Raw genomic sequence first — 57,174 nt, 5'->3', positions numbered from 1 at the left:
GATTGCTCGTGTTGGCTCAGTACGTCCAAACGCAGGACGGGCATTTTCTGCTGGTTGTGCCCAGCGTACAGCATTGGCGATGATATGCATAATATCCTGGTTGTAGTACGTAGGATATGTTTCATGACCAGGGCGGAAGTAGAAGATTTTACCATGGCCGCGACGGTACGTGCAGCCGCTGCGGAATACTTCGCCACCTTCAAAGTTGCTCAGATATACCAGCTCGTCGGGAGCCGGAACATCGAAAAACTCGCCATACATTTCCTCTTTATCCAGTGTGATGGATGGATTAACACCCTGTGAGATCGGATGATTCGGGTTCACACACCACAGGATTTCCTGTTCGTCTGCGACACGCCATTTCAGATCGCAGCTTGTGCCCATCAATTGCTTGAATGGTTTGGAAAAGTGTCCGGAGTGCAGCACGATCAATCCCATGCCTTCCTGAACACGTCTTACTACCGCTTCTGCAATCTCATCATCCACCAGGTCGTGTGCCGTATGTCCCCACCACAGCATAACATCGGTAGAGTTCAGAACGGATTCTGTCAGACCATGCTCATCCTGATCCAGTGTTGCTGTGCGGCAGGCGAACCCTTCTTTGGTCAATCCGTCTGCAAGTACTTTGTGAATTCCATCCGGGTATACAGCTTTGACGTCGTCGCGGATTTGCTCATGTACAAACTCATTCCAGACTGTTACGTTAATCATACTATTATTGCCTCCCTGTTGTTAGACCCACCACATCTCGCCAAGTTCTTCTTCGATCATGACCTGCTGCAAATTGTGGACGGCTTTAGTGAAACCCTCGTTTACGGACATCAGTCCGTCTTCATGCTCTATACTAACGACATAGTCATATCCAACTAATCTTAGTGCGCTGACGATGTCAGCCCAGGTTTTTACATCGTGACCATAACCTACGGTACGGAACTGCCATGCGCGTTCTTTGATATCAGCGTAGGAATGCATGTCCGTTACACCGTTCATATTCATATTATCGGTATCTGTAGCCGTATCTTTAGCATGAAAGTGATGAATTGCGCCATTTTTCCCCAAAATTTTTATTGCGCCGATTGGATCGATTCCCTGCCACCACATGTGGCTCGGATCCAGGTTCGCTCCGATGACTTCACCAGCTGCTTCACGCAGTCGCAGCAGTGTGCCCGGTGTATGAACGGAGAAGCCGCCATGCAGTTCGAGACCGACTTTTATATTGTGGTCTGAAGCGAATTTGCCTGCTTCTTTCCAGTAAGGAATAATTTTCTCATTCCACTGCCAGTCCAGCAGGTCGCGGAAATCGTTGGGCCATGGTGCTACCGGCCAGTTTGGATATTTGGAGTCGTCACTCTCACCCGGACAGCCGGAGAACGTATTGACGACAGGTACTTCCAGCTTCTCAGCCAGCTGCACGGACTTGATAAAAGAGTCATGCGCTTCTTTGGCAATCGCTTTTTGCGGATGCAATGGATTGTCGTGACAGCTCAGTGCGCTGATGATCAGGCCGCGTGAATCAATAGCCTGTTTGAATGCTTTCAGCTTGCCGTTATCGGCGAGCAGCTCATCGGTGTTGCAGTGAACATTACCCGGATTACCGCCGGTGCCAATCTCTACCGCCTTGACACCTTTTTCAACTACATAGTCCAGTGCCTCCTCAAAGCTCATATTGTTAAGCAATACCATAAATACGCCCAATTTCATTCGTTCGTCCTCCTGGTTCAACTGTTTTTGTTGGTAAGGTGAATACAATGCATCATATGCTGCCGCGAATGATTCTATATTTATTAATACGTAAACTGGAGCTTAAAAGTTTGCTTTTTAACGAAATTTTTAAATAAAAATTACCTTAAATGACTATTTTGTCCATGCTGTCTCTCCAGCTTAGGATTCCAGGTAAACCGCTTGGCCGGTACGTGCCGATTCGTAGATCGCTTCCAGAATCTGTGTCACAATCAATGCCTGTTCGGGTTTGACCAGAGGTTCCTTGTCTTCTACGATCGCTTCCAGCCACATTCTCGCTTCACGGTCGGCTTCATGCTCGGAACCGCCCGTATAGAAAGCTACCCCTCCGGAACCCATATCAATCTTGCTTTCATACAGTCGGCTGTTTTTCTCGCCGTTGATATGCAGTCCATCAGTCATGTCGGCTCCGCCTTCGGTACCGCACAGTATGCTCTGTGCTTCAGCAAAGTTACGCAGGTTGATCGCCCAGCTGGATTCCAGTGAAATGACAGCACCATTTTCCATTGTAATGAAGCCAAATGCCGAATCTTCTACCTTAAACTTCTCGGGGTCCCACGGGCCAAAGGCATTGGCTGCATTCTTGCGGGAACCCAGCTTGTGGAATGTCGTTCCCATAACGCTTTTTGGCTTGTAGTTATCCATTAGCCAGAGTGTCAGATCCAACGCATGGGTACCGATATCGATCAGCGGCCCGCCGCCCTGCTTTTCTTCATCGAGGAAGACTCCCCATGTCGGAACGGCACGTCGGCGCAGCGCGAGCGCTTTGCCAAAGTACACATCTCCCAGATCGCCTTCTTCGACCATTTGCTTCAGATACAGGCTGTCATCACGGAAGCGGTTCTGGTAGGCAATGGACAGTTTCTTGCCAGTACGCCTCGCTGCTTCCACCATCGTGCGTGCTTCGGCAGTCGACTTCGCCATCGGCTTCTCACACATGACATGCTTGCCCGATTCCAGTGCATCCACTGTAATTACAGCGTGCGAATCATTGGGGGTACATACGTGAATCACATCAATCGTCTGATCTTCAAGCAGCTGTTTGTAATCGGTGTATACTTTGGCATCTTCGGTACCATACTGCTCGGCCGCTTCGGAAGCACGTTCTTCCACTATATCGCAGAAGGCTACCAGACTGGCGAGCGGCTGCTTGGACAGACTGGGTAAATGCTTGTTCTGGGCAATGCCGCCGCAGCCGACAATACCGATACGGAGTACTTGATCAGACATTCACGACGCCTCCTTTGGCGCCATAGCTTTTCACCCAGTTCATGCTCTGTTCAATACTTTGCATTGGAGCCTGCAGACTGTTATCCTGTTCGACCACGATCCATTCCGCTCCGGCTTTGTCTGCCGCATCACCGATGCGCGCTACCGGTGCTTCGCCTTCGCCAAGCTCCATCATCTGGATACCGTCACTGGTACGTTTGAAATCTTTCCAGTGTACAATTGGCAGTCTGCCGGCATATTTATCAATATATTCAACCGCACTATAACCGCTGTACTCCACCCATGCGCTGTCCAGCTCCACCTGGATCAGATCGACAGGAATCTCTTCATACAGGGCATCCAGTACGGTACGGTCGCCGATCTTTTCTGTAAGTTCAAAATCATGATTGTGATACAGTAATACCACATCGTTCTGATTGCAAGTTTCACCAAGTTTACGCAGATTTTCGAAAATTTCCGGCCAATTGCCACGCTGCTCTTCAGTCAGATAAGGAACGATAATATAACGATTACCAATAGCTTTGTTAAAATCAATCAGGGATTGTGCATCTTCCAGCAGATCTGCATACGGCGTATGGGCACCGACTACTTCCAGGTTATGCTTGTCAAGCACCGCTTTGACCTGTTCTGCCGTTCTGCCGTAATAACCGGCAAACTCAACGCCCTGGTACCCAAGCGCAGCTACCTTTTCAATCGTCCCTTCAAAATCGCGTTCCAGATCCTCACGTACTGTGTATAATTGCAATCCGACTTTTAACATAGCTTCAATCACTCCTGTATCATAGTTATAGTAATTAATTACAGCTATTGATGTGATATCTGGTTGTCGTTACAAACCATATTCGTATGACTTGAGCTTGCCGTCAACGATACATATCAGCGGGCAGGATACCGTTCGGATCAGGTCTGCGGTCAGCTATTGCTCTGCCGGTAACCTGCGCGACTCTCGATAATAACATGCTTGCCCTCAAGAGAAGAGCGCTGGAAGGCATGCATTACTTCGAGAACATGATAAGCCAGTTCACCGCTTGCACGATGCGGACGATTCTCCCGGATGGCCTGTACCATCTCGTTAACACCCTTGCCGCGATCATTGTTGATGGGCTCGAATACCGGCGGCAGAACTTCAAATTCATCAGAACCCGCACGTCTCAGGCGCACATCTCCGTCAAAGAAGTTGGGATCAGGGATATCCAGAGTGCCTGCTGTACCGTAAATTTCCATACGCGGCAGCTGCGATCCTCCGGGAATATCGAAGCTCGTCACCATCGTGGCAATTGCACCATTCTCAAAATCAACGGTTCCGGCCAGATGCGTAGGCGTCTGTACACGGATTGGCGTACCGGCCTTGGCACCGCTGTGGATGATACGATCCGGCATCAGAATACCGGCTGAAGAGCTGACTCTTGTCATGGAACCAAGCAGGCTTGCGAGCGCTGTCAAATAATAAGGTCCCATGTCGAACATTGGTCCGCCTCCAGGGGCGTAAAAGAATTCCGGATCCGGATGCCACGATTCCGGTCCTGCTCCCATCATAAAAGCAGAAGCTGCAATCGGGCGTCCGATCATACCGCTCTCAATAGCGTGACGTGCAGTCTCAATACCGGCTCCAAGAAAAGTATCCGGTGCACTGCCAACCCTTTTGCCTGCTTCTTTGGCTTTTTCCAGGGTCCGTCGTCCATCATCCAGTGATACGGCGAATGGCTTTTCGGCATAGACATGCTTGCCTGCAGACAGAGCTGCCTGATTGACACTCGCATGTGCGGCAGGAATCGTAAGGTTAATGATCAACTCAATATCCTCTTGCTGCATAATTTCATCTGGAGTGAAGACGTTTACAATCCCAAATTCTTCAGCCCGCTCTTTCGCTTTTGCAATCACCATGTCAGCGCATGCCACAATTTCGACAACCGGACTGGATTTGAGATTTTGTAGATAAATAGCACTGATGTTACCGCATCCGACTAATCCGGCCTTCATTCGCTTCACAGGTAACCCTCCTCTAGTCTTCGCCAATGTATGATAACCCCTTATGTATGCTCTGGACTTATTCATACCATTGTCCGTTTGTTAATTATGGTGTTTTTGAACTCGTAACCATAGTATTACTTAACCGCATCAATTAAAATGAATAATATGATTAAAACATGAACTATTTGGTCAAAATTTAAATTTGTTGCTGAAATGAGGATCTTTTAATGGATGGACATGGAAAAGAATGTAAAGTATATACAGCAGGATATTCCTTTCACCGTAAACCTTTTCATATGCATGAGCCTCAGGGAATACAGAACTATCTCTTTCGCTTCCAGACCGAGGGCGGCTGTCAGCTTCGGCAGAATGGTCAACTGGTAAATGTTGATGTGGGTGATTTTCATATCTATGCCCCTGATCAGCCTTATGAGCTAAGAATCGATTATACGCCGGGTTCAACCGGAAAATCTGCAGTGGAAAGCGGGGATTATCATATCTTTTTTGGAGGCGAGTGGGCGGATGAGTGGTGGCATCAACGCAAGCGTCCCGCCCGGCTCAAGATTCCGCTGACCGATAATATTATGGATCTGATGCGTCAGATTTCGATGGAAAAGCGGCGTATGGATAATCCGTATCCCGAGATCCTTTCCCATTACATGAAAATTCTTTGCCTGTCTGTGGATCGTTATTTGGCCGAGCAGCCTACCGGGGGACCAAAAACTTATCTGGCATACCAGATCAAAAATTACATCGAAGAGAACGCCTCTTCCACCTTTAAATTAGAGGATATTGCGCTGCATATTGGCATCAGTGTATCAAGAGCCGTGCACCTGTTCAAAGAGGCTTTTGATACGACTATCATGCAGTACGCGCTGGAAGTGCGGCTCAATATGGCTCAGGAGCGCATCATGTTTAGCCCGATGCCGCTCGAAGAAGTAGCAGAATCATCAGGATTCGCCAACTACACGTATTTCCACCGGGTATTCCGCTCGAAATTTGGCATGTCCCCCAAAGAATTCCGGATATCCAAGCGGGAGCATATTACCTGACTTCAAGAATAAGCTTTATTATATGTCAATGCATAATGTAAGTGCATATGTACGCGCTGCAAAAAGGGCTGCATTCCGCAGCCCTTCATCCATATCTATATTCGATATATGCATATCGTGTATCTGTCAGTTCTTTTTGGCTGTAGCATGTATCTCAGTCAGTTCACTAATAACGCTGCGACTGATCAGCTTTCCCTTGAAATATACCAGATCTTCTGTCTCTCCTGTAAAAATGCAGGATGGCTCATACTTTCTCAGAATAATGCGATCGCTGTCCACGAAAATTTCCAGTCCATCTTTGACATCGATATTCATGATGCGACGAAGCTCTATCGGAATAACGACTCTTCCCAATTCATCCACTTTTCTTACAATACCGGTAGCTTTCATCATTCCGTTATCCTCCAATATCAATTTTCTACATTTATCTACAATTTTTTTATTCGTAATATTTATCATTAAATCATATCCGTACTCGGTTGCCAAGTGTGCATTAATTCATTCTTATCTAGGCGAACTTCTCAAATTTTATATCATTAAATTCCGTATAATTAAATATATGATTTAATTTAGTAATTTATAACTATATAAATGGGGATACGCTGTTCGGTATGATGAGACGTAATAGCAGGCCTGCTATCTATCTTTGTAAAGTAAACCTTCTGTCTACCGACAAAATGTAAACGCTAACATTAGGAGGTACTCATATATGAATGCTATTCAAACAGTAAAATCCCGACTGGCAAAAAGCAAGCTCGGACACAAATCAACTGCAATGCTGCTAAGTGCAGCATTAACATGCAGTGCACTGGGTCTATCCATCCTGCCTGCTGTACCGGCGGATGCCGCTTCACCAAGACAAATGGAAGCCCTGGATCGTGGACTGGTCGCTGTAAAAAGCGGAACAGGGGTATTTGTCAGCTGGCGGCTGCTTGGCACCGAAGTATCCGGTACCGCCTTTAACCTTTATCGCGGAGATACCCTCGTTAACAGTGCTCCCCTGACCAACAGCACCAACTATCAGGACACTGCCGGCACCTCTTCTTCGACCTACACCGTAAGGGCTGTTATAGACGGCAAGGAACAGCCCTCTTCCGCAGCGGCGCAGGTATGGGCTGATAATTATCTTAATGTACCTCTATCCAAACCTGCAGGAGGTACTTCTCCTGACGGTACAGCATATACTTATACAGCTAATGATGCGAGTACCGGAGACCTTGACGGTGATGGACAATACGAACTGATCGTCAAATGGGACCCTTCCAACTCTAAAGACAACTCCCAGGCCGGTTACACAGGCGAGACTTATCTGGACGCGTACAAGCTGAATGGAACCCGGCTGTGGCGAATTAACCTGGGACCCAATGTACGCGCCGGCGCTCACTATTCCCCGTTTATCGTCTATGATCTGAATGGGGATGGCGTATCCGAGCTGGCTGTCCGGACAGCCGATGGTACAGTAGATGGAGCAGGTCAAGTCATCGGAGATGACAGCAAGGACTACCGTACCAGCAATGGTTATGTACTCTCAGGTCCGGAGTACCTTACTATCTTTGAAGGCGCCAGCGGACGGGAAATGGATACGATCGATTTTGAACCGGCACGCGGGAAAGTCGCCGACTGGGGTGATAACTATGGTAACCGGGTAGATCGATTTTTGGCTGCTGTCGCTTATCTGGACGGGACAACTCCAAGTCTGATCATGACACGAGGCTATTACGCCAAAACGATGCTGGTCGCTTATGATCTGAACGGAACGCAGCTGTCCAAACGCTGGACCTTTGACTCTACCGCTTCCGGCAATGCCGGCTATGCGGGGCAGGGCAATCATAACCTCAGCATTGCCGATGTGGACCATGACGGCCGGGACGAGATTTTATACGGTTCCATGACAGTCGATGACAACGGTAAAGGTCTGTACACAACTGGTCTCGGGCATGGCGATGCGATGCATGCTGGGGACCTGAACCCGAAACGCTCCGGACTGGAAGTATTTCAAGTGCATGAAGACAAGGGTTCCGCATATGGTCTGGAAGTGCATGACGCCAGGACCGGAGATGTATTATGGGGAATCAAAACAGGTACCGATGTAGGCCGCGGGCTTGCAGCCGATATTGATCCGCGTACCGCCGGGGCTGAAGTGTGGGCTAATGGCGGACTGTATTCGATTACCGGACAGCAGCTCGGCACCAAGCTGCCTTCTTCAACCAACTTTGCGATCTGGTGGGACGGCGATCCGCTGCGAGAACTGCTGGATGCCAATCGAATTGATAAATGGGACTACACTGGCAGCACAACCAAAAATCTGCTTACCGCCAGTGGAGCTGCCTCCAATAACGGTACCAAATCGACTCCCGCACTGCAGGCCGATCTGCTCGGCGATTGGCGGGAAGAGGTAGTATGGCGAACTGCTGACAGCTCGGCCCTGCGCATCTATACGACTACCGCAGTAACGGATAGCAAAATCTATACCCTGATGCATGATCCGGTCTACCGCCTTGGTGTAGCCTGGCAGAATGCAGGGTATAATCAACCGCCGCATACGGGCTTCTTTATCGGAGATGGCATGAGTCCACCGCCTGCTCCCAATATTACGCTGGTACGCTGATTGATCTGTTATTCCACCTACTGGCCAATTTCATTTACTTTATTTTAATGAAGAACAACTTCATAACCATGCCGGTGAATGGCACAAATGAACAGTATATTAATAGTAAAAAATATTATAAAATCATTATAAAAAAAGTCCCGGTTATATACCGGGACTTTACTGGTTTCGGACTTCATTTATAAGCCGCACACTAGAGACTGATGCCGCCATACCCATACAAAAGATATACAACCCTCTTCTTGCAAAATAATCGTCTACCCTTTGCATCCTATCTTTGATAATGGAGAAAATGCAACCGCCTACTCTTCGCTCTGTCTTCTGCGGGCAGCTTCCTGCGCTTCAATCTCTTCACTAACGACAAAGGCAAGGTCATCGTTATCGTATACGGACAATACACCGAGCAGTGTATCATCCGGAATATCACCTGCTTCTTCCTTTGGTACTGTCAGCCGCATGCCCTGCTCCAATCGTGGATTATCGACCTGATCCGGATAAGCACGCTGGTACATTTCTTTGGCATCGAATCCCCGATTGACACACCACTGGGTAAATACGAGAATCATCATATCCTCATCCTGCCGGTAGCTCTCCAATACCTGCTCTTCACGCCGCTTCATTTGTTCTTCCCGTGTCATAAATTCATAATCATCCATTACGGTACCCTCTCTTTCGTATGGTCTGCCTGTGACCTATATTCGATAGTTCAGTATATCTTATTATGCCATTTCTATAATTCGACTGTTAGCTGTTCTGCCAGGAGATGCGTACTCAGCACCCGATCAGCACGGATGCTGCACTGCTCCGGCGTCTGCAGATGATCGAGGAAATGGTCGACCACTCCCGCAAAACCGCGGCGCTGCAAAATCGTATCCCAGCTGCCAAAGCTCTCATATTGCGGCAGTCGGTCTTTCTCATATAAACAGAGACTCTCCATATTAACCACCTCTGCCGACCGACCGCTTCCATGAAGAGACAGTTTCTCCAGATCCGTTCCGGCGCTGCGTGCCATGCTGTAGCTGGCATAGCGTTCCCTGCCAAGCGACAGCATACCTGATGCATGCAGCATAGCTCCACTTCCGTGCTGACACAGCTGACTGGACAGCAGCTCATAATCATCACCACCGAGCCACAGCAGCAGGTCTAGCATATGAATCAGATCATCATAGACCGTCTCCCTGGCAGAGGAACGCTGCATACCTGTCCGATGCTTGGCTGCTTCACACCAGTCAAATCCTCCAGCTTCAGCAAACCATGTTTTTGCTTTTTGGTAAAAAGGAGCGAATCTGCGGTTGAAGCCAACCGCCAGCAGAAGCCCATGTTCTTCGGCCATGGCAGCCATCCGGCGGGATTCTTCCATATGATAGGACAAAGGCTTATCCACATAGACAGGCAATCCCAACTGCAGACACTGCGTCACGATATCATAATGGGTTGAGGTAGGGCTATGTACGAATACGGCATCCACATCCCAACCTGCGATGTCATCCAGCTCTGTACTTCCCTGGATCAATCGGTATGTCTCTATCGTCTGATGTACGGTAGCTTCCGAGCGGCTGACCACACCGACAAGTTCCACTCCCGAATGTGCGGACAGAAGAGGCAAATAGACCTTTTGTGCAATCCCGCCGATGCCGACCAGAGCTACCCGTTGACGCTGTCCTGCTTTGCTTCCATTTTCCATGATGATGAATTCTCCTTCAGCCTGAAATAAAATGCAACTATTCAAAAACACGCTGCCAAATCCACTCTCTTATTATAACCATATGCGAAAGCAGTACCAGCCTCTGACGACAGAAAGACAATCGGATGGCTGCGCATACTATACAGCCATCCCTTCCATCCATGCATATGAATGCATGCAAAAAGCCGCTTGATCTGCCATATCCTTTCCTTATGCATTCCGGGCTGACATCCATTTGATTCGATGTCTCCACAATCTGTCGGAAAGAAATAATAGTGGCTGATCAGCGGCTTTTGCATTTTCGAGCAGAATTCTCTCTTTTATCGTCTGCTTTTAACTTTTCGTATTTCACTACAGACTGTCCGCCTTCCTCTTACAGGGCGACTTCTTCAGCTGCTTTGGCTTCGGCATTCCTCTTCTTGACCCGCAGTCCGATCAGGACCACCAGTACAATCACAACCAGCTCAAAGCCGTATTTGATAAAGCCGTTTTCAAAATACATTTTGATCAGCGGCTCTTCGATAATCATCTTCGCAGCCGTCCAGGCCAGAATAGCGGACCCGAGTGCAATAATCCATGGAAAACGCTCAATCAGCTTGAGGATCAATGTACTACACCAGACCATAATCGGAATGGAGATGGCCAGTCCTACAATCACCAGCAGGAAGTCTCCGTGGGCCGCACCGGCAACCGCCAGCACATTATCCAATCCCATCATCGCATCCGCGATAATAATGGTACGAATCGCTGCCCACATCTGACTGCTGGCCGAGATATTGTCGTCTTCTTTCTCTTCGACCAGCAGTTTGTAGGCGATATACACCAGTGCCAGTCCCCCGACCAGACGCAGACCGGTAATATTCAGCAAATAAACGACCAGCAGTGTAGCAATCGCTCGAATCACAAACGCTCCGACCGTCCCCCAGACAATTACTTTTTTCTGGTTTTCTTTGGGAATATTACGGGCAGCCATACCGATGACAATAGCATTGTCACCAGCCAGTACAAGATCAATCAAAATGATCGATGCGAGGGCTATCCAGAATTCCACGGTAAACAACTCCATACGTTCCATCCCCTTTTGTTTTCGGCAACCGCCGGAATGAAAGTCACAAGGCAGCCTCTAGACATAAAAACGCCACCACCGTAATTGGGTGATGGCGTTGCAGGCATCAAAAAAGACCTCACCCAATTACGTAATCAGGCAAAGGTCTCGCTAACAGTATAATGCTTATATACTGCCAATAAAGCCGGAGACTTAATCCCGTAATGACGACTTTATTGTAGGAAGCTACTCCCCTTTGGAAACTATCTCTGAACAACAACAAGATTATACAACAATGACATCATATTATCTATAACTATATTGTATATATACTTTTCGTCGTATTCATAAAATTTGATATAATTGATTTAAATCAGGACATCTTTGGTTTTATTATAGTAAATGGTTTATAATTATAATTGTATAAAATCTTATTGAACAATCCACAAATGGATTTTATACGGTAAACCATTATCTTTTACCTATCTCTCAAGAATGGAGTGAATCATATAATGAGCGAATCCCATTACGAAAAAGCAACCTTTGCCGGTGGATGTTTCTGGTGTATGGTAACCCCTTTTGAGGAACTGCCGGGCATTATCAGTATTCGTTCCGGTTATACAGGCGGACATACCGAGAATCCGACCTATGAAGAAGTATGCAAGGAAACAACCGGTCATGCGGAAGCGGTACAGATCGAATTTGATCCGACCATTTTCCCGTATGAGAAACTGCTGGAATTGTTCTGGCAGCAGATTGATCCGACCGATGCAGGCGGACAGTTCTATGACCGTGGATCTTCATACCGTACCGGTATTTTCTATCATAACGAGCGTCAGCGCGAACTGGCGGAAGCGTCCAAGCAGAAGCTGCAGGCCAGCGGCCGTTTTGACAAGCCGATCGTAACCGAGATTACACCAGCCCAGACCTTTTACGAAGCGGAGACCTATCATCAGGATTATCACAAAAAAAATCCGGGTCATTACAAACGCTATCGCAAAGGCTCCGGTCGTGACGCATTTATCGAGCAGCACTGGTCCACTCGGATCGACAAGTCCGATCTAAAAAACCGTCTGAGCGAGATGCAGTACAAGGTTACCCAGCAAAATGGTACCGAGCCTGCTTTCCACAATGAATTCTGGGATCATCACGGCGACGGCATCTATGTGGATATCGTATCGGGTGAGCCGCTGTTCAGCTCTACCGACAAATACGATTCCGGCTGCGGCTGGCCAAGCTTCACCCGTCCGATCCGTGACTACCATGTCAAAGAAAACATGGACCTCACCCACTTTATGGTGCGTACCGAAGTTCGCAGCCGTGAAGCGGATTCCCATCTCGGTCATGTATTCGACGATGGTCCGGGTCCTAATGGACTGCGCTACTGTATCAACTCTGCTGCTCTGCGCTTTGTACCGAGAGAAAAGCTGGAAGAAGAAGGATACGGCGAATATAACGTATTGTTTCAGTAATATCCCGACCATCAAAAAGCGATGAAGCACTATAGCACCAATAATGCAGCAGCCTGACATCAAGCAATTGTTACAGCTTCCTAGCCTTCTTTTAACCCTTATCTTTTAAATACACAACAAGCCCCTCATTCCGTTGTACAGGATCGAGGGGCTTGTTGTGTTGGGCTTTGTATTGTTTATCTTTTTCGCCGTCGACAGGTTCAGCAGAGCAGTTCACTTGTCCCCATAGTAAATGCAGCATGGCATCCTTCTTGCGTTTCGATGCTTGGTTGGTACGGGTACATGGTATACAGAGGCACAGCCTGGGAAAAGTGGAATACCAGTTGTCATCTTAAGCAGGTGATCCGAACATATTATGTACAAAGGAGTGATACTTATGCCATGGACCAAAAATGACTATCCCCCATCCATGAAAAATCTGGATGAGCGTGTACGCGAGAAAGCAGTCGAGATTGCCAATGCTCTGCTGGATGAGGGCTATGATGAAGGACGTGCAATTGCGATCGGTACTTCCAAAGCGGAAGAATGGGATGAAAATCACCCGGAAGGCAAAAAGAAGTAAAAGACTATCCAAAAAACCCGGCATGCCTCGTGGCAGCCGGGTTTTGATTGTATTTCAGCTATGGATGAATGATGCTACTCCGTATACAGTATTACTTGACGAGTGACTGTACAGCTTCCGCAATTGGTTGGTCACCGGAGATTACATCATATCCTTTGCGGTACGTATGCTTCTGATCCAGCACATGAGCGATCACTTCAGCGACATCTTCGCGCGGAATACTGCCGCCTTCGCTGAGCTGTTCACCTATCTGGATCTGTCCTGTACCTGCATCGTTCAGCAGGCCGCCTGGACGGATAATCGTATAGTCCAGTGAACTGGCTTCCAGCATCCGGTCGGCATAATGCTTGGCGACATAATAAGGCTTGATTGATTCTGACCATTTGCTGCGATCATAGGCGAACATGGCACTGATCAGTACAAAGCGTTTGATGCCGGATTGCTCGGCAGCTTCCATACTTTTCACAGCTCCATCCAGGTCAATGAGCAGTGTCTTGTCATCCCCTGTACTGCCGCCTGAACCTGCTGCAAATACAACAGCATCTGCCCCCTGAATGGCCTGTTCCAGTTCATCCACTGTACCTTCCAGGTTCGCAATCGTGGTTTGGGCGCCCATTTGCTCAAAGGCATCTGCCTGTTCGGGCTTGCGAATAACAGCGGTCACCCGATGCTCTCCGGCACCGGTTAATTTTTGTGCGAGTATTTTGCCGATCTGTCCATTGGCTCCGATGATTGTAATGTTCATTGTGTAATTCCTCCTTGGTCTTCTGGCTCTCTTTATCTATAACCGTAAACAAAGGACTGTTACACTTTTATTTGAAATTCTTCTCTCTTACCGTTTATTCCCATAGTGCCGGCTTGATCTCGACCGGCTCAATTTCGGCCACTTCCATATAGTTCTTGCCCCAGTTGTACATCGCATCCAGAATCGGCATCAGGCTTTCCCCAATCTCGGTTAGCGAATATTCCACTTTGGGCGGGACGACTGCGTACACTTCGCGGTGAATGATCAGATCTTCCTCAAGCTCGCGCAGCTGACTGACTAGCATTCGCTGGGTAATACCGGGAATCAGCGACTTGAGTTCGCCAAAGCGCTTGGTTCCTGTTTTGCCGAGATGCCACAGGATCAGCATTTTCCATTTGCCGCCGATCACGGACAGGGTTAATTCTTTTTCACAGTTAAATATACGTTCACGCATCTATTCATTCCTCCATGGATTATCAAATATAATGGTCTCAACCCGCATTATTGCCCATAGTATACTTTTAGACACTATGTAAATAAAAAGTGCGTACTTACAAAAGGCACGTGTTTTACTTTATACTAGCACTACAGCGAACGCAACAGGTACAGACAGAAAATGATTAAAATTATCTGCCTGTTCCACTATTAATTCCTATTGTTCGCATCGTATTATTATACTAATTCATACCGTGCAAAACGGTATCTTACAGGAGGAAATGAATCTTATGGAACTTCAACTCGCTCTGGATCTTGTAAACATCCCGGAAGGTATCGCACTTGTTAAGGAAGTGGAACCTTTTATCGATATCGTGGAAATTGGTACACCAATCGTTATTAATGAAGGGCTGCATGCAGTCAAAGCAATGAAAGAAGCTTTCCCTAATCTGAAAGTACTGGCTGACCTGAAAATTATGGACGCTGGTGGTTATGAAATTATGAAAGCTTCCGAAGCCGGTGCTGATATCATCACCGTTCTCGGTGCAAGTAACGACCTGACAATCAAAGGCTGTGTAGACGAAGCCAAAAAACAGGGACGCAAAGTACTCGTTGACATGATCAACGTTAAAGATATTGCCACTCGCGCCAAAGAACTGGACGATCTGGGCGTTGACTACATCTGTGTACACACTGGCTATGACGGCCAGGCTGCCGGACAGAATCCTTTTGAAGATCTGGCAACCATCAAAGGTGTCGTTAAAAACGCGAAAACAGCTGTAGCTGGCGGTATCAAACTGGCAACGATGCCGGAAGTGATCAAAGCCAACCCGGATCTCGTTATTGTGGGCGGCGGAATCACCAGCCAGGACGATAAAGCTGCTGCTGCTTCCCAGATTCGCGATCTGATCGCACAGGCGTAATCCATGAACACAGTAACCGGCATTTCCGGACATTTCGATCGGATTCTGCAGGAACTGCAGGGTACCCTGGCCGCGATTCCCGCTGCACAGGTAGAACAGCTGACCGAACAGATTCTCAGTGCCCGTAAAATCTTCACCGCAGGTGCAGGTCGTTCCGGTCTCATGGCCAAAGCGCTGGCTATGCGTCTAATGCAGCTTGGACTCGATGCGTATGTAGTAGGTGAGACGGTAACGCCAAGAGCCGGTAAAGGGGATCTATTGATCATTGCTTCCGGCTCCGGGGAAACACAAGGGCTTCATATTATGGCGCAAAAAGCAGCCAAAGCGGATGTAACACTGGCAGCTGTCACCATTTTCCCTGAATCTTCTATCGGTCAGCTCGCTGATCTGGTTGTCCAGGTACCCGGCTCTCCCAAAGATCCGGCAGATCAGGGCAGCTACGAGACCGTTCAGCCGATGGGATCACTGTTTGAACAGACAATCCTACTGCTGTTCGATGCCATTATGCTGAGTCTGATGGACAAGCGCGGCGGCGATTCTGCAGCGATGTTCACCAACCATGCGAATCTCGAATAAAATGGTTTGATGTGACAAACGAGTATGATGATCTTTTGCAGATGGTTATATTTGCAGGTTATTATAAGCGAAATCCGCCTCCCTATGGGAAAGGCGGATTTTTTTCTTTTTACGTATATTATCCTTTTTGATCAAGCAGTACTTTTATTCCTTGCCGATGTAAATCCATGTCGACGCGACAGCCCTGCAATGCCCAATGCGATTAGCATCAATAAGAACACCAACCAGGGTATAATAGAAACTCCAAGTGCCTCAAGCACAATACCGCCAACCAGCCCGCCGCCGCTGATTGCCAGATTCCACATCGTAACCAGCATGGATTGGGCAACATCACCATGCTTACCGGCCGAATCGGCGAGAGCTGTCTGCAATAGTGTAGCTGCTCCTCCAAACGTAAGTCCCCAGAGTACGATTCCTGTGTACAGCAATAACGGCAGGTGGCTGGCCAAACCAAGCACACAGGCAGCTGCGGCAAAGCCTGCTGTGCTGAGCAGTACCAGCTGACGCAACCAGCGGTCGATTCCGGCACCGGTCAGTCCAATCCCAACCACCGAGGCGAGGCCGAACAATAGCAGCACCAGACCTGTACGCTCTCCCCAGCCAGATGCTTGCAGATAGGGGGCGATATAGGTGTACAGCATATTATGTGCCAGTACCCAGACCAGGACCACGATCAGCACCGGGCGTACTCCGGCAAGGGTAAGTACGCTGCTAAGCTTCAGCGGCTGACTGTCCTGTTGACCGGGCAAGTCCGGCAGCTTATATCCCACCCATGCAATCAGTCCCACGGTAAGCAGCGACATCACCCCAAACACCAGCCTCCACCCTATCAGATGACCGAGCAAAGTCCCTGCCGGTACACCAAGCGCCAGAGCCAGCGGTGTACCGCACATCGCTACTGCCATCGCCCGACCACGCATGGATTCGGGCACCATTCGTCTTGCATACCCGGCAGTCATTCCCCATACGACACCAGCAGCCATACCGGCAAAAAAGCGGGCAGCCAGAATAAGTATATAATGATCTGAAAGCGCCGTAATGGAGTTGAAAATCAAAAATCCGACGATACAGGCCAGCAGCAACGGCTTTCTTCGCCAGCTGCGTGTGAGTGTCGTCAGCGGTATCGCAGCAGCCAGTGAACCAAGCGCGTATAAAGTAACCAGCTGACCTGCCAGTGCTTCGGATATATGAAGCCCTTCACCTATTTGCCTTAGTAATCCCGCTGGCAGCGTTTCTGTAAGAATACAGATAAATCCGGTCATAGCCAGCGCCAGCAGTCCAGACCATGGAAATGAAATGGGTCGATCTGTTTGTGCATTTGATTCCGTCGTATATTCGCATGTACTGATTTGTGAATTCAATATGTTCGCTCCCTTCTGTCCGCCTGATGTTGTCTGTTTCTACTCTGCTATAGATTCATTCTCCACCCGCTGCCTTTTATTGCAGCCGAATCTGTTTTAGTATAAAGAAAGCATACAGATAACTAAAATATCAATTTAGGTAGAAAGGTATAACCAATAGGTTATGATATAACGATGACTATAAATCTGAATCAGCTCGATATCTTTATCCATGTCGCCGAAACGATGAATATTACGGAATCAGCGAGACAATTGTTCATCTCCCAGCCTGCTGTCAGCAAAGGTATCCGTAAACTGGAAGAATCGTTCGGAATCAAATTATTTATACGGGACAAACATCAAGGCCTGCTGCTTACCGCTGCTGGAGAGGAGATGCTTCTGCTGGCACGGCAAATGAAAAAGCTGGAGCAGCAAATGCAGCAGCTGGCCTGTGAAGAAAATCAGCTGCTGCGCGGCAAAGTTCGGATCGGTTCCTTTCCTGCGGCAACAACCAACCTGCTGCCGGAGGTTATTCGTTTGTTTCGTTCCCGGTATCCTCAAATTATGATTGAACTCAAGGAAGGCACTTCCCAGCAAATCCGGGAATGGCTGGAACAGCGTGTAGTGGAGATTGGTATTCTCTCTTCCCCCTTTGATCATCTGGACACGCATGTGCTAATTCATGATCGGATGGTAGCCATTATTCCGGATGATCACCCGCTGATACATCAGGAGAGCATCGCATTGGAGCAGTATGACGGGGAGCTTATTTTTTGTACAGGCGGTCATGAAGCGGCTTTGCTCAGCGCATTGCAGCATAACCAAGTGACCATGCGGGAAAGTCTGACCGTGCAGAGTGTAGAGACACTGGTGCATATGACAGGTCAATATCTGGGCATCGGTATCGTTTCCCGGTTCAGTCTCTCTTCTGTCCGGCATTCACTGACTGTCAAGGAGATTCAGCCGCCCGTGGTACGTGATATCGGGATAGCTGCTTTGTCCTGGAATGATATGACTCCGGCTGCCAGACAGTTTGCAGAACTCATCCGGGAAATGTACTGCCCGAACAGCCCATAGACCAAACACTTTTATTTACCGATCATGATCGCCAACCTGTACATACCGGTTGTCTCAGTCAATCCTTGGGATAGGAATAGAAGCTTAATAATAGAGAACTTTTTGTATTTATCACGAAAATGGACTATACTATTAGTTACGGTATTAAAGTAACATAGTATTAAAAAGTTACGAATTGTGTATGCTGGTTACAGCAGCAGATCGATTATCGCTTTTACCAAATATTTATTATTGAAACAGCTTGGCACCTACCTTCTATATTCGATAAAGCAGATAACGATTCTATTTTGGCCAAATACAAACCCGAGGTGAACATTCATGTTGAAATTAGGCGTGCTTGACCAGTCTCATATTAATGAAGGATATGACGCATCCAATGCGCTCACAAATACACTGAAGCTTGCTCAGGCAGCAGATGAGCTGGGTTATTCCCGGTTCTGGATGTCAGAGCATCATGCTTCTCCCAGTCTCGCTCATTCGAGTCCCGAGATTATGATCTCTCATGTCGCTTCCCAGACCAAGCGCATTCGCGTCGGTTCCGGCGGCATTATGCTGCCTCATTACAGTGCCTACAAAGTCGCTGAAAACTTTCGTCTGCTCGAAGCTCTGTATCCGAACCGGATTGATCTGGGTGTGGGACGCGCACCAGGCGGTATGCCGCTCGCTACACGTGCCCTGCAGGAAGGCAAATTCCCTTCCATGCACAGCGCAGACCGTTATCCCCAGCAGATTGTCGATCTGATCGGCTATCTGAATGATGCTACGCCATCGGATCACCGGTTTGCCGGGCTTATCGCTGAGCCGAGTATTTCTACCATTCCGGAATTGTGGCTGCTCGGCTCCAGCGGCGGTACGGCAGAACTCGCGGCGATGACAGGCGCATCGTATGCCTTTGCCCAATTTTTCGGGACTGCAGGCGGGGAAGATGCTGTTGCGCATTACAAAGAGAATTTCCAGCCGTCTGTGATGGCATCTGCACCCAATTCGCTGGCGGCGATCACCGTGTCATGCGCGGAGACCGAGGAAGAAGCCGAGTACCATATGCGCAGTAACGACCTTTATTTCCTGATGCTGCGCGAGAATCGTCCAATGCCGTATCTGCCTTCTGCCAAGACAGCAGCAGAGTATCCGTATACCTCTGCCGAAAAAAAACATATCGAGGATACCCGCCGCTTCCGTGTTGTAGGTACGCCGGATCAGGTGCGTGAGAAGCTGCTTCAATTTGCAGCGGATTACCAAACGGATGAGCTGCTGATCGTGTCGGCTATTCATGATAATGAAGCACGTATCCGCTCTTACCGTCTGCTCGCAGAAGCATTTGACCTGGGGCAGAATCAACAGTAAATGCGTGTTGCAGGCCGGAGCCTGATTTCATCAGGGTTTCTGTCCTGTCTGCAGTAAGCTGACTGTGAAAGCCTAACTCGCAGTATAACTATAAACACAAAAAAGCGGCGGCTGTTACAGCGCTGCTTTTTATATGTGTCTTCTGAACAAAATGAGGTTTGATATCGATCATTGATCGGAGGGCTTGAGACAGTTGGCCGGAATACTATCACACAACCATACGTCATGACCGGCATCGTAAAAGGATACCCCTGCCGACAGGTGTACATATCGTCTGCCCATCGGCTTGAGTCCTTCCTGACGGATTGTTACCCAGGCCTGCTCGGAAGTTCCATGATACAGTATTTGCGGCGGTACTGCCGGTTCATAATGTACAGCCGGGCGGCTGTGTCCATATCTTGCCCGGATCCGGTCCTGATTTATCTCAAAGCGCTGCTTGTCCGAACGAGCGGCGACATAGCGAATATGCTCTTCGGTGACAAAGTCCCATTTGCGATCCTGCGAAATCACCTGTACCAGATCACGGATCGGACAGGAACCATCTTCCGCATCGAGTACAATTCCATACTGCTCGGGAGAGTGCCGCAGAATTCGGCTGATCCATTTGCTTAATTGTTTTTCCTGACTGGTGTCCAGCATAAGGTATCTTCCTCTCGGGTAAAATGATGTTCATTTACAATTTGAAATGTTAGTATGAATATATCAGAAATATAGAGTAATTTCAGAAATAGGAGAGAAATGATGCAAACGACTGTCTCACCGGAACCTTCAGTTCCGCAACATGACCGTTTCCCGGCTGCCCTGCTGTGCCTGACTGCAGGCGCATTTGCAATCGGGATGACGGAGTTCGTTATTATGGGACTGCTGCCCAATGTCGCCAATGATCTGAATGTGAGTATTCCACAGGCCGGCCAGCTGATTACCGGCTATGCCCTTGGCGTGGCTGTAGGTGCGCCTATCCTTACGATTGCGACAAACCGTATTGCCCAGAAGCAGCTGCTCTGTCTGCTTATGGTGATCTTTATCATCGGCAATCTTGTCGCTGCACTCGCTCCCAGCTATGGGCTGCTGATGGGTTCACGGCTCGTCACCGCACTGGCTCATGGTACCTTTCTCGGTACCGGTTCACTGATCGCTGCCCGGCTCGTCCGTCCGGACAAACGTGCAGGTGCAGTCTCGATGGTGCTCGCCGGATTGACGATCGCCAACATTATCGGCGTTCCCTTTGGCACTCTGATCGGTCAGCAGATGGGCTGGCGTGCTTCCTTTGGTGCAATTACGATCATGGGTGTCCTTTCACTGATCGGCATTATCTTTTTGATACCGCGGATTGAGCAATCTGCTGCTCCGAGTCTTGCGAAGGAAGTACGCAGTCTGTTCCAGCCGCAGGTGCTGCTTGTGCTGTTAACCGGCGCTTTTGGCTGCTGCAGCATGTTTACCGTGTTTACGTACATAACTCCCATGCTGACCGATGTCACCGGTTTCCAGGAAAGCAACGTCACCTGGATTCTCGTTATGTATGGAATTGGCGTTACACTGGGCAATATTGTCGGCGGAAGGCTGGCTGACTGGAAATTGATGCCTTCGATTATTACGATCTTCGCTATCCTGTCTGTCATGCTGATGAGCCTGTCTGCCGTACTGCATATTCCATGGCTGACTCTGGTCGTTATCTTCCTGTGGGGTGCAGCAGCCTTTGGTATTATGCCGGGTATTCAGCTGCGTATTATGAATCTGGCTCACGAAGCGCCACGCCTGGCTGCTACATCGAGCCATTCTGCACTCAACCTGGGTAATGCAGCTGGTGCCTTTATCGGTGGGGTCGTGATTACACATGCAGGTCTGGTCTATGTCCCGCTGACCGGCGGCCTGATCGCTGCGATCGGTATGATTGGGGCCATACTCAGCTATTATATGGTAGAGAAAAAGGCAGCAACGCGCAATTCGCACCATTCGGTCTAACTTTCCGGCTGTGCACCTCGAAGTCAAGAATCATTATTATCTTATACAACTGCATGCAAAAGAGGCCTATCAGCGCTAACCCATGGGTTATGCTGATAGGCCTCTTTTTATTGGCGGATGCCAATCGCATCATCATGACTGCCTCGCTGCGGATCCCGTTTGAACCGGTAATTTCACCGGGGGTGTCGGTTTCACAGAGCGTGCAAGATGGGGCAATTTGATATCGACCTTGACGGTTACGGTCCAGGTAATGACTTTACCTGCCAGCCAGACCGCCAGCATCGTATACATGGTTTCTTTGAAAGGCAAAAAGAACAGGCACAAGCCCAGTACAACAATATCCCCTACAAAGAAAACATTACCGATCTTCCAGCCTTTCCATTCGCTGATCAATCTCGATAATATATCGTCGCCTCCAGTGGCCCCTCCATAACGGAGCACAATACCCGCTCCGAGACCGGTCAACAGACCGGATAGAGCTGCTGCAATCAGCAGATTCCCGTGTAAGTCCACGACAAACGACGATAGCTGTTCGAATCCCGAATAGAAAATGGAAAATGACGCGGCCCCGATCAGTGTGTAGACCATGAAACGGTGTCCTTTGATCCACCAGGCCAATAAAATAACAGGGATATCCAGTACAAATGTGCTCCATGCGGGTGACCAGCCAAACAGATACTTGCCCAGCAGCGCCAACCCGACAAATCCGCCTTCCGACAGATTGTTGTAAAAATTAATATGATAATAAGCAAACGCCAGAATAAACGTACCCAATAGTATGGCCAAGATTTGTTTCCCTGCCACCATCCAACTTGTGTTCCAATTTGTTCTTCTCCTCATACAGGCTCCCTCGTTTTCTCGTAAGTGTGGTCTGAAAAGACCTTTTCTTACGGGAGGTACACCTGGAGGACTTTGTCCTTCGCATACAATTATCTCCTCTTCCGTAAGAATAGGTCCAAGTGAATGACTACTCTACGGAAAAGCTAAGTATAGGAGAGATCATAACGTTTCCAAATCGTCCTTTGGGAAATCATCCTTCGGGGACACATGGTATCCTGATCCTTTCTTGATTATAGAATGTGTAGCTACATCTATTATACCACGTCGGTACCGCTGCTAAACAGCTTGCTTTTCCCTGATTTATCATAGATATTCGCTGTAAATTACAGAAAAAGGCTGTAAATTCACTATAATCCATAGGATCATTGAATTTACAGCCTTTTCTGTGCTTATGCAGTGTTTTTTAAAATTAATTATTTCGCGCTTTTTACTACATCAGCCGGTACTTCAATCTTATCGAACTCGTTGTATTTGGAGTAGGTGCTGTCCATATCCATAACGAGGTTGACTTTTTGTCCCTGCTGATCCATATCCATGGTCATTTTGACAGCAGCTGCGGTCAGGTTGGAAGTTTCTTTGTCGATCATGTAAGTCACATCCATATCATGAATGTTCATTTGCTTCATCATTTCAGCCATTTGAGCATTGGCAGCATCGCCGCTCAGGAATTTTTGCGCTTGCTCTTTGACTTTGTCACCGGTAAGGGTAGCTACCAGATTGTAGTGGTCGCCTTCATCCGTTACTTTGGTGTCGCTTGCCATGGTTTTCATGCGATCCAGTGTGTCTTTCAGGGTACCCTGCTGTTTGATCAGATCCACAAACTGCTGCTTCGCGGATTCGGGAGCTTTTTGCCAGGTGTCATTGGCTTTCATATACACAGCATCATTTGTTATGTACAGTTCCTGTTGTTGCTCCTGGTTTTGTTCACTTTGTACCACTTTGGTGGAAATGTTCATGTGAGCAGACATCGGCTCCTGTACAATTTCCATAGTTGTGGAGTTCTCATTTTGCATTGCTTGTTCCTTGCCATCCACAGTAACCTTGATATCCTGCTTGATGATAGCTTCTGCAGCATAGCTTTTCACTTTGGCTGCCGCTTCACTGGCTTTGGTCAGCAGCTCGTCTGCTGTAGGTACTGCTGCGGGAGCAGTCGTTGCTGCTTCTGTTCCTGTTGCGGGTGCATTGGTTGCCGGTGCTTTGGCTGCTTGATCATTACCACAGGCTGCCAGAGATACAGCTACTGCTGCTCCGAGTAATACGACGCTTAACTTTTTCAAAACAAAAACCCCCTATTATATAATCTCCTTATTATACAGTAACATGAATTGGGAAAAACAGGGTGATAAGACTCAAAAAAATAGGAGTAAAGTTCGTGTTAGGTTTATATTCATTTGTATATATGAGAATAGCGTTAACTCTTTGTTATAACTATTCTTTTGACTATAAGTTACTTTGAATAAGACGAAGAAGATATATACTGGTATCCACCCAGCATGCATTTCTTCGTTTTCATGTAAAGGATGATGCGAGGAACATCCAACGAAAAGTGGGGTGATGAGATTGTTCACCACCCTGTTATTTTAAGAATTCAGTGATTTTTCCGAATGTTTCATCGTCGCCTCCTGTTGAAAAGCAGAACGGCTGAGTATACCGACAACCAGTGCACATACGGACATTAATCCTGCCAGCAGGTACAGATTGACAATTCCGAACTGCTCGGCGATCCAGCCCATAATGAGCAGAGAGATGCAAAAAGTGAAATTCAATGTGGCATCCTGGGCAGAAAGCAGCTTGGGCAGCTGTTCCCTCGTTACGCTCAGCTGCAGCAGTGTACGCCGGTTAACAGCTGCCAGCTCCGCCGCAGGTCCCATCGCTACCACGAGCAGCAATGAGATATACGGGTTAGTCGTGACGGCGAAGACCAGCGTCAAAGCCGCATAGATGGCAATACCGAGCAGCATCGCGCGGAACTCCCGCCCCTGCAGCCAGCGGACCATTCCAACGACCAGCAGCCCGCCACCAATCGCTCCTGCAAAATAAGCGGTATTGATAAATCCCCACCACTCTTCGCTCTGCTGCAGTACCTGTACGACAAAAGCAAGGATAAATGCCCCTACCCACACCGAGCCGCCCAGCATATCCACCATATCCATAAAGATCATCGTGCGGACTTTGCGGATACGCCAGATTAGCTTCCAGCCCTCGGTCAGCGTCTTCATATATTCGCGTTCACTGCCTGTAGGCAGCGATGCCGTCTTTTCTTCTTCCGGAGAGGCAGCTTCTCCTCTTTGGGCAATTAAAGATGGCGTCATATCCGGCATATTTTCCTGTTCATGCCCTTGCGGTTCACGGATAAAGGCAGTAAAGACCATGGCAACCGCATAAAAGATGCCAGCCAGCATCAGAGTAGGCAGAGCACCGATCCAGGCGACCAGAATACCTCCCATCGCCCAGCCTGCACAGCGGATAATCTGGTCGCTGACCGAGATCATCCCATTCGCCCGCAGCAGCTCGTCCCGGTGAACAAGGCGCGGCACAAGACTGTTGCGCGCCGGTGTCGTCCACCCATCCAGAAAGGACATGCCAAAGATCAGGGTGAAAATCACGGTCAGCGATGCACTATCCCGGTACACCCACAAATACAGTGCCAAAGCTGCGAAAATAACAAACTGTCCCAGCTGACAAAAAAGAAGCAGCCGGTTCAGTCGGAACCTTACCAGCATAAGCGATGCAATCAGACCGCTGATCAGCTGGGAAGATGACCGAAAAAACGGCACAAATACACCCGCCAGAATCGAATCCGTACCTGCCATCACAAGCGAGACAATGCCCATAATATAAATAATATCCGCGGCATTCGAAAGGGTCTGTGTGCCAATCAGATAATAGAAGGAAGAATGCAGTCGTACTTGCTTGTTCATCGGATGTATGCACTCCTGTGGTTAATGTAGTGGAATGTGCTTCCATGGACTATTCTTCACTGCCAGCTGTTGGCAAAATAGTCATGCTCATTGATTACCCAGTATTTTTGCGGATCAGGCAGCTGCCCGGTAAAATTCTCGTAATGTCCGGTCCACCCTTCAGGAACATACTGTTCAAACGAAGCGGGTTCCGGGAAATAGGAAGATAACTGCTTGTTATCAAAATCCACCAGCAGCGCAGGCGCCCATCCGGCCAGCGCGTCGGGATCGCTGCCATACTTGCTCAGCTGCATGATCAGCCCTGCTCTCAGCGCCTCTACGCTTACCTGTTCATCTTTTATACAAGCCAGAAAAGAAGAGGCCGTATGCTCATTCAAAATCGGAATATCAAACCGGTATCCATAGTCTGTATCAGCAGAAAGATCATATCCTTTATCGATAAAAGCCTGATGGAAACGCGGCAGATCCATAAACCAGTGTTCCTTTTCCGTGACATACCAGCTCCAGCACCCTGCCAGCCGCACTGCCACAATAATATGCTCACCATACTCGATATGTATGTTCACCATATATGCTCACCTGCCAGAATAGATTGTAAATGGAAGTCGATCCACTCGAATCCAGAAGATACTCGTTTACATTCTGCCATTATACTATGTATGATATGGAATATGAAAACCATCATTCCGATCTGCATGAAGTCGTGATCCGCGTTCTCATGCGTTACATGGAGCTCTTATTGCCTCATGATCTGCAGATATTTTGGTGTTCATCCGGTTACCAATACATACCGATAGGTGGAAAAGCGATTATGAAAGTAAATGTACAGCACCGCTGGGATTTAAATAAAGAGGAAGCAATAGCACTCCAAAAGGAACTGGCCAAGCAGGTTGTCACGCAGGATCAGCTGCCGGATATACAGTATATTGCCGGGGTCGATGTAGCTTACAGCGAACATACCGATCAGCTGATCGCAGCTGTCGTCATTCTGGATGCAGCTACCCTGGAAACGATCGAGTCGATTACGGTGAAAGACTCGGTACAGTTCCCTTATCTGCCAGGACTGTTTTCCTTTCGGGAACTGCCGCCGGTCATCAAGGCACTGCAGCAGATTGAACATGAGCCGCAGCTGATCGTATGCGACAGTCAGGGACTCGCTCATCCGAGAAGATTCGGACTGGCCTGCCATCTGGGCGTTCTGTTTGATGTACCGGCTATTGGTTGCGGCAAGACAAGACTGGTTGGGGAATATACAGAGCCTGGACATACTCGCGGATCTGCATCTCCTTTGATCGATGGAGAGGAACAGGTGGGCAGTGTACTTCGCACACAGACTGATGTGAAGCCTGTGTTCGTGTCTGTGGGGCACCGGATTAGTCTGGAAACAGCGAATGACTGGATTCTGCGGCTGGCTCCCCGCTATCGACTGCCGGAGACGACACGAATGGCCGATCAGCTGGTACGCAAAACAATGACCGAACTGCAGCTTTAGGCTGCAGTTCGGTCATTGTTTTTTGTGGGTATTAATTTTTCTGAAAATTATTTACTCTTATATTTGTACCATATGAACTGACAGCATACCCTCCTGCTATCGTACTTATCCATTACACTATGTTCCATATTGTCTGGTTGCTCTTATTTGGATAAATCCTATTTACAATGGCCGTACCGTTGGTGACTAGCGTGAAATGAGGTTTTTTTGCAGTTTTCTTAAAGCTGGGAATAGTGAATAGGTCGTTTAATCGACTTTTTATATTTATTGTTTTTTGTAATCCTAACATGACATTGCTGCTTCTTTTGTTATATACGATAAAAGAAAAATACTCTCAAAAACTATCTACCGTTTTTATAGTAAGCTTCTTTATCTCTCGAATTATTTTCAGACCTATATACTATCCGTTTTCCTTTGGCCCAATTCCCTTTCTAGCCAATGCCCAGATTCCATATGGATTATAAAATAAATCGTTTTGCTCAAAATGCCTACACTCGCTATGTTTAAGTAAAAAATTAGGAGTGTCTTTAGTTATACTAAAAGTATCATTATTATTTAATATTGGTCTTTCCAGTATGTTGTATAAGCAGAAACACTGCATAATCCACTGTGCCTCTTCCAAAGCTAACTGATTTTTAAACGTAATTATATCAGGCAAGCTAAAGTTATGCATTCCGCAAGTTTAATAATAATCCTGTTCTTCTACTGTAGTTACAAATGTATTCCATATTTCCATAGGGTCCATTTTATCATTCAAATGTCTCCACCACGTACAGCCAACTGCATTACCTGTAGTTTCAATTTTCACCCCCAATCCACCAAGCATTAAAACAGTATTCGTCAACTTAATAATCTGATGTACTTTTTCCAAATTTCCTGCTTCGCCAACTAAATAAACAACTGAAGTATGTTGGTTGATTTCGGAAATATCCTCTTGAGAAATTTTACTGGTTCCTGCAAACTGAAATGCTTCTGCCATTTCATCATCACGATTTTCAAAAATGATTTTGTAAAATTCATCGTTATTTTTTGAGACTATAACGTTTTCTCTCAAATCATATTCTAAATTATTTGCAAAACCATTTTTTATTTCCTCCAAATTCATCCATTTACCAGGAATACAAATAACAATTGAGGAATTTACCATTTTATTTCTCCAGAGTTCTATTTAACTTTGTTAGTACTTCATCAACTGGGGAGCTAAAACGAGCAGGATTATCTTCTTGTACTGATTGAAGTATATTCTTAAGTTGAAAGTTAATTCTCTCATCCTGACTCCCCAATATACTAATCAATGTTTTTTTGTATTCTTCATTGTTAAGAATTCTTTTCAAAAGTATTTCTATCCAATAAATAGAGTGTGAAGGTATATTAATTAAAGAGTCCAGTAAAGATCGTAAATAATCTTCTGCTTCAAAGGATTCTACAAAATGTACTAAACCAAACATGACTTCTTCTTCAAGTGTATTTTCATCAAAAACCATAAATAAGTCTTTCAGATCAAAATTCTGCTCATTATCTAATATTTCTAATAATTGATCAAACTCCTCACATTCCTCTTGAGTTTCTAATAATCTTATCTGATATAACGTATTCACATAATTATTCATTAAGATCCCCTTATCTACACTAGGTAAATGCCATAAAAACAGCTACTCCTATAACAATTGCCAGTCCATCTAGTTATCTTTCAACCGAACAAATGATATTTGCCTTTTACAGCGATGCCAGTTGTATCGCTTACACCGTCTTTCCGGCTAATCGTCATGGTATCTGCGGAATTGCCATGGATATGCATAGGTTCCAGTGCCATCTTTAGTTCACTATCATGCTCACTGCCATAATTCCCAATATTAGAATCGCTTGTGCTGGGCGTACTGATTGCATTTGTACCTACTCAGCCAATCAAAAGTTTTCATTCTGTTCATTTACCAAACGATTTAAGACACATTTATACAGATCTGATTGTACTTCTTTATTAATATCCCAGATTCCCATCCTATCTTCCATTGGTCTCCTTAACAATCGTTTCAGTTGTCTTTGATCAGGAGTCTTAGATTTATACAGAGGAAGTCCTTGCTCAGTTGCTTTTTGCAGCGAATGGTACCTAAAAAATAACCGAGCAACAACTTTGAGTCGCTCCCCGGTTATTATTTGGTGTGGTTTAATAAATAACTTCAACCGTTTTTCTGATTTTTTCAAACATTCCTAAATCAAACTTTGCATTTTCTAGATTTGCTCCCTGCCAATCCACATTGTCTAAAATTGCGTTTGTAAAATCAGCATCTTTAAAATTACCATATGAAAAGCTTGCTTTTTTTGCGTTTATATTTGCCAAGTTCGCATTTTGTAATGAAGAAAAGTTCAAAGAAGTACCTATTAATTCTCCATTTTTAAAATTTGCACCTTCAAAATTGCAATCCAGAAAAGAAGTATTCACAAAAATCGAGGCTTCAAAATTAGACATTACAGCAGACATTCAATCTGCCATTATTCCAGAAAAACTGGTATCAGAAAAATCGGCTTCATTTAAATTCAACCTCTTAATAACTTAGTTTTCAATTTTAAACTCGCTTATAAGATAATATTTTTTTCTATAAGAAGGTTCCATTACTATACCTCTAAATTAGATTTTATATAATTCTCCCAAATTTTATTAGCTTGAAAAGAAATACTTCTACAATTTTTTTGATTAAACTTAGGTACAGCAAATAATTCATTTTCTTCGAAAGAATTCATTGCTTGGTCCCATTTTTGAAGTAAATCATCCTTACTCACTTCCAAGGGTTTTTCTGCAACATCAATACAAATCCCACCCCATTTTAATTCATTAACTATTGCTGGCGTATTCTTTAGAATTTCTTGATCAATAAGAGTAAGAATATCAGGCCCAAAATAGGTTCTTGTTGACAAGCCAAGCGGCCCACTAACTCCTAGATTTACTGGTGCTGGCTGTGAACAAAAATTTATCCATCGCTGCAACCTCTCTGTTTCTGTCTCCCAAGGGATAACAGAGGGCCAAAATATATGAGCTATACCATAACGTGGTTTGAGAATTTCGGCACATTGATCAGAAAATTCAAAAAAAGAGTGCCAGTATTCAGTAGCCATTTTTTTGAAATCGAATTCAAAGAAAGATCGGAAAGATAAGTCCAAATTGAAACGTCCTGAGTATTCTATATAAGATTGATTACGATATAAATATAATTCTGAAATTCCAATGTCTTTTGCAGATATTATATTCAAAATATCATTGCGATTATAATCTAATCGCACCAACTCATTATTTCCCCAATGTGTTGGAATAAAATTTTCATACTGTTCAAATATATCTAAAAGCTTGTTAAGTAAATCAATTTCCCTCAACTTTACAGAAGGAAACATTGCGATTGTAAATAAATTGGGGGACTGTGCTAAACTCAAAACCTAACCTCCTTCAATAACTAATCAAGCTCATCTCAATATCCTTTACCTGTTTCTTTATCAATAATCCATTTATGAGTTATTTTCTCACTACCAGGTTCAGTATAATAAATCTCACTATCCGATGCTAAAGGACCACTAGGTCTTGGATTTGGGGATCACCATATAAATTTGGTTTCGGCCTGCACACCTACCGCAATACTACCGGCAGCTGCAGCCCCTACAATTACCGGTCCTGCTCCCAGCGTCGCTACGGTAAATGCGGCCAGCGCAGCCACGCCCACAACAATCGCCAGTCCACCCAGCACGTTACGACCGAGCTTGCCCCAATCAAACGGCTTTGGTGGATCGGGTGGCGGTGGTGGTGTTCCTTTTTGCGGTTCATCCTGATAGGCTGCATAAGCTGTCCGGTCGCTTCCGTCGGCCCAGACGTTTTCTCCGAGCAGATGGTATTCGCCTTCTACCGAGCTGCCGGATGTGCCGCCTGTTTTGTAGGCCATAATCTGCTCGCTGGCCTGGATGATTACTTTCTTTTTGCTGAACAGGACGATGTCTTCTTTGCCGGTAATCGTTTACTTTGGGGAAGGCATATCTTGGCATCTGAGCTGTCTTTCGGAGTGATCGTCAGGATAAACGGCCAAAGCGTGCTAGCTATGTATATGAGCATGATTCTCGCTCATATGATTCTACTCTTTCTTAATGTCAGTATCATTTTATGCCAACAATAGACTATCCATTACTTATTTATTGAATCTTTCCAACTTTTCACCTTTAAATCTTCTACTACAAATCGATCTTCAGTTAATTCAATCAGTGTCTCAACTCGAATAAAATGTAAGTTAAGTTCAGGATACGTACAAATCAGCTTTTGGAAATGAAGCTGGATATCTCGATGTCGATAATCCAAACTTTTCAGCAGATGCCTGAAATAAATACTTCCACCTTGCTTTTTTAAACGGGAATACGGATATGTTCCCCAGCAAGAAGTCTTTGATTCAACAATCGTAAGTCGTGGAGCTGGATCGGTGGCCAAGAAAGCAGCATCTATTCCACCTCTTCCAGCTCGGAACAGGTGGGAGACATCTTCGCCCAGATTATTCTTTTGTGCAATAATGCCAATCAGTTCTTCTCCAAAACTTCCTTGCTCTTGAGTAAAATCTCTGACATTCAATACATTCTCTCCTTTCTTACCTAGTAGAGCAGCAACTTAAATGAAGAACATGTGCCATATCATTTAAAGACCTATTTGCCTAATCAGAAGCACAGACAAGAAGAAGCAGACCAAGAATAATCAAACTTAGTTGGCCTGCTTTCCTTTACTATGTGCATAACCCTGCTCACTGCATTTCATATACTCCTAGTTAAAACGTATATTAAAGATAATATTTAATATAACGTTCCTGTTCAGGCATATTCTCATCATCCAGTGTTTCCACTTGCAGCAGTTGTTCTTTGTATTCCAGTTTGCTAAGAAATAATGCATAGAAATCGCCAGTTGTTGGATAAAAAAACAATCCATAACCCGCAGGAGCAATTCTCTGGTTAACGACTTTCACTTTATCCTGAACAAACGCATAGTCCATCATTTCGTCCAGCTCTTCCATAACATCTTCCGAAGCCAGCTCGATCCCTCGTTCAAATTCGTAGTCCAGCATATAATTTACGATTTCCCGGCCTTCTTCTCCACGATAATCCAGATATAATATTTTTTTGGTGGCGAATCCATAATCCAGTATATACTGATACAGGTCGTTTGGATCTTCTTCGAGAATAGCTTTCACATCTTCGGGGTGATCAAAGATGAAAGGTAAAATAGCTTCCAGCGACATACTGATTATTTCCTTTCGTATCGGGTTTTATTATTCAAAAAGTGGACCGTGCTGATTAGGAATATACTCCGAATAATTTTTTCGATAGAAATCATCAATCATGCGCAGCATAGGGTCCCACTCAGGATATGGCTCGGGATCTTCAAATTGCATTTTGGCTTCAGCCGTATTCATCAGGAAATCTTCGAAAGAGTTGGGAACAGACAGATTTAGTTTTTTTCTGACATGGAGCAAGAAAAGAATTTCATAAGGGTAAAACCCATATAAAAAGTCTCCAAATTCACCCATTTCTCCAATTTCTCCAACCAGCAAAGAATGACGTTCTACCATGTTATCAATCATTTTAGCGATATCTTCTTGGGATGTCGTCTGCCAACACCTTAATACTTCATCATAAATATCTAACTTGTTTGGGATTAACTTTCCCTTACCTTTTTCTATTTCAAGTTTTTCCTTTACAGCTCTATAAACTTGATGATTGCTTCCAAAAATAGTTTTGTTTCGATAACGCAAATACAATTCTAACAAGAACCATATGTGTTCACTATCTTCATTGACATTTATTAAATGTTGCCCAAAATGCTTGTTAATAAATTCGAATAAAATTTGTTCCTCTTTTTCCCAACCAAATATAGTAAAATGGACTAAAGCAGCGATGAGTCTATTAAAGGTATATATTGGCTGCATTGTTGGATAACGAACCAGATACAGTTCTTGTATCATGCACTCATAAAAAACTGTCATTTGCATAGTTTTAAACGCATCTGTTTGTTTACTTTCTTGAATCAATATTTTTTCTTTCCACAAAGCTGTATTATGATTGAAGACACTGCTTAAATTAATCAGCAAAATATGATCTTGTTCGGTATTATTTTGCTCAATAATCTCATTGCTTTCATTCTTGTCCTCAATATATTCTTTTCTTGTTTTCTCAGGTGTTACTCCCTTTGAAAAGTTTTTAACATACTTTTTATAGGCCAATTTTATTTTTTTTTCATTAATCATATTTTCCCTCTTTCCTCACTTACTCAATCTTTCCATTCCAGTCTTTCACTTTTAATTCGTCTATACCAAATCCAACTTTAGTTTTACTAATATCTACTTCCACTTTTGTATAATCAAGTATCAATCTATGCTACTTTAATTCCTTGCTGAAAGTTTACATTTATTTATATCTTTTTGTATAGTAATCAACTCTAAACATTTATTTTATTTAAAAAGGTCAATCACGTTTATTATGCAACATGATTGACCTTTTTGAATAAACTCATTAAATTATTATTTACTTGAACACTCTAAAATAATTCTCCTATTTTATTTCTTCTGGTTTTCTAAATAAACAAAGAGTGTCTAGTGCTTCGTAAATATCATCTCCAAACTTAAATAACGAATATCCATTTTTCCCAAAAACTTTTCCTGATTTTGAAATAAACATTATTAAATTACCTCTGTATGCTTCTCCAATTATAATAAGTGGCTCTTTTACTCGCTCTTCAAATTCCTCAAAGTCTTCTTTTTCATAATAATCTCCTACAACTTCTTCTGGATTAAAATGAAAAGTTTCCAAACTTCCATCTGGGTGCTTAAATTTATACTCTACTCCACCAAAGAGACGTAATGTATCAACCACCGGATCGAAAATTTGATATCCCATCTCTTCTAAAAATTTTATTGTTTCTGTTAATTCAACTTTATTATTTGGATTCCATCCTGCTTGCAGCAGGATATCTCTTGTTTCATCTGATAAATTCCGCATAAACATCCTCCTTAGTTATTTAAAAGTCCTATTCACGAAAATCATTAATGAAATCAAAAAACGTTTTTTGACAGTTTTTACATGGTGCTTTATATTTCCCATTACCATTAATTGTACTTATTAATATGTCTTCTAACTTTGAACCTGAATGCAACAACTGATTGACCGCTTGAATCTCAGCACAATTTTCTACATGCCAAATTTCGAAACTTTCGTCTTCTTTGTAAGGATTGTTAGGGTCATTTTTGGCTTTTATTCTTGTTTCTTTTACTATTTTAACTAAATCATCATGCAATTCCATTACACTTGGATTAAATTGTCCTTCTCTAGCTCCATTATAGCCAAATCTTATTTTAGTTTCTTTACTGCCTAATGTAGTTATGTCAACAGCAGCACTAATTACATCTGGTTTATATTTCCCACCGCCATGTCCATTTTTATCTACAGGTTTTTTAATTCCACCATTTTTAAGAAACTTAACATGTTCTTCTAATTGCTCTCTTGCAAAATCTTTAGCAGTGTCTATTTTCTCTTCTCTGTTAATGCGCTTATAATTCCGCTGCACTTCTGTCTCAGGAATACTTCTGCTCTCCATTCGAGTTGGCTCGCTCATACGAATAGGAGTACCGTCAGGAGTAACATAAGCAGGACTTGTCATATTCTCCAGACCATTCTTCATCTTCTGACCCAGCTTACTGCCGGCATCATTCAACTTACTGAGCGAGTTCTGGAACGCTTCGCCAGAAGCCTTGACTCCATTTTTGACAAACTGCGGTGTTGCTTTGCCTACGCCATCTGCTATAGCCCCCCCGAGCGCTTTGCCTGCTTTGGAGTTGACAACGCCAACTGTTGCTACACCCAGTCCTGCACTCATCCCAACTGACTTCCAGTCCAACTCAGAGAACTTTTTCCCCTGCAGCATTTGACTGGCAATATCGGAGATGGCGTTTTCTGCGCCGCCCAGTGCCATTTTACCGGCGATCGATCCTCCAACTCCCAATGGACCAAATATCGCTCCGGTGACAGCTCCAATTAACGACTCCCGCAAAGCGGTCGTCGCGTACTCCCCGAAGTCGCTCACTTCCCCCCGGGCAATATCCGATGCAGCCTGTACACCTACCGCAATACTACCGGCAGCTGCTGCTCCTACAGCTACTGCTCCTACAATCAAAGGTCCTGCTCCCAGCGTCGCTACGGTAAATGCGGCCAGTGCAGCCACACCAACAACAATCGCCAGTCCACCCAGCACGTTGCGACCGAGCTTGCCCCAGTCAAACGGCTTTGGTGGATCGGGTGGCGGTGGCGGTGTTCCTTTTTGCGGTTCATCCTGATAGGCGGCATAAGCTGTCCGGTCGCTTCCGTCGGCCCAGACGTTTTCTCCGAGCAGATGGTATTCGCCTTCTATCGAGATGCCCGATGTGCCGCCTGTTTTGTAGGCCATGATCTGCTCGCCGGCCTGGATGATTACTTTCTTTTTGCTGAACAGAACGATGTCTTCTTTGCCGGTAATCGTCAATTTCTTGGGACTGCGGATCGTGACGCCTACACCGTCTTCCAGGCTGATCGCCATGGTACCTGCCGGATTGCCATGGATATGCACATGGTCCGGTGCCATTTTCAGTTCGCTGCCGTGCTCACTGCCATAATAGCGGATATTCGGATCGCTTGTCTTGGGCGCACTCGCTCCATTGGTACGTACCGAGCCAATGATCTGCGCTCTTGTGCCGGTGCCATCCGGATGGTACAGAGTGGCTTTGGTACCGACCTGCGGCATGCTATACATCGGGCTGCCTGTCGGCGGCGCAAATGGGTACCAGTGCGGATCGGCTTTGCCGTCGTCTTTATCGACATCCAGCTTGAGCTTCACTTCTTCGCCGCGTACCGCGAGTACGGTTCCTTCCAGCGATACACCGATCGCTTTCGGATTGGTGATGAGCAGGCTGCGTACACCATGCTCACGAGACAGCACATAGTTGAACAGCAGCTGCCCTTTTTCCATAACGGCATGTACTTCGCGTACCACCAGCTTTTTATCCCGGAAAGTGACCCGGTCTCCGATCTCAAACGGCTCGATATGCTGCAGTTCATAGCGGAAGAAATCCGTGTCATGCAATCCGGCCGCTGAACCTCCGGCCTGCTGATAGGCTTTGAGGTCTTTACGTGCCGTATAGGGAACATTATCCGGTACATGCACCTGCTTGCCTTCCGGCAGTCCAAAATGCAGTCTCGGCTTTACGGATTTTAGCATATCACAGACGATGACGGTCTGTAACCGGCTCGCCAGTCGTTTGGTTAGCGCCCAGTCGGTCTCTTCATACTGCAGAATCGCTTCGCCGACCTGCTGATCGCCTCCGGTATGGAAAGCGACGGAGCTGCCGGGATAAAGAGTCCGCTGAATAAGAGACTCTCCATTATGCTCCGTTGACATCTGGCGGAAATCGCTTGGCAAATGCGGTCATCAGGAACTGCGTGTAACTAGCCAATGTTTCCGTTTCAGCGAATTTGTCCATCGGCAAGCGTCTTTCATGAAGTCTTTGGAGTCGGGCGGTATATGCCATGTAATCGTCACTCTTTACGACTTCCTGAATCCACAACGTCAGTTCTCTCTCGTTTACCTGTTTCCTTATGCTCCCAATAAACTCATGTGTCTTCTCTGACACAAGTAAATACGGATGAACGTGAAGATAGTTCGGCAAGTAGTAGGTGTTGTTCTTGTTCTGGCTGACGAAAATCAGCTTTTTCTCTGCGAGTTTGACAATATGACGCTCTACGGACTTGGAACTGCATCCGAGATTTCGGGTAATCATCTCAATAGTGGGGTAGCACTGGCTCTGGTCACTCATATAAGCGACAATATCGACGAGAATCAGCTTCTCATACGGACTTAAGCCGTAACACCGATGGATTTTATGCGGCAGAATGGTGTATCCCTTGTGATGTCCTGTAAAGTTGCTCTCCTTGGCAACTTCGTCCATGTACGCATTAGCGGCTTTATTATTCTTAACGAACCAGAAGTCGCTGTACTTCGTTTTCATCTGCAATCCCTTCCTTCTTGTGCTGTTATACCGCCATCGGGTGGCTACGGGGTAGGGAAGGCGGCTAGCCTGACACGTATCCTTACCTGTTCTATGTCAACTGGTCGTCACCAGATTTATTGACTTGCACAGTAACTATCGCAGCAAATAACCAGATTGTTGCTAACAATTTGCAGATAAGTCCTGACAATATGAGTAGTCGATCTATCCATTAAAGGAGGTGCGGTGATTTAGACAGCTTTTCTATCGGGGCGGCGTATTCTACAGTTGCGAGTAAATTGAAAAAACGCCAGAAAACGAAGATAACAAAAAACAGGTCAATTATGGCGGTATCTGACCATAATCAACTTGTTTGATGTATCGGAATAGCGTTATTTAGGGTATAAAATTAAAGCATTTGATGTGCGTACAACAGCAATGAAGAAATCTTTATACGGGTATTACATGGGTTATAGGTGTTATTCGTTAAATGATGGATTCATTAGGTACTAAGGGTGATCTATCTCATCTACCCGCCATACATATAGAGGATAAAAAAGACCACAACACGAGCGGCTAGCTCGCATTGTGGCACTATTGGTTGTTTTTGAAGATATTAAACTCGATATATATCAGTCATACAATGAAATTAAGAATTCCGAAAGTGTATTACTAACTTTCTTGAAATCAGTTAGATCAAGACTTTCATCATAAAGATACACAGGTGGGTTATCACCCTCATCCAAGTTAAAATACCAAAACATATATCCTTGATGCATCATAAATACAAACTGATTATCTGTTAATTTTTGCGGAAAATTATTTTCATCCAAAAGTTCAACTGCCCATTCCTTAAGTTCTAATATATATTTCATTGAATAATCTGTACCTGCCAAAAACTCAATCCCATTACCCGCTTTATACATAAATTCCAAATAAGTTAAGGGGAGTTCTTTTGTTGGTATTAGGTTCTTCAATTTTAAAATATCATCTTCATTGCAAGATTTCATTGGATATAAATTTTCTTCTAAGGTCGACAAGAAAGTCCTGATATCACCGTCTTTTAAAAATTCCATTCTAAATCCCCTCCACATTCTACTCTTCTAAGATTTGAACTCTAGTAACTTTGATATTCGGAAAATCCATCTGGAATTGATCAACAATATCATTGCAACTTCGACAAATAGTCTTATATGAAATAATCTCGATATTGCCTTCAACATTAGGATTATCTTTGAACCTTTCTCTCAAATATTCTATCATTTTCTGTTCTGTATCATTCAACCTTCCATTATTATCCGACCCTCTATATTTATAATGGTTTTAGGGTGGTTTAGGATAATTATCTTTGTGGTAAGGATTTTTCGGATCATACCCACTCATCGATTCCAAATTAATTGATTCACCGTTTATTTCACCCTTAGTTACAGCGACATTTTTGCTTTTTCCTGCATTAAATTTTTCCTTCACATCATTAATCAATTTCTTATCTTGCTCAGTTGCTTCCCTAAAAGCTCTATTGACAGAACCACCATTACCCGTCCCCTCAGAACGCATATACCCGTTCTTCTCCGGACCCGGCAGATCCTTCTCCGCGATCCTATGCACTGTACCATCTGCTCCAGCCACTTCTATTCCTGGGTTCAGCTTCGCCATTCGTTTCATTTTTTTAATTGTGAGTATGCAAAAAAGCTCATTCCTACTCACGGTTCAAGTGGGAAAGAGCTTTTGAAAGTTTATCAAGTGTTTGAATTGTTTAGTATTTGGTTTGTTGGTTGTATTGTATGATCTTGTTGTTAGGATTGTAAAGAAACTTATAAAAAATGTTCCCTCTATCACTCAATATTTTCATCATCGAGTGCATCCAGAACTTTATCCCTAATGTCTTGTGGGGGAAGTTCCCTAGTTATTGCCCCAGAATTACGCGGCCATGCATGTTTGCCACATACTAACTCATTATGATGATAACTGATCCTTCCACCTCTCTCAAACAACTTAATAATAGGGTCATATAGATCGTGAAACTTCAGAGCGATGGGCATTTGTTTGTCTATCACGTATGCCCATTCAAGATAAAAAGTGCAAAGATACTCTGTAACCCAATCAACGTTGGCGTTTACTACTCCCTTACATTCTTCCTTTATATTAGCAGGTGTATCAAAATTAATTATTTCTGCTGCATTAAATACAGCACGTCTATTATCATCCTTGGAGTTAAAATCCAAAAAAATATTCCCTCTTCTAATAAACTCTGTAACTAGGATCGCATATGAAGGTTTATCCATTCCATTATTTTCCCAGTCAATGTTTTTTATTCTTTCACTGGCTTGTTCAAAGTTAGAATTCAATTTTCCCACCTCAAAATTTTGGTTTAAACCCTGGAAATCCGCCGGGTTGTGGTGGTGCTAACTCATGAGCACCTTTTGTACTTTCGTTCATTGTACCATCTTTGAAATACTTTATATCACGATACGGCAATCCTTCTTGCATCATTTTGCTTTCTGCCAATTCATGATCAGCTAATTGTCTAAACCATGCTTTTTCCTCTGCTGATAATTCACCTTTTAGTGCTTTTTCCCATCCATAGGCCATATCAATATCGGGATCAAAATAACCTTTATAATAGTACTTGCCGTTAACAGTATCAACTAAGTTCATGTGTTCAGTCAGTATTACATGTGTCTTCAACTGACTTGCCTTTTTAAAACTAAGTCCTGTATTCCGTGAAAAGGTCTCTAACTCTCCGGCATCTAAACCAGTGGATCTTAACTTTTCATACGTCTGCAAAGCTATCTCTTCCTGTTTAAAATTAGGAACAAACTTAATAGGTTCTCCACGAGGATCTATTGGTTTAGGTGTTCTAGCTTTACCCGTCCCCTAAGTAGTAATCTTAAACTCTACTAAAGGAAAGGTGATAACTGGTTTTCCAATTACCACCATTGTATCATCCGGCTTTGAGTTCTGTTAGAGGACTCGCCGCCCTGTATTCAGTTTTGTTCTTCATTATACTGTAGATGATGTTCACGAGCCTTCTCATGACGCATATGAGGGCTTGCTTCTCGGTCTTGCCTTCTGCTAGTTTCCGTTGATAGAACTCGTAGAAGACGGGATTTCGTTGCTTCTTGTTGTCGCCTTTAGCTACTTGGATTTGTTGAACAGCCAGGTTATGGAAGATTGCGTTCAATACTCGATTGCCTTGTCCGCTAGCTTGGTCTTTGCCTTTGCCGCCCGAACTAAAACGAACAGGAGCGATTCCTGCAAAACGGGCTAGCTTGTCGGCATTCGGGAAGCGGCGTATATCTCCGATTTCAGCGACCAGTTCCGCCGCTGTGACGGTGCTAATGCCGTCCATCGACTCAAGCTTGTAATCGGTCTGTGCCAGTACCTGTCGAAGCTGTTCCTCAATTTGCTTGATGAGTTCCCGACTTCTACGCATGTCTTTAACCATGTTGACGACGAGGAAATCCCTGTATTCTTGGAAGTTCCGCTTCGTCTCGCCATCCTGCTTCACTAATTCCAGTATTCCTTCTGCCTTACGGGTGGAACAGGTGTTATGACTCGCTCTGCGTAGGTATTCCGCCAGATCATCTACCTCCACCGTCAACGCCTGATGCGGTGCAGGATACTTCTCCCAAAAGGCAAGGGCGGCTTTGCCGTCAATATCACAGAAGAACTTCTTGTAGGACGGATAGTGATAGCTTAACTGTTGATGCATTTGATTCTTCAAGCCACTGGCATGTTTGACGATGGCGTTCCGCCTAGCCACCAGTTGACCTAATGTCCAGTACAAGTCTGTGGATTCGCATCCGGCAGTTCATCGAGCCTTGCAAGGAGCACCTTGGCGATGCAGTACGCATCCCAACTGTCACTCTTTTGCGTAGTCGCATGGCTCATTCGTTCGCTGTACGATAGGGCTGAGTTGACTTCCTTGACGATTTGTTTCTTCTCGACAAGGTGAACGGCTAACGCTCTGCCATTGCCGCCCGTATCTTCCAACCCGTAAACAGGGGTCAAGCCTTTTGCCGTATGCTTCTTGACGAACTTCATTAGGTCGTCGAATGCAGACGGTTTATTCTCAATCTGGATTTCACCAAGACGTTCGTTCCAAAAGTTGATGATAACGGCGGTATGGTGGGCTTTATGTAAATCCAGACCGACATAGATGTGATACTGCTTGTAGTGACTCAAAAGACTTCACCTCTGATTACGGATTCTGTCGTGACATGGGTAAAGAATAGGGGCAACCTCAGTTCAAACGTTAACCGTAACGGTTCGCAATGGGACGCAAGCCTCTCTATTCCTTGCCTTGGAAGTCACAAGTTATTTCAGTTCAAAAGCCAAAAATGCTTTTTCCAATTTCAAATGTAAGAGTTCCATACGTACTTTGTCTTCCAGTTGGTGGACGGCTAGCAATACTTCTTCCATCGTTGGTTTGTCAAAAACTTCGCCATACCGAAAAATATGGTCAAATATTGCTTGTTGGCACTGTTCCAACGTTTCGAGTTTCTTGTAACAACTGTCTTCCTGTTCGACGTAGCAATTATAGGTTCCATCTTCTCCATGCCGCACTACCTATATAATGGCTTGATGAAGACCATTGGCTTCAATGCCGCCGTAGAGATAAGTACCTTCGTACAACGGGCGGCGATCAAGGATGCGTTTAATCTGTACCTTTGTAAACTTCTTGCCTTGCTGAGTTGTAAAGCCATCGTCGTTCATCTGATACGCCAATTCCGACAATGACCAGTCAGGAAAGAGTTTCTTGAGTTCAAACAGTCTTTGAACGGCTGATGCTTCATTGAGATTGATTTCGATAGCTTTCTGACCTTTTATTAGCCTTGTATCCGAACGCCGCCCGACCTCCGGCGTAACCGCCTTGTTGTGCCTTCTTGTTTCGGCCTCGACTTAGTTTCATGGAGATTTCCATGCGTTGGTACGCATCAAGCAGTTCCATCAAACCGTTAATCAGGAAGTCGGACGGGTCTTTCTTGTAGATGCTGTAGGTTGGCTGTTCGATACTCTTGACATCTACGCCATGCTTTTTGAACTCCCGATGAACGAGAACTTTCACGATGTCAGACCGCCAGAGACGGCTTGTATTTAGTACGACAACTGCATTCACATCTTGGGCGGCAATAGCCGTCAACAGCCTCTGAAAGCCGATTCTGTCCACCTCAAGGGCTTCTTCGTCTATCTTTGCACCGTTAATTCCTTCGTCAGTGAATCCATGCAATAAGTTCCATCCCTGACCTTCACAGTACGATTGAATTTCGTCATGCTGATACGATAAGCTGTAGCCATCTTTGGCTTGTCCTTGTGTCGAAACTCGGACATATCCAATGACATTCATGCTGTTTCCTCCCCACCGTTACGATAATCTGAATTATTGTAACGCTTAGTAGATACAATATAATTATATACTGACTAAGCGATACAATCAATCATTTCCTAATGGGGTAGGAAATCGTATAATGAAGTAATAATTCTGTTCGGAAGTTGGTGTCATATTGCCCGTTGTCGTCAAACTCAAAGAGATTCTAGCTGAACGTAATATGTCTCAGCGTGAACTAGCAAGGTTAACAGGACTACGACCAAATACCATAAGTCATCTATGCTCCAGTGATGTTGACAGAGTCCATCTCAGTACATTCGATATTATCTGTAAGACATTAAACATCAGCCTGAGCGAACTTCTTGTACAGGAAGATAACTAATCTTACCGGATAGTACAGCACAGCACATTGATACTTACTGTTAAACTGCGGCGGAAACTGAACCAGTGAAGCAAGCGGTATCCTTACCCCCTTCGGGGCATATACAATTTCCATCCTAGTTTGCTCCTCATTGACTTCCTGTCGCTTTGTTTCCGACAACTGACGTTTCTTGTCATATACCCGTCAATAGCCGTTCTCCCTCCGTTGATATCCCCCGTTGTAGTAGCGTATCCCCTTAAACAGTCGTAGCTTTCGACCTGTCAGCGACAAGGTAAACACATCCTTGATGTTGTAAGGAATGTCATATGCAACATCACACCGAACAAACAGGACTTCCTTGGCTTTTGTCTGAATCTGCATCAACCAATCCTTGAAGTATGCCAATGACTCAGGGTACGCTTCGATTCGTAGGGTGTGCTTCCTTGACTTGGGGGCAAAAGCTAACTGATAGGAGATATGCAAAAAGTGCTCTCCGGTATTAATGTTGATATGATAGATAAAACCCTTCTCCTTCGTATACATCCTGTCTCCATAGAAATGACATATTCGGAACATGAAGGGATTGAAGAAATCCCAGTATACTCCTGTGAAGTCAATGACAATACGGTCGATGGATACAGCGATTCCTTCCATGTGCCGCCCCTTCTCCCGATTTTTTTCATGAATTTCGGGCTATATTAGAGGGCAGGTGGCTAGCCTTTCACACATGTCCTTCCCGTTGTAATACTCTCAGTTGATTCCTGACACTCTTTATAGTCGCTATATCCTACTAAAAAGTTGAGATAAATGTTTTTCATCCTATCCATCGTTCCATGTACGTACATTGTTGCAATCATATTTGAAAAAACCGCAAGAAAACGAAGATAACAAAAAACAGGTCTTTTATGGTGGTATCTGACCATAATTGACCTGTTTCATGTAACGCTATTACGTTAAATAGGGATACTTTTTCCAGACATTCTGTACGTACATCGTAATTCATGAAAATATCATACTGGTTGAACAAAGGTTATATTGGTAATGATGAGGGTAACAGATTCATTCGGCACTGGGTAGCCCCCATTAAACAACAGGTATAAGAATGTAACTAACCATTGCTTTTCTTTTTCCAATGCTCATAAACCAATTTGAATTTACCGTTTTCAAGAACATATCTTCTCGATGAAACCTTTGCATCAATTTCATCCATATACAATAGATAAATATAAGAAAGGTTTTCACAAAGAAGGTTCAACATCTTTTCAGGTTCGTTTATCCGATTTAATTCAAGTAATAATGGGTATTCTTTAAATTCTTCCTCCTGCCAGTCATCGTCAATGTAGTTATAAACCAGCCTAATACTCTCGGATTCAGATAACTGGGCAACATTATATTCTCCCCAGTAGCTACTTTCATGCTCTTCAAAGCATATGTTTAAGAGCTTTTGTAAATCTTTAGTCACAAGTTCCATGTCATCAATACTTATACCAAACTTTAAGTACCTATTCGTCATGGTGTCACCATTAAACTTGGTCGTTTAAGTGCTTGTTCTACACTCTCATATAGCATAAAACTTACAGGACGACCAGCTTCCTTTGATTTTTTTTCTATAATTTCCAACAATCCAAGTCTATCAAGCTGTTTTTCATCCAGTGGTCCTATTCTATTTGGGTCAGTTTTCATTTTAAACCCACCACCTCTTCCAATCTCTAATGCTTCCAAGAATAAATCATCATTTACCAAAGCAATATCAAAATCGCTCTTTCTGCCTTGGTCAAATGGTAATCCTTTTTTGTGACTCACTCCTGTCACGGAACTTCCTTGGAATATGATTTGTGTTCCTTCTGGAAGTTCTTCTTTCAAAGACTTTACAAAATCATTATATTGCTTAACACTTGAAAAACCAAAAGGAAGAGGATTACCATTTTCATCATAAATACGATTAGGAGGTTTACCCGTCCCCTCAGTAGAAGGAGTACCTTTATTACCAAATCGGATAAGCGGCTCATTGCCCTCTTTGGAGATCGACATAGAATAACTTGGGAACCCTACGTCCGGTCCACCAGCCATTTGCAATTGAGGAACTCGTTTAATTTCAAATTCGTAATTCTTACGATTCGCGTAAGTACTAAGATTCTCGATTTTAGTACCCAACTTACTACCGGTAGATTTTAGCTTACTGATCGAACGAGAAGCTGCTTCGCCTGCTTTGGTTGCTCCATTTTTAATCCATTGGCTCGTGCCTGCAAGTCCATCGGCAACTTTACTTCCGGCTCCTTTGACTCCGTTCGCTACCTTGCTTCCTCCGCTTTTGAGTCCTTTACCTACAGCACCCAAAACCTTGGCATCCAGCAAACCGGCAGTCAGGAAGCCAATCTGTCCGGACAAAGCCACCTGATTCCAGTCAATCTTTTTCCCTTGCAGCAGCTGACTGGCGATATCCTCTGCTGAAGCAATGACTCCTCCTGCTCCCATACGTCCAAGCAGCGTAGCTGCCGGCGCCAGCGGCCCAAAGATTGCTCCCGATACTGCTCCAATAAACGACTCCCGCAAGGCGGTCGTCGCATACTCCCCAAAGTCGCTCACTTCCCCCCGGGCAATATCCGATACGGCTTGCGCTCCAACAGCTGCTGTACCGGCAATAGCTGCTCCTGCTGCAACCGCTCCTACGATTACCGGTCCTGCTCCCAGCGTCGCTACGGTAAATGCGGCCAGCGCAGCCACGCCCACAACAATCGCCAGTCCACCCAGCACGTTACGACCGAGCTTGCCCCAGTCAAACGGCTTTGGTGGATCGGGTGGCGGTGGTGGAGTACCTTTTTGCGGTTCATCCTGATAGGCAGCATAAGCTGTCCGGTCGCTTCCGTCGGCCCAGACGTTTTCTCCGAGCAGATGGTATTCGCCTTCTATCGAGATGCCGGATGTGCCGCCTGTTTTGTAGGCCATGATCTGCTCGCCGGCCTGGATGATTACTTTCTTTTTGCTGAACAGAACGATGTCTTCTTTGCCGGTAATCGTCAATTTCTTGGGACTGCGGATCGTGACGCCTACGCCGTCTTCCAGACTAATCGCCATGGTACCTGCCGGATTGCCATGGATATGCACATGATCCGGTGCCATTTTCAGTTCACTGCCGTGCTCACTTCCATAATAGCGGATATTCGGATCGCTCGTCTTGGGCGCACTCGCTCCATTGGTACGTACCGAGCCAATGATCTGCGCTCTTGTGCCGGTGCCATCCGGATGGTACAGAGTGGCTTTGGTACCGACCTGCGGCATGCTGTACATCGGGCTGCCTGTCGGCGGCGCAAATGGGTACCAGTGCGGATCGGCTTTGCCGTCGTCTTTATCGACATCCAGCTTGAGCTTCACTTCTTCGCCGCGTACCGCGAGTACGGTTCCTTCCAGCGATACACCGATCGCTTTCGGATTGGTGATGAGCAGGCTGCGTACACCATGCTCACGAGACAGCACATAGTTGAACAGCAGCTGCCCTTTTTCCATAACGGCATGTACTTCGCGTACCACCAGCTTTTTATCCCGGAAAGTGACCCGGTCTCCGATCTCAAACGGCTCGATATGCTGCAGTTCATAGCGGAAGAAATCCGTGTCATGCAATCCGGCCGCTGAACCTCCGGCCTGCTGATAGGCTTTGAGGTCTTTACGTGCCGTATAGGGAACATTATCCGGTACATACACCTGCTTGCCTTCCGGCAGTCCAAAATGCAATCTCGGCTTTACGGATTTTAGCATATCACAGACGATGACGGTCTGTAACCGGCTCGCCAGTCGTTTGGTCAGCGCCCAGTCGGTCTCTTCATACTGCAGAATCGCTTCGCCGACCTGCTGATCGCCTCCAGTATGGAAAGCGACGGAGCTGCCGGGATAATCGGTGTTGATCTTGCCGATTAATTCCTCATACGTCTGCGTCTGCTCCGGGAAAGTACGCTTGCGCTTCTGAATATCCCAGAGGGAAGAAGCGCTAATACCTTCAATAATAATCTCATGCCGGTTATTCTGGCGGATCGCCTCGACTTTGTTAACCAGACCGCGGAACAGCGGCTGCTCCGCCCCATATGAACCATATGTAATCTCGATCTCATCCTGTACGGAAGCGGCGAGCGGCATTTGCATCTGAATATCTTCATCCATCCAGCCGGTCAGCTGCAGCCTGGCATGCTCTCCCGGCTTCCACTGAATCTCCAGCCCGTGAATATGCTGAAGCGGGTACGGACATTTTACTTTGAGCTGGTCATAGCCAATGACCTCCGGACTGCCCAGCCCAAGTGCATCCATGATCGTCTCTATCATCTCGGCCCCTCTCATTATTCCTGTCCACTCGTTTCAAATGTAATATTACCCTTATACAGACACACATGGCAGGACGACGTGGTCAGTGCAGGCTTGCCTTCGACCCGTGTCTTTTCCTTGGTCATCATCCATGGCTGGCACAGCTGCGGCAGGCATGGCTTGCCCTGTACCTGACCACCGCCCTCGACAACGAGATACACCGTCTCCGAGCTTGGGTTAAGTGAGCTGCTGCATACGCCAAAGCTCGGTACATTGTCGGGCTTATAATCGTCTTCATTCATCATCGGCTGGGTTTTGACAAAAGATCCGTGACTGACCGGCAGGTTGATTTTGCGAGGATGTGATCCACAGCTGCAGCGCATAGAAGCACCGCGTACAACGTAGTATTCATCTGCCACGTAATTTCCCTCCTTTATGGCAACGTTTTTTCAGTATGTAGACCCCAATGTTCATCAATTAGTCATCGTCGATATCCCAACAGGAAGACGCTCCAATCGAATTCCGGTCATATCCCGGCGCAGCATACTTTCGGCTGCATCAAGACGGACCACAGTTTCAGGGCGGGTGCTGCCTGCAATCCGGAAGATTTTTCGCTGCTGGAGTTTTGCGGCGTCCAGTACGATATGCTTGAGCAGACGACGATCCTGATTCCACTGACTATCCGGATGCAGCACATCTGCTGTAACCGGAAAGGGAATATAATATGGAACCTGCAGCCGTCGCTCTCTGTCCATCAATACGACGATTCGAAAAACCATCGCTGGATCATACATCGCCCATAGCTTCATCATTCGCTCGGATAGCAGCGGAACCGCTTCCTCCATATAATCGAGAAACTCGCTCTCCTCTTCGGAGCGAATGTATAACGCTAATGGCTGAGCAATATCATCCGGCTGCAGCTGCGGCAGCTTCCATACCGGAATCTGCTGGGTAATCGGCTCAAGCCGCGGAATATCCGTATAACGCATATCCTGCTTCAGGAGAAAATAGTCCATCGCTCACTCTCCTCCTCTCCCTGTAAACCAGCGTTCACCGCATCGTTCACATTTTCTTCCAGCTGGCAGAGCAGTTCGCTCTCATCGCGGAATTCACCGGCATAGATGGCACAGCCGGGAGCCTTTTGCAGTCCATTCCAATCGGGATGCTCTACCCAGACAGGCATCATCGACTTGATAAATTCAACCGTGAGCGTATGATACTTTATCGCTTCAATCTGCTGAATCTTCTCGATATCCATTACTGTAATCCGCCGGCCATATGGGCGGCGCAGTTCATCCAGCTGACGCATCCGGTCAAACAGCGGCTGGAATGTAAAATCAGCATTCCAATGCACTGCAGCATCGACCGAATCGAGAAACCAGCGTTCGTCATAACAGTCGATCCGGTAGGTCGCTTCGTTGTTCATAATGCCGGTACGCAGCAGAGAGATGTACATATACCGGATCGGCCCTTTCTGTCCGGCAGACTGCAGCTTGGCGGCGATGCGGCAAGCTTCCCGAAGGGAATCTATCAGACTCTGCTCAATGATCTCCTGCTGCTCTGCAAAGCGCTGTTCAATCAAAGGCAGATCGCCCAGCCAGCCTTCCAGCACATGCTGCTGCAAAAATTCATCCAGCGCACTGTCGCGGTCCGGCATCTTCATTCGATATTCACCTTGCCTCCACTCAGCTTCACATCATCCTTGATATTGACGGTAGCACCAGCCTGGATGAAATCGACGCCTTCCTGGCCTTCGATCGTAATTTTGGTTTTGCCGGTAATCTCGATATCTTCGTCCGCAGTCATAATAATTTTTTTGTTGCTGTTAATCTCGATACCGCCCTCATCGGTCAGACGGATCAACAGCTGTCCATTCGCAATAATCTCTACCGCTCCCGGTTTGAATACGACCTGCTTGCCATATTTGGTGCTAATGCTTTTGATCGCCGGATCACTGCGCTTCACGGGGTCCGATGATTTGAGATCGACAGAGCTTGCGACAAAGGCATTTTTCTCACGTTCATCCGGGAAATAAAGACGAATCTGGTCGCCCGCTTCCGGCATGGCATACCAACCGCTGCCATCCGGGGAGGAATAGACAGTGGAGTACGCGAACCATTTGGCGCCGCTCTCGTCGGATCCCTGGTCGATATCCAGCTTGATCTTCACCTGGTCCTTCATAATCTCGGTCACTTTGCCAAACAAAGATGCCCCGGACAATTCAAATGCCCAGATTGTGCGCAGTCGGAAGCTTGGACGATCACGCAAAATATAGCGTCCGATAAGCAGTTCGCCTTCGGTGGCGATTTCAGCGGAAGCGATATACAATGTCTTGTCCTGGAAACGGACCGGACTACCCAGTTCCAATAACTCATAGCTGCTAACCTCATAGCTGATACTGGATTCTTCCCGGTCATCGGGAATGCCATTGTTCGCTTTGAGCTTATGCTCCATCAGGTCTTTTTTGACTGTATAGTTATGTTCGTTCAGCAGGATCGGAGAATCTCCTTCCGGTACGCCGACCATTAGTTTCAATCCGGCCTGTGTAGACATCGGAATAAGCGGCGCATTCAACCTGGAAGCAAGCCGTTTAGCAAATACCCAATCGGTCTCGTTATACTGTACAAATAACTCCTCCAGATATTGGCCATGTGAAGCTTCATCCCGGATCTCCGCTTTGGCATAACTGCTACCCAGATGATTAAACAAATCACGATATGTATCTTCAATCTTTTGGAAAGAGCGCTGCTTTTTCTTGATATCCATCAGGAACGTCATGCTCTGTGCTTCAATATGCAGCTCACGCACATCATTGATCGCCTTGACCGAAATATCAGTGACGACACCATGGAACAAACGGACTTCCTCGTGCAGATTGCTAATAAATACATCAATCCGTTCATCTTCGTCGGCACGTTCCACGTACTGGTCCATCAGTTCTTCCGGCACGATGCCTCGCAGGGAGAACGTTACATGTTCATTCAGCTGCTTGACGATGCGCAGCTCCAGTACCCGTTCGAACTGGTAAGGCTCAATGCGGATATCGGCCTTGGTGAAAATGGTCGGCAGTAATGGCCTGCCTCCCAACAAATCAGGCAAGGATTGGGATTGGGTGGATGCAAAGGTCATCAGGCTTATTCTCCTTTCAGGGAACCGGTATGAATAGTATGAAGCATCTGTATAACAAGACTGCGCCACTCCTGGTAGCTTTTATAAGGACAGGTGAATCCGCCGATAACCGTCTCTCCACCCAGCTCCAGGAAAAATTGCAGCCGGTAAGCAGGCTGGTCGAGTGCAGGACTTTTAAAATCAAAATAGCCGATCGTCTTGCCATCGATGCTCTCGGTCTTCTCTTCATAAAATACATTGGTCGGCTGCATATTTTTAATCATTTGCTTCATACCGGCGGTCAGCTCCTGCACCCAGTCATCCTGAAGCGGCTGATCCACATGCTGGAGTGTAATATCCACTTCTCCTCTGGCATTGGTCAAAATAACAGCCGGACGATCTTCATACGGATACTTTACCCGCTGCATTTCCCTCGACATGGGGACAAAGCTGGACGGAACATGCAGATGCAGCTGATCGCCAAAAAAGGACCTCTGCTCAAAGGTATATTCCTGCCCTTCCGCTTGAACCGGCCCTGCCAGAATATCGGTATTTTGCTGTGCTTGCTCCACTTGATTAAGCAGAGCAAGAATCTTCTCATCATCGTATTTCATCATGTTCCCCCTTTATTTAAATGACTGACGGGTAAGTCTAATTAACCAGTCAGAAATGCCTAGTTGATTAAGCACTTATCCAGGAATCGGTATTCCGGTTCACCGTGACAGTCAACGAACACCACAACGAAACGCTATAGCCGTGATAGCCGCTGTCATACCTTATATTCGTGATATTTATGTACTCTCTCTGCGATAAAGCCTCTAATTCTAAAAGCTCCAAAGCCCAGAGAAATGACAAATGTTATCCATTTATCACAATCCGAATTATATTCCAGTAATTTTAGACAAATTAATCATGGAATTCATCTCTATTTTACCATGTATTAGGATAAACCGCAGTCCGCACCCGGTCCTATATTTTTATTCATCTATATGAATATGCTCGAAAATTTGCGCAAAAATACCAGCAATATTGCGGACATCGTCAATAGCCCGATAAGGCATTCCGACGAGCGGCAGATTCAGCATCTGCAGGGCTCGCTGCATGCCTACACCCTTCTCCCAGCCGATCATGCGCCCATGCTCGTGCTTGATGCTGATATGCCGGTGCAGCCAGTCGGTCGGCAGCTGAGGCAGCTGGCAGTCCTTTTCCAATTGTCGTTGGTCGTAGAATACTTAGGAACATAGTAGATAATCCTCTATCCCGATCCAGCTCTGGAACCCGCTAAGTGCTTCCAGGTCGAAAATAATACAGTTCATATTGGCCTCCTCAGGTAATGGTGAAAATACAACGATACTATGTATGTTATTATATCGTTCCAATGTTCAATGGGGCGGATATGGATGAAGCGTTATATACAGAAAACAGGCCGATTCCAGTGAATTTTGTCCACCGGGAACGGCCTGTTTTTTGTGATTTTTTGTAGTAATACCCATGCAGTAATATGCGGCGATCCTACTCAGCAAACTCTGTATCTATTAAGGTAAACACGTATACCATTCTATGTACATGAGACAGTTGTAATATACCTGCAGCTTGTAAGTATGTATCTTTCATATTACTTGGCAAGTGGATTATACGATCAAGCTATCGTCTGCGGCTATCCGCCAGTCTTAATCGAAAAGAGCGGTCAAGATACAGATGAAACCAAGAACCAGCCCAATTGGTCCCCAATAATGCATAGGAATAAAGAAAAGACTATGCTGGTTGCCCATACGGAAAGCTTCACCAGTCTCCTGATCAATAAAGACACGATCCGACTTGGCATTGAACTTCTTCCCCAGATGCCAGATGATCATACCGGATATAATGAAGGCCAGTGCCATCGGCAACTACGAGTCGATTCCATCCAGTCCTACAAGGGAAAGTAATCCATATACCGCAAAAACCATCACCCCCATAATCACAATATTTAATACAATAATATTTATAATAGAGACAGCATACGTAATATTGTGACTGTCTCTATTTGTTAAATTATATTTTGTTGATCAGATTAATTCACTAAAAAATTATTTACAACAATTTATCCGATTGATATTTAATATATCTGAAATTCCTGCTTTTCTCATTTTTTCTAACAATGCCATATGTCCTTGTTTCAATGCAAAATTTCGTTCTTCTTCGTAGATCGGAATCAAGTTATAAATTTCCACTTTTCCTTGTTGAGTGTTAATCGATTGCAACTGAGGATATTCTGGAGTACATAATAATATAGATGATAGTTTTGTATTACTTGCAAAAGGTTGTGGCGGTTCCCCATTGGGAAGAATAACACCTGCTTCAATCCATCCTTCATAAAGATGAGGAATATGAGCTGTTCTTCTAATCCATTGTAGAGGCCAATTTTTTTGAGGATCTTGCATGCTTTTTTGATCTGTAGGCCAACTCGAAGGTAATTTAAATACTAATTCGGCATATTTAAATGTTTTTTCTTCATTTGAATAATCCATAGGCTCGTCACTCATACCTGTAGTAACAAGCGTTAAGTAGCCTTGATTAGAATCTGGAATAATATTTATATCGATAGATACTTTGCTACCTGAAACTATTTCACTTATTGTATTTTCAATTGGACCAAAATATTCAGTGAAATATCTCAAAATACTAGAATGATCTTCATGACTGTTATTTTTATAGATTGTAACCGGCTGTTTATTTTGATCTCCTAATAGTTTAATAATATCTTTTTGTCCTTGTTCTTTTGCAAATGCTAATGCATCCCTTTCTTTCATTGTCTCTCCCGTATATTTAACCTTTGTATCTATACCGTTTTTAATTAAAAGCTTTACAATATTTACATGCCCATTACTTATAGCACCAAATAATGGATTTTTTTCCGGTTCACTTACATCCAGCTTTACACCGTAGGATAATAAATATTCGACCACTTCATAATGCCCCTCGGAAGCCGCTTCGTTTAGTGCTCCTCCACCATATATTCCACCAGAAGCATTAATATCTGCACCTAGTTTGATTAATTTTTTAACGATCTCTAATTGCCCCTCAGAAGAAGCTACATGAAGCCAAGTTCCGAAAGGAGTTTTCTTTTTTAATTGATCTGGATTATCATCAATTAATTTTAAAAATGTATCAATATCGCCTTTTTTTATAGAAAGTCGAATATCTTTAGCAACCTGCTTATCATTCATCTTTTTACTTCTCCTTTTTGCAATGTCACCTAGTTTCTTAAGCGCTTTAACCATATCGTCTCTATCACCCTCAGCATCTCTTACTTTTTTCAAATTTTCAACAATATTTTTTAATGCTTCAATCCCATGTTGCCCTTTAACTCTATTAGGAGCCCAAACTAAATTTTCAAGTCCTAAAATTGGATCTATATCATACTCTTCTAATATTTCTTGACCTTCTTTAACTAGCTCTTTTTGAGTTTTACCATTTCCTTTTTTAAATAAAATATGATGTGCATGAGGGTCATACATGTCTTCTGGAGGCTCCCCTATATTTTTCTTCAAGTAAGCCCCATAATCAATTTTATCTACATCTATATTTTTATCAGTTTTCTTCTCTACTGCTGAATTCTCTGGTTCTTTAAGATTAGGATTATCACTTTGGGAAGCAGAAGAGGTTATAGTACCATCATCTCGAGTAATATTAGGTCCGTTACCTGAGTATGTGCCATCCTTCAAATCCTGCTTCTGCCGCAGCCGCTCCGGTGTATCGTCCGGAATGTGCGAATGCATCCTTATCGGTCCATGATGATCCAGTCCACCGACGCCTGCCGTAGCCAGCCTGTTCTGATTCATCCGGGCGCTGATATTCTCCATCATCGCACCGAGCCGCTCGATAGGATCCGTAAAAGGCATGGCTCTAGTTTTGCTTCAGCTTGCCGACTTGAGTTGCCCGTTTCGTGGCTTTAATGGCTTCAAATCTGCTGGTATAACCCAAATAAGTCGGGACACGAGATTGTTCTCGTGTTCCGACCTACAATAATACTATAGACAGAGTAATCATAAAGATCCACTTTTTTGCTCCAGAGGTAAACTAAACTATACAAATCGCCTTGAAACTTGACCACTCATCTGTTATTTGGATTTATCTATATTACAGATGCACGATTAATCTCAGGTGCATCTACGTCGTGGGACACTAGCAGATTTTCTAATTCTGCGTAACCATGTTCTTCACCAAATCGGTATTCGGCTTCGGAAATAGGCGTTACTTGCAGCCAGCGGACGCGTTTCCCATTCACATGAATGATTTCTCCACCATCCTCCCATACCGGTTCCCAGAAATAGGGGCTGACCAGATAAATGTGCTTCATTTTCAAATCAGGATAACCCGCTTCCATTGCATCCAGGAAGATTGTGTTTCCAATACTTCTCGTTTCTAGGATTTGTTGAATCACCTGGTCGATCACTTTTCGATACGCTGTATCTTCAGCAAAGGAAGGTACTATCAGTTCAAACGGTCCTACTGGTTCTCCTTTATCATTTTGAAGAGGGAGTAGGCTCAATCCAATCGTAGCATAAGTCAGTTCGGTATTGGCAGGCTGCTCTCGAAGTAGAGCTAACGCAATATTCACTTTGGCTACTTCATACGTTTCGATTTCAAGCGGTTTCTCATTCATTCTAGTTAGAAGGTCAGCCACTTCTTGGGCTTGCGGGTTCCATTGCATTTTTTTCTCCTTTAATTATTCATATACACTTAATTTTGAGAATTTCTTTTTTCCAAATATTTATTTAAGAAGGCTAGAATGCCAGGATGAGTTGGTGTCATGCCTAAATAATCATACTTCCAGATTGCTTTGCGTTTATAGTCAGGAATCTCTATATTCAGCAAATCTGTATAATCATAATCCACCTTAAAGTGACCAGTATTATCTAAAGTCATAGTGAAATTAGTCCATAACTCCTGCTTATTCTCACGAAAAGCTTCTTTAAGCTCTTTGCAGATCGCATGTAATGCAACTACCTCATCATCTGCTTCTTCTTCATCTATATTATATAACTCAGGTATTTCATGAACATAGATATACGTTTGCGGATCTTCTACAGTATTAAAATAAAAATAAACTCCACTTGAATCTTCCAAAACCTCACCATAAAAGTAAACTTTCTCCCAATCTGTTGGAATGATATCGTTTATAGCTGATGCTAATTTTTGGTAAATGTTTTCTACGTTTATCATGATCTCTATTAACCTCCTGCTTGATTGTTTATTATCTCAACTTTCTTTTCTCCATCAATCCAATATGTCACTTTAAATGAATCTGGTCTTATGGAATTTCCAGAGTAGTTTATCTTGACTTTAACTTCTACTTTAAGCGGAGGGTCCTCTTTAAGTGCATTTGCCCACTCGCTCTCCATTTTATACCATTTACCACCAGCACCATTTACTTGTCCATCCATAGCAACCATATTATCTAAGCCACCGGCTCCTTCAAATTGGCTTCCTATAATATGACCACCATGATCGCCAGGTAATCGATCTTGTCTCATTCCGTTATTACCTGCTTTTCGCTGAGCACTTAGACTACGTTTACCTTTTCCTAATTTAAGCGTTCCTTCACAACTAATAATACGTCCTTGGTTATCTGTACGATAGGTATATTCAGATGGCGGTATAGTTTTGGATTTCAGTGTATACTCAATATTCGGTTTTAGTACCTTGTTTGAATGAACTATTATTTTATTAAGTGTATTTTATATTCTATTTACAACAGATTTTTTATGTAGCAGATTTTTGCTAGTAAATTGGTAAGAAAATAAATAAATTCACCTTATATATTTTTATACATTTAAAATATATGCAATAATATTCCTGTCCATAAATTTAGAAAAATAAATAACATAAACTGACGCCAATTTATACAGACGTCAGTTTATATTATATAGATATCTAATTTAAACTTTAAAATTACTAAGTAATATAAATATCCCCTATGCCTACCTACTCTTCTAACATACCTAGAAATTCTTCAAAAGTATTACTAACTTCGTATGTCACAGGATTTAAATCTGAAGATTCTTCATGATTCCAAACACAAACAGTAGGCTCATCAACATTCTTACGATAGTCTAAACAAACAAAATCCCCTGCAAATAAAGCAGCGATTGGTAATAACTCTGTACCTACAAAATCCTCATCAACTACAATTCTTTCTTCTAGTTGTGTTCTTACTACTCCTATATCATAGTATTCATTTTCTTGTTCCCCTGTCACTTTTAATATACATAAAAACCTATCAATCATATATCCATGATTGTTACTGGTAAATCCATCCTTTATTGGACTGCTTCCATTATACTCTTTTATAAATTCCTTATATTTTTCAGGAAGTTTAATTCTCCATTTTTTTCTTTTTCAGCTAGCAAAGTATCATCGGGTAAAGGATAAATTATTGTTTCCTTTTTAATTTCCATTTTTTTCCTCCTTCAATAGATCATCTTGGTGCATCAGCCCACATTCCTTTGGTTCTTCCTCCATTATGAGGTATTATATTATGAATTCCAAAAGGAACTAACTCCATTTTACCAGCTACTTCTGTATGATCTCATTTCTTTTCTTGTACATCCTATTTGTTGATCTAACCATTTAAACTGTTCTTTGTCCGAGGTCCTTCCGTAAGTTTTTTTGATAACTGCACAGTTTCTTTTATAACACCTGTACTAGCAAAATCTGCAAATCCGTATCTCATTCCTTATACTTTTCACTTTTATTTTAGGTATAAGTCCTTTACTATGCGATTGGATCTAATTTCAATATATAAATCATTAAATTAATTGAATTGTAGAATATAAATACTTTTTCTTTTTTAATTATTATATCCAGTTTAGTTGATCCCTTTTTGTTGCTTTCAAACACTAAGTAAGAAAACACTTGATTATTTAGTAAATAATCAAGTGTTTTCTTACTTAGATATAATCTATAACATAGAATTAAATTTTTTATCCATTTCTTGCTTTATATATTCAGCTATTTCCGTCTGACCAAACTCTTTAGCATATTCATATGCATTCAT

At 44.6% G+C, this 57,174-nt stretch carries 63 protein-coding genes and 2 pseudogenes (2 of these 65 cut by a window edge); 11 read left to right on the top strand and 54 right to left on the bottom strand.

The window, feature by feature from the left end; all coding sequences use genetic code 11:
- The 5 genes from M1D61_RS08105 to M1D61_RS08085 form a co-directional block, all read right to left on the bottom strand.
- Positions 1-711, bottom strand: the 5' portion of a protein-coding gene (locus M1D61_RS08105; protein ID WP_458121895.1) for a ThuA domain-containing protein. The gene continues 21 nt to the left of window position 1, outside the view; only the first 711 of its 732 coding nucleotides appear in the window; the start codon lies at positions 709-711; its stop codon lies off the left edge, out of view.
- A gap of 21 nt (positions 712-732) precedes the next feature.
- Positions 733-1,701, bottom strand: a complete 969-nt coding sequence (locus tag M1D61_RS08100) for a sugar phosphate isomerase/epimerase family protein (protein ID WP_458121894.1) — start codon at positions 1,699-1,701, stop codon at positions 733-735.
- 180 nt (positions 1,702-1,881) lie between these two features.
- Positions 1,882-2,970 (bottom strand): Gfo/Idh/MocA family protein, encoded by a 1,089-nt coding sequence (locus M1D61_RS08095; protein WP_458121893.1) that lies wholly within the window; start codon positions 2,968-2,970, stop codon positions 1,882-1,884.
- On the bottom strand, positions 2,963-3,730 hold the full coding sequence (locus M1D61_RS08090; protein WP_458121892.1) for a sugar phosphate isomerase/epimerase family protein: 768 nt from the start codon (positions 3,728-3,730) through the stop codon (positions 2,963-2,965). Before M1D61_RS08090 ends, M1D61_RS08095 begins: the two co-directional genes overlap by 8 nt.
- 152 nt (positions 3,731-3,882) lie before the next feature.
- Positions 3,883-4,959, bottom strand: a complete 1,077-nt coding sequence (locus M1D61_RS08085; protein WP_458121891.1) for a Gfo/Idh/MocA family protein — start codon at positions 4,957-4,959, stop codon at positions 3,883-3,885.
- A gap of 209 nt (positions 4,960-5,168) precedes the next feature.
- Here M1D61_RS08085 and M1D61_RS08080 point away from each other — a divergent pair, with 209 nt between their 5' ends.
- Positions 5,169-5,993 (top strand): AraC family transcriptional regulator, encoded by an 825-nt coding sequence (locus M1D61_RS08080; protein WP_458121890.1) that lies wholly within the window; start codon positions 5,169-5,171, stop codon positions 5,991-5,993.
- A gap of 126 nt (positions 5,994-6,119) precedes the next feature.
- Here the strand turns inward: M1D61_RS08080 and M1D61_RS08075 are convergent, their stop codons facing one another.
- Complete coding sequence (locus M1D61_RS08075) at positions 6,120-6,386, bottom strand: AbrB/MazE/SpoVT family DNA-binding domain-containing protein (RefSeq protein ID WP_458121889.1); 267 nt, start codon at positions 6,384-6,386, stop codon at positions 6,120-6,122.
- Positions 6,387-6,768: 382 nt separating this feature from the next.
- On the opposite strand from M1D61_RS08075, the gene M1D61_RS08070 reads away from it, so the two are divergent.
- Positions 6,769-8,601, top strand: coding sequence for a rhamnogalacturonan lyase (locus tag M1D61_RS08070; protein WP_458122449.1), 1,833 nt, complete (start codon positions 6,769-6,771; stop codon positions 8,599-8,601).
- A gap of 302 nt (positions 8,602-8,903) precedes the next feature.
- Here the strand turns inward: M1D61_RS08070 and M1D61_RS08065 are convergent, their stop codons facing one another.
- The 3 genes from M1D61_RS08065 to M1D61_RS08055 form a co-directional block, all read right to left on the bottom strand.
- Positions 8,904-9,257: a hypothetical protein gene (locus tag M1D61_RS08065; RefSeq protein WP_458121888.1), complete on the bottom strand. Its 354-nt coding sequence runs from the start codon at positions 9,255-9,257 to the stop codon at positions 8,904-8,906.
- Positions 9,258-9,331: 74 nt separating this feature from the next.
- Positions 9,332-10,285, bottom strand: coding sequence for a Gfo/Idh/MocA family protein (locus tag M1D61_RS08060; RefSeq protein ID WP_458121887.1), 954 nt, complete (start codon positions 10,283-10,285; stop codon positions 9,332-9,334).
- Positions 10,286-10,658: 373 nt separating this feature from the next.
- Positions 10,659-11,351, bottom strand: a complete 693-nt coding sequence (locus M1D61_RS08055; RefSeq protein ID WP_458121886.1) for a TerC family protein — start codon at positions 11,349-11,351, stop codon at positions 10,659-10,661.
- 491 nt (positions 11,352-11,842) lie between these two features.
- On the opposite strand from M1D61_RS08055, the gene msrA reads away from it, so the two are divergent.
- Entirely contained in the window at positions 11,843-12,802 is a 960-nt protein-coding gene (msrA, locus tag M1D61_RS08050; RefSeq protein WP_458121885.1) for a peptide-methionine (S)-S-oxide reductase MsrA, read from the top strand.
- Between the two features lie 376 nt (positions 12,803-13,178).
- On the top strand, positions 13,179-13,364 hold the full coding sequence (locus tag M1D61_RS08045; RefSeq protein ID WP_046214914.1) for a DUF2188 domain-containing protein: 186 nt from the start codon (positions 13,179-13,181) through the stop codon (positions 13,362-13,364).
- 91 nt (positions 13,365-13,455) lie between these two features.
- Here the strand turns inward: M1D61_RS08045 and M1D61_RS08040 are convergent, their stop codons facing one another.
- Positions 13,456-14,109, bottom strand: coding sequence for an SDR family oxidoreductase (locus tag M1D61_RS08040; protein WP_458121884.1), 654 nt, complete (start codon positions 14,107-14,109; stop codon positions 13,456-13,458).
- Positions 14,110-14,203: 94 nt separating this feature from the next.
- Positions 14,204-14,563 (bottom strand): winged helix-turn-helix transcriptional regulator, encoded by a 360-nt coding sequence (locus M1D61_RS08035; RefSeq protein ID WP_458121883.1) that lies wholly within the window; start codon positions 14,561-14,563, stop codon positions 14,204-14,206.
- Positions 14,564-14,834: 271 nt separating this feature from the next.
- Between M1D61_RS08035 and hxlA the strand changes: the two genes are divergently transcribed.
- A complete protein-coding gene (gene hxlA, locus M1D61_RS08030) occupies positions 14,835-15,467 on the top strand; it encodes a 3-hexulose-6-phosphate synthase (protein WP_046214911.1) in 633 nt (210 codons plus the stop codon).
- A 3-nt stretch (positions 15,468-15,470) separates the two neighbouring features.
- Entirely contained in the window at positions 15,471-16,043 is a 573-nt protein-coding gene (gene hxlB / locus M1D61_RS08025; protein WP_458121882.1) for a 6-phospho-3-hexuloisomerase, read from the top strand.
- 131 nt (positions 16,044-16,174) lie between these two features.
- Here the strand turns inward: hxlB and M1D61_RS08020 are convergent, their stop codons facing one another.
- Entirely contained in the window at positions 16,175-17,404 is a 1,230-nt protein-coding gene (locus M1D61_RS08020) for an MFS transporter (RefSeq protein ID WP_458121881.1), read from the bottom strand.
- Positions 17,405-17,578: 174 nt separating this feature from the next.
- Between M1D61_RS08020 and M1D61_RS08015 the strand changes: the two genes are divergently transcribed.
- Together M1D61_RS08015 and M1D61_RS08010 are read left to right on the top strand one after the other, a co-directional pair.
- On the top strand, positions 17,579-18,460 hold the full coding sequence (locus M1D61_RS08015) for a LysR family transcriptional regulator (RefSeq protein ID WP_458121880.1): 882 nt from the start codon (positions 17,579-17,581) through the stop codon (positions 18,458-18,460).
- Between the two features lie 318 nt (positions 18,461-18,778).
- Positions 18,779-19,804: an LLM class flavin-dependent oxidoreductase gene (locus tag M1D61_RS08010; protein WP_458121879.1), complete on the top strand. Its 1,026-nt coding sequence runs from the start codon at positions 18,779-18,781 to the stop codon at positions 19,802-19,804.
- Between the two features lie 168 nt (positions 19,805-19,972).
- Here M1D61_RS08010 and M1D61_RS08005 read toward each other — a convergent pair whose 3' ends face one another.
- Positions 19,973-20,443 carry an RNA 2'-phosphotransferase gene (locus M1D61_RS08005; RefSeq protein WP_458121878.1) on the bottom strand — a complete coding sequence of 157 codons (471 nt, stop codon included), beginning with the start codon at positions 20,441-20,443 and terminating at the stop codon, positions 19,973-19,975.
- A gap of 102 nt (positions 20,444-20,545) precedes the next feature.
- Here M1D61_RS08005 and M1D61_RS08000 point away from each other — a divergent pair, with 102 nt between their 5' ends.
- On the top strand, positions 20,546-21,766 hold the full coding sequence (locus tag M1D61_RS08000) for an MFS transporter (RefSeq protein WP_458122448.1): 1,221 nt from the start codon (positions 20,546-20,548) through the stop codon (positions 21,764-21,766).
- A gap of 132 nt (positions 21,767-21,898) precedes the next feature.
- Here M1D61_RS08000 and M1D61_RS07995 read toward each other — a convergent pair whose 3' ends face one another.
- The 4 genes from M1D61_RS07995 to M1D61_RS07980 form a co-directional block, all read right to left on the bottom strand.
- Entirely contained in the window at positions 21,899-22,573 is a 675-nt protein-coding gene (locus tag M1D61_RS07995; protein WP_458122447.1) for a YitT family protein, read from the bottom strand.
- A 446-nt stretch (positions 22,574-23,019) separates the two neighbouring features.
- A complete protein-coding gene (locus M1D61_RS07990; RefSeq protein WP_458121877.1) occupies positions 23,020-23,883 on the bottom strand; it encodes a DUF6612 family protein in 864 nt (287 codons plus the stop codon).
- A 303-nt stretch (positions 23,884-24,186) separates the two neighbouring features.
- A complete protein-coding gene (locus M1D61_RS07985; protein ID WP_458121876.1) occupies positions 24,187-25,527 on the bottom strand; it encodes an MFS transporter in 1,341 nt (446 codons plus the stop codon).
- Between the two features lie 56 nt (positions 25,528-25,583).
- Complete coding sequence (locus M1D61_RS07980) at positions 25,584-26,096, bottom strand: hypothetical protein (protein ID WP_458121875.1); 513 nt, start codon at positions 26,094-26,096, stop codon at positions 25,584-25,586.
- 242 nt (positions 26,097-26,338) lie between these two features.
- Here M1D61_RS07980 and nfi point away from each other — a divergent pair, with 242 nt between their 5' ends.
- The gene (nfi, locus tag M1D61_RS07975; RefSeq protein WP_458121874.1) at positions 26,339-27,019 is read left to right on the top strand and encodes a deoxyribonuclease V; all 681 of its coding nucleotides are present in this window, start codon (positions 26,339-26,341) and stop codon (positions 27,017-27,019) included.
- A gap of 400 nt (positions 27,020-27,419) precedes the next feature.
- Here nfi and M1D61_RS07970 read toward each other — a convergent pair whose 3' ends face one another.
- The 20 genes and pseudogenes from M1D61_RS07970 to M1D61_RS07875 all read right to left on the bottom strand — a co-directional run bounded on the left by M1D61_RS07970 (position 27,420) and on the right by M1D61_RS07875 (position 42,391).
- Positions 27,420-27,692: a hypothetical protein gene (locus tag M1D61_RS07970; RefSeq protein ID WP_458121873.1), complete on the bottom strand. Its 273-nt coding sequence runs from the start codon at positions 27,690-27,692 to the stop codon at positions 27,420-27,422.
- A 9-nt stretch (positions 27,693-27,701) separates the two neighbouring features.
- Positions 27,702-28,166, bottom strand: coding sequence for a hypothetical protein (locus M1D61_RS07965; protein ID WP_458121872.1), 465 nt, complete (start codon positions 28,164-28,166; stop codon positions 27,702-27,704).
- Position 28,167: 1 nt separating this feature from the next.
- The gene (locus M1D61_RS07960) at positions 28,168-28,629 is read right to left on the bottom strand and encodes an Imm30 family immunity protein (protein ID WP_458121871.1); all 462 of its coding nucleotides are present in this window, start codon (positions 28,627-28,629) and stop codon (positions 28,168-28,170) included.
- Positions 28,630-28,709: 80 nt separating this feature from the next.
- On the bottom strand, positions 28,710-28,832 hold the full coding sequence (locus M1D61_RS07955) for a hypothetical protein (RefSeq protein ID WP_458121870.1): 123 nt from the start codon (positions 28,830-28,832) through the stop codon (positions 28,710-28,712).
- A gap of 351 nt (positions 28,833-29,183) precedes the next feature.
- Positions 29,184-29,498, bottom strand: a complete 315-nt coding sequence (locus tag M1D61_RS07950) for a pentapeptide repeat-containing protein (RefSeq protein WP_458121869.1) — start codon at positions 29,496-29,498, stop codon at positions 29,184-29,186.
- A gap of 134 nt (positions 29,499-29,632) precedes the next feature.
- On the bottom strand, positions 29,633-30,442 hold the full coding sequence (locus M1D61_RS07945; protein ID WP_458121868.1) for a hypothetical protein: 810 nt from the start codon (positions 30,440-30,442) through the stop codon (positions 29,633-29,635).
- 158 nt (positions 30,443-30,600) lie between these two features.
- Positions 30,601-30,942: a hypothetical protein gene (locus M1D61_RS07940; protein ID WP_458121867.1), complete on the bottom strand. Its 342-nt coding sequence runs from the start codon at positions 30,940-30,942 to the stop codon at positions 30,601-30,603.
- 236 nt (positions 30,943-31,178) lie between these two features.
- Positions 31,179-31,613, bottom strand: a complete 435-nt coding sequence (locus M1D61_RS07935) for a hypothetical protein (RefSeq protein ID WP_458121866.1) — start codon at positions 31,611-31,613, stop codon at positions 31,179-31,181.
- A gap of 202 nt (positions 31,614-31,815) precedes the next feature.
- Entirely contained in the window at positions 31,816-32,271 is a 456-nt protein-coding gene (locus M1D61_RS07930; protein ID WP_046214894.1) for a DUF6630 family protein, read from the bottom strand.
- A 30-nt stretch (positions 32,272-32,301) separates the two neighbouring features.
- Positions 32,302-33,276: a hypothetical protein gene (locus M1D61_RS07925; RefSeq protein ID WP_458121865.1), complete on the bottom strand. Its 975-nt coding sequence runs from the start codon at positions 33,274-33,276 to the stop codon at positions 32,302-32,304.
- A gap of 304 nt (positions 33,277-33,580) precedes the next feature.
- On the bottom strand, positions 33,581-34,027 hold the full coding sequence (locus M1D61_RS07920) for an SUKH-3 domain-containing protein (protein WP_458121864.1): 447 nt from the start codon (positions 34,025-34,027) through the stop codon (positions 33,581-33,583).
- A gap of 28 nt (positions 34,028-34,055) precedes the next feature.
- Positions 34,056-36,455 carry a hypothetical protein gene (locus M1D61_RS07915; RefSeq protein ID WP_458121863.1) on the bottom strand — a complete coding sequence of 800 codons (2,400 nt, stop codon included), beginning with the start codon at positions 36,453-36,455 and terminating at the stop codon, positions 34,056-34,058.
- Positions 36,439-37,062: a helix-turn-helix domain-containing protein gene (locus M1D61_RS07910; RefSeq protein WP_458121862.1), complete on the bottom strand. Its 624-nt coding sequence runs from the start codon at positions 37,060-37,062 to the stop codon at positions 36,439-36,441. Before M1D61_RS07910 ends, M1D61_RS07915 begins: the two co-directional genes overlap by 17 nt.
- 611 nt (positions 37,063-37,673) lie before the next feature.
- Complete coding sequence (locus tag M1D61_RS07905; protein WP_458121861.1) at positions 37,674-38,117, bottom strand: SMI1/KNR4 family protein; 444 nt, start codon at positions 38,115-38,117, stop codon at positions 37,674-37,676.
- Between the two features lie 19 nt (positions 38,118-38,136).
- Complete coding sequence (locus tag M1D61_RS07900) at positions 38,137-38,304, bottom strand: deaminase domain-containing protein (RefSeq protein ID WP_458122446.1); 168 nt, start codon at positions 38,302-38,304, stop codon at positions 38,137-38,139.
- Between the two features lie 60 nt (positions 38,305-38,364).
- The gene (locus M1D61_RS07895; RefSeq protein WP_458121860.1) at positions 38,365-38,697 is read right to left on the bottom strand and encodes a hypothetical protein; all 333 of its coding nucleotides are present in this window, start codon (positions 38,695-38,697) and stop codon (positions 38,365-38,367) included.
- A 179-nt stretch (positions 38,698-38,876) separates the two neighbouring features.
- Complete coding sequence (locus M1D61_RS07890; protein ID WP_458121859.1) at positions 38,877-39,389, bottom strand: hypothetical protein; 513 nt, start codon at positions 39,387-39,389, stop codon at positions 38,877-38,879.
- 10 nt (positions 39,390-39,399) lie between these two features.
- Entirely contained in the window at positions 39,400-39,828 is a 429-nt protein-coding gene (locus tag M1D61_RS07885) for a hypothetical protein (protein WP_458121858.1), read from the bottom strand.
- 157 nt (positions 39,829-39,985) lie between these two features.
- Positions 39,986-41,229 (bottom strand): annotated as a pseudogene (locus M1D61_RS07880) (IS110 family RNA-guided transposase).
- Between the two features lie 384 nt (positions 41,230-41,613).
- Positions 41,614-42,391: pseudogene (locus M1D61_RS07875) on the bottom strand (recombinase family protein).
- 157 nt (positions 42,392-42,548) lie between these two features.
- Here M1D61_RS07875 and M1D61_RS07870 point away from each other — a divergent pair.
- Positions 42,549-42,755: a helix-turn-helix domain-containing protein gene (locus M1D61_RS07870; RefSeq protein WP_458121857.1), complete on the top strand. Its 207-nt coding sequence runs from the start codon at positions 42,549-42,551 to the stop codon at positions 42,753-42,755.
- Positions 42,756-42,938: 183 nt separating this feature from the next.
- On the opposite strand, the gene M1D61_RS07865 is transcribed toward M1D61_RS07870, so the two are convergent.
- The 17 genes from M1D61_RS07865 to M1D61_RS07785 all read right to left on the bottom strand — a co-directional run.
- Complete coding sequence (locus M1D61_RS07865; RefSeq protein WP_458121856.1) at positions 42,939-43,388, bottom strand: hypothetical protein; 450 nt, start codon at positions 43,386-43,388, stop codon at positions 42,939-42,941.
- Between the two features lie 454 nt (positions 43,389-43,842).
- Positions 43,843-44,247: a hypothetical protein gene (locus M1D61_RS07860; RefSeq protein ID WP_458121855.1), complete on the bottom strand. Its 405-nt coding sequence runs from the start codon at positions 44,245-44,247 to the stop codon at positions 43,843-43,845.
- Positions 44,244-47,045, bottom strand: a complete 2,802-nt coding sequence (locus M1D61_RS07855; RefSeq protein ID WP_458121854.1) for a hypothetical protein — start codon at positions 47,043-47,045, stop codon at positions 44,244-44,246. The genes M1D61_RS07860 and M1D61_RS07855 overlap by 4 nt, the downstream gene beginning before the upstream one ends.
- Positions 47,046-47,059: 14 nt before the next feature.
- Positions 47,060-47,443 (bottom strand): DUF4280 domain-containing protein, encoded by a 384-nt coding sequence (locus M1D61_RS07850; RefSeq protein WP_082096776.1) that lies wholly within the window; start codon positions 47,441-47,443, stop codon positions 47,060-47,062.
- A 54-nt stretch (positions 47,444-47,497) separates the two neighbouring features.
- Entirely contained in the window at positions 47,498-48,040 is a 543-nt protein-coding gene (locus tag M1D61_RS07845) for a hypothetical protein (protein ID WP_458121853.1), read from the bottom strand.
- Positions 48,022-48,687 (bottom strand): hypothetical protein, encoded by a 666-nt coding sequence (locus tag M1D61_RS07840; RefSeq protein WP_458121852.1) that lies wholly within the window; start codon positions 48,685-48,687, stop codon positions 48,022-48,024. The genes M1D61_RS07845 and M1D61_RS07840 overlap by 19 nt, the downstream gene beginning before the upstream one ends.
- Positions 48,684-50,153, bottom strand: coding sequence for a phage tail protein (locus M1D61_RS07835; protein ID WP_458121851.1), 1,470 nt, complete (start codon positions 50,151-50,153; stop codon positions 48,684-48,686). Before M1D61_RS07835 ends, M1D61_RS07840 begins: the two co-directional genes overlap by 4 nt.
- A gap of 5 nt (positions 50,154-50,158) precedes the next feature.
- Positions 50,159-50,749, bottom strand: coding sequence for a hypothetical protein (locus M1D61_RS07830; RefSeq protein WP_458121850.1), 591 nt, complete (start codon positions 50,747-50,749; stop codon positions 50,159-50,161).
- Positions 50,750-51,109: 360 nt separating this feature from the next.
- A complete protein-coding gene (locus M1D61_RS07825; protein ID WP_458121849.1) occupies positions 51,110-51,343 on the bottom strand; it encodes a hypothetical protein in 234 nt (77 codons plus the stop codon).
- A 459-nt stretch (positions 51,344-51,802) separates the two neighbouring features.
- A complete protein-coding gene (locus M1D61_RS07820; RefSeq protein WP_458121848.1) occupies positions 51,803-52,021 on the bottom strand; it encodes a hypothetical protein in 219 nt (72 codons plus the stop codon).
- Between the two features lie 180 nt (positions 52,022-52,201).
- Positions 52,202-53,341: a suppressor of fused domain protein gene (locus tag M1D61_RS07815; protein WP_458122445.1), complete on the bottom strand. Its 1,140-nt coding sequence runs from the start codon at positions 53,339-53,341 to the stop codon at positions 52,202-52,204.
- A 908-nt stretch (positions 53,342-54,249) separates the two neighbouring features.
- Positions 54,250-54,828: a suppressor of fused domain protein gene (locus M1D61_RS07810; RefSeq protein ID WP_458121847.1), complete on the bottom strand. Its 579-nt coding sequence runs from the start codon at positions 54,826-54,828 to the stop codon at positions 54,250-54,252.
- A 29-nt stretch (positions 54,829-54,857) separates the two neighbouring features.
- Positions 54,858-55,340: an antitoxin YezG family protein gene (locus M1D61_RS07805; protein WP_458121846.1), complete on the bottom strand. Its 483-nt coding sequence runs from the start codon at positions 55,338-55,340 to the stop codon at positions 54,858-54,860.
- An 8-nt stretch (positions 55,341-55,348) separates the two neighbouring features.
- Positions 55,349-55,729 (bottom strand): DNA/RNA non-specific endonuclease, encoded by a 381-nt coding sequence (locus tag M1D61_RS07800; RefSeq protein ID WP_458122444.1) that lies wholly within the window; start codon positions 55,727-55,729, stop codon positions 55,349-55,351.
- A gap of 373 nt (positions 55,730-56,102) precedes the next feature.
- Positions 56,103-56,468, bottom strand: coding sequence for an SMI1/KNR4 family protein (locus M1D61_RS07795; RefSeq protein ID WP_458122443.1), 366 nt, complete (start codon positions 56,466-56,468; stop codon positions 56,103-56,105).
- A 127-nt stretch (positions 56,469-56,595) separates the two neighbouring features.
- Positions 56,596-56,682: an HNH endonuclease gene (locus tag M1D61_RS07790; RefSeq protein ID WP_458122442.1), complete on the bottom strand. Its 87-nt coding sequence runs from the start codon at positions 56,680-56,682 to the stop codon at positions 56,596-56,598.
- A gap of 396 nt (positions 56,683-57,078) precedes the next feature.
- On the bottom strand, positions 57,079-57,174 hold the final stretch of the coding sequence (locus M1D61_RS07785; protein WP_458121845.1) for an ankyrin repeat domain-containing protein. Its footprint extends 426 nt past the window's final position; the window shows 96 of its 522 coding nt (coding positions 427-522); its start codon lies beyond the right edge, outside the window; its stop codon occupies positions 57,079-57,081.

This window comes from Paenibacillus sp. Z6-24, from assembly GCF_054161335.1.
The sequence above is the reverse complement of the archived record's forward strand: the minus strand, read 5'-3'. Positions and strand labels throughout refer to the sequence as shown.

Excerpts from the sequence above, each read along its gene's own strand:
- M1D61_RS08100 (WP_458121894.1), bottom strand. The coding sequence starts at position 1,701 with ATGAAATTGGGCGTATTTATGGTATTGCTTAACAATATGAGCTTTGAG.
- M1D61_RS08095 (WP_458121893.1), bottom strand. The coding sequence starts at position 2,970 with ATGTCTGATCAAGTACTCCGTATCGGTATTGTCGGCTGCGGCGGCATT.
- M1D61_RS08090 (WP_458121892.1), bottom strand. The coding sequence starts at position 3,730 with ATGTTAAAAGTCGGATTGCAATTATACACAGTACGTGAGGATCTGGAA.
- M1D61_RS08080 (WP_458121890.1), top strand. The coding sequence starts at position 5,169 with ATGGATGGACATGGAAAAGAATGTAAAGTATATACAGCAGGATATTCC.
- M1D61_RS08075 (WP_458121889.1), bottom strand. The coding sequence starts at position 6,386 with ATGATGAAAGCTACCGGTATTGTAAGAAAAGTGGATGAATTGGGAAGA.
- M1D61_RS08070 (WP_458122449.1), top strand. The coding sequence starts at position 6,769 with ATGCTGCTAAGTGCAGCATTAACATGCAGTGCACTGGGTCTATCCATC.
- M1D61_RS08065 (WP_458121888.1), bottom strand. The coding sequence starts at position 9,257 with ATGGATGATTATGAATTTATGACACGGGAAGAACAAATGAAGCGGCGT.
- M1D61_RS08060 (WP_458121887.1), bottom strand. The coding sequence starts at position 10,285 with ATGGAAAATGGAAGCAAAGCAGGACAGCGTCAACGGGTAGCTCTGGTC.
- M1D61_RS08055 (WP_458121886.1), bottom strand. The coding sequence starts at position 11,351 with ATGGAGTTGTTTACCGTGGAATTCTGGATAGCCCTCGCATCGATCATT.
- msrA (WP_458121885.1), top strand. The coding sequence starts at position 11,843 with ATGAGCGAATCCCATTACGAAAAAGCAACCTTTGCCGGTGGATGTTTC.
- M1D61_RS08045 (WP_046214914.1), top strand. The coding sequence starts at position 13,179 with ATGCCATGGACCAAAAATGACTATCCCCCATCCATGAAAAATCTGGAT.
- M1D61_RS08040 (WP_458121884.1), bottom strand. The coding sequence starts at position 14,109 with ATGAACATTACAATCATCGGAGCCAATGGACAGATCGGCAAAATACTC.
- M1D61_RS08035 (WP_458121883.1), bottom strand. The coding sequence starts at position 14,563 with ATGCGTGAACGTATATTTAACTGTGAAAAAGAATTAACCCTGTCCGTG.
- hxlA (WP_046214911.1), top strand. The coding sequence starts at position 14,835 with ATGGAACTTCAACTCGCTCTGGATCTTGTAAACATCCCGGAAGGTATC.
- hxlB (WP_458121882.1), top strand. The coding sequence starts at position 15,471 with ATGAACACAGTAACCGGCATTTCCGGACATTTCGATCGGATTCTGCAG.
- M1D61_RS08015 (WP_458121880.1), top strand. The coding sequence starts at position 17,579 with ATGACTATAAATCTGAATCAGCTCGATATCTTTATCCATGTCGCCGAA.
- M1D61_RS08010 (WP_458121879.1), top strand. The coding sequence starts at position 18,779 with ATGTTGAAATTAGGCGTGCTTGACCAGTCTCATATTAATGAAGGATAT.
- M1D61_RS08005 (WP_458121878.1), bottom strand. The coding sequence starts at position 20,443 with ATGCTGGACACCAGTCAGGAAAAACAATTAAGCAAATGGATCAGCCGA.
- M1D61_RS08000 (WP_458122448.1), top strand. The coding sequence starts at position 20,546 with ATGCAAACGACTGTCTCACCGGAACCTTCAGTTCCGCAACATGACCGT.
- M1D61_RS07995 (WP_458122447.1), bottom strand. The coding sequence starts at position 22,573 with ATGGTGGCAGGGAAACAAATCTTGGCCATACTATTGGGTACGTTTATT.
- M1D61_RS07985 (WP_458121876.1), bottom strand. The coding sequence starts at position 25,527 with ATGAACAAGCAAGTACGACTGCATTCTTCCTTCTATTATCTGATTGGC.
- M1D61_RS07980 (WP_458121875.1), bottom strand. The coding sequence starts at position 26,096 with ATGGTGAACATACATATCGAGTATGGTGAGCATATTATTGTGGCAGTG.
- nfi (WP_458121874.1), top strand. The coding sequence starts at position 26,339 with ATGAAAGTAAATGTACAGCACCGCTGGGATTTAAATAAAGAGGAAGCA.
- M1D61_RS07970 (WP_458121873.1), bottom strand. The coding sequence starts at position 27,692 with ATGCATAACTTTAGCTTGCCTGATATAATTACGTTTAAAAATCAGTTA.
- M1D61_RS07965 (WP_458121872.1), bottom strand. The coding sequence starts at position 28,166 with ATGGTAAATTCCTCAATTGTTATTTGTATTCCTGGTAAATGGATGAAT.
- M1D61_RS07960 (WP_458121871.1), bottom strand. The coding sequence starts at position 28,629 with ATGAATAATTATGTGAATACGTTATATCAGATAAGATTATTAGAAACT.
- M1D61_RS07955 (WP_458121870.1), bottom strand. The coding sequence starts at position 28,832 with ATGGCACTGGAACCTATGCATATCCATGGCAATTCCGCAGATACCATG.
- M1D61_RS07950 (WP_458121869.1), bottom strand. The coding sequence starts at position 29,498 with ATGTCTGCTGTAATGTCTAATTTTGAAGCCTCGATTTTTGTGAATACT.
- M1D61_RS07940 (WP_458121867.1), bottom strand. The coding sequence starts at position 30,942 with ATGGCCTACAAAACAGGCGGCACATCCGGCAGCTCGGTAGAAGGCGAA.
- M1D61_RS07930 (WP_046214894.1), bottom strand. The coding sequence starts at position 32,271 with ATGTCGCTGGAAGCTATTTTACCTTTCATCTTTGATCACCCCGAAGAT.
- M1D61_RS07925 (WP_458121865.1), bottom strand. The coding sequence starts at position 33,276 with ATGATTAATGAAAAAAAAATAAAATTGGCCTATAAAAAGTATGTTAAA.
- M1D61_RS07920 (WP_458121864.1), bottom strand. The coding sequence starts at position 34,027 with ATGCGGAATTTATCAGATGAAACAAGAGATATCCTGCTGCAAGCAGGA.
- M1D61_RS07915 (WP_458121863.1), bottom strand. The coding sequence starts at position 36,455 with ATGTCAACGGAGCATAATGGAGAGTCTCTTATTCAGCGGACTCTTTAT.
- M1D61_RS07910 (WP_458121862.1), bottom strand. The coding sequence starts at position 37,062 with ATGAAAACGAAGTACAGCGACTTCTGGTTCGTTAAGAATAATAAAGCC.
- M1D61_RS07905 (WP_458121861.1), bottom strand. The coding sequence starts at position 38,117 with ATGGAATTTTTAAAAGACGGTGATATCAGGACTTTCTTGTCGACCTTA.
- M1D61_RS07900 (WP_458122446.1), bottom strand. The coding sequence starts at position 38,304 with ATGATAGAATATTTGAGAGAAAGGTTCAAAGATAATCCTAATGTTGAA.
- M1D61_RS07895 (WP_458121860.1), bottom strand. The coding sequence starts at position 38,697 with ATGGCGAAGCTGAACCCAGGAATAGAAGTGGCTGGAGCAGATGGTACA.
- M1D61_RS07865 (WP_458121856.1), bottom strand. The coding sequence starts at position 43,388 with ATGGAAGGAATCGCTGTATCCATCGACCGTATTGTCATTGACTTCACA.
- M1D61_RS07860 (WP_458121855.1), bottom strand. The coding sequence starts at position 44,247 with ATGACGAATAGGTACTTAAAGTTTGGTATAAGTATTGATGACATGGAA.
- M1D61_RS07855 (WP_458121854.1), bottom strand. The coding sequence starts at position 47,045 with ATGATAGAGACGATCATGGATGCACTTGGGCTGGGCAGTCCGGAGGTC.
- M1D61_RS07845 (WP_458121853.1), bottom strand. The coding sequence starts at position 48,040 with ATGGACTATTTTCTCCTGAAGCAGGATATGCGTTATACGGATATTCCG.
- M1D61_RS07840 (WP_458121852.1), bottom strand. The coding sequence starts at position 48,687 with ATGAAGATGCCGGACCGCGACAGTGCGCTGGATGAATTTTTGCAGCAG.
- M1D61_RS07835 (WP_458121851.1), bottom strand. The coding sequence starts at position 50,153 with ATGACCTTTGCATCCACCCAATCCCAATCCTTGCCTGATTTGTTGGGA.
- M1D61_RS07830 (WP_458121850.1), bottom strand. The coding sequence starts at position 50,749 with ATGATGAAATACGATGATGAGAAGATTCTTGCTCTGCTTAATCAAGTG.
- M1D61_RS07815 (WP_458122445.1), bottom strand. The coding sequence starts at position 53,341 with ATGAATGATAAGCAGGTTGCTAAAGATATTCGACTTTCTATAAAAAAA.
- M1D61_RS07810 (WP_458121847.1), bottom strand. The coding sequence starts at position 54,828 with ATGCAATGGAACCCGCAAGCCCAAGAAGTGGCTGACCTTCTAACTAGA.
- M1D61_RS07805 (WP_458121846.1), bottom strand. The coding sequence starts at position 55,340 with ATGATAAACGTAGAAAACATTTACCAAAAATTAGCATCAGCTATAAAC.
- M1D61_RS07790 (WP_458122442.1), bottom strand. The coding sequence starts at position 56,682 with ATGGAGTTAGTTCCTTTTGGAATTCATAATATAATACCTCATAATGGA.